The sequence below is a fragment of the Fibrobacter sp. UWR2 genome (assembly GCF_002210285.1).
Classification (GTDB): domain Bacteria; phylum Fibrobacterota; class Fibrobacteria; order Fibrobacterales; family Fibrobacteraceae; genus Fibrobacter.
The window spans coordinates 1-42357 of sequence record NZ_MWQE01000015.1; the positions used below are offsets into that span (position 1 = coordinate 1).

General features: G+C 52.4%; 53 protein-coding genes and 1 tRNA gene. 45 read left to right on the forward strand and 9 right to left on the reverse strand.

The window, feature by feature from the left end; genetic code table 11:
• The 33 genes from B7994_RS13520 to B7994_RS13680 form a co-directional block, all read left to right on the forward strand.
• A partial coding sequence (locus B7994_RS13520) for a hypothetical protein (protein ID WP_144063679.1) occupies positions 1-107 on the forward strand: 107 nt, incomplete at its 5' end.
• A 9-nt stretch (positions 108-116) separates the two neighbouring features.
• The gene (gene rpsJ, locus B7994_RS13525) at positions 117-425 is read left to right on the forward strand and encodes a 30S ribosomal protein S10 (RefSeq protein ID WP_073190353.1); all 309 of its coding nucleotides are present in this window, start codon (positions 117-119) and stop codon (positions 423-425) included.
• Positions 426-430: 5 nt separating this feature from the next.
• Positions 431-1048, forward strand: a complete 618-nt coding sequence (gene rplC / locus B7994_RS13530) for a 50S ribosomal protein L3 (protein WP_088638994.1) — start codon at positions 431-433, stop codon at positions 1046-1048.
• Positions 1048-1668, forward strand: a complete 621-nt coding sequence (gene rplD / locus B7994_RS13535; RefSeq protein WP_088638995.1) for a 50S ribosomal protein L4 — start codon at positions 1048-1050, stop codon at positions 1666-1668. Before rplC ends, rplD begins: the two co-directional genes overlap by 1 nt.
• Positions 1668-1970 carry a 50S ribosomal protein L23 gene (gene rplW, locus B7994_RS13540; RefSeq protein WP_088638996.1) on the forward strand — a complete coding sequence of 101 codons (303 nt, stop codon included), beginning with the start codon at positions 1668-1670 and terminating at the stop codon, positions 1968-1970. The genes rplD and rplW overlap by 1 nt, the downstream gene beginning before the upstream one ends.
• Positions 1971-1972: 2 nt before the next feature.
• Positions 1973-2803 (forward strand): 50S ribosomal protein L2, encoded by an 831-nt coding sequence (gene rplB / locus B7994_RS13545; protein ID WP_088638997.1) that lies wholly within the window; start codon positions 1973-1975, stop codon positions 2801-2803.
• A 3-nt stretch (positions 2804-2806) separates the two neighbouring features.
• Complete coding sequence (gene rpsS, locus B7994_RS13550) at positions 2807-3088, forward strand: 30S ribosomal protein S19 (protein ID WP_088638998.1); 282 nt, start codon at positions 2807-2809, stop codon at positions 3086-3088.
• Positions 3088-3438: a 50S ribosomal protein L22 gene (gene rplV, locus B7994_RS13555; RefSeq protein WP_088638999.1), complete on the forward strand. Its 351-nt coding sequence runs from the start codon at positions 3088-3090 to the stop codon at positions 3436-3438. Before rpsS ends, rplV begins: the two co-directional genes overlap by 1 nt.
• A 2-nt stretch (positions 3439-3440) precedes the next feature.
• Positions 3441-4100 (forward strand): 30S ribosomal protein S3, encoded by a 660-nt coding sequence (gene rpsC, locus B7994_RS13560; protein WP_088639000.1) that lies wholly within the window; start codon positions 3441-3443, stop codon positions 4098-4100.
• 2 nt (positions 4101-4102) lie between these two features.
• Positions 4103-4516 (forward strand): 50S ribosomal protein L16, encoded by a 414-nt coding sequence (gene rplP, locus B7994_RS13565; protein WP_088639001.1) that lies wholly within the window; start codon positions 4103-4105, stop codon positions 4514-4516.
• Positions 4516-4719: a 50S ribosomal protein L29 gene (gene rpmC, locus B7994_RS13570; RefSeq protein WP_088639002.1), complete on the forward strand. Its 204-nt coding sequence runs from the start codon at positions 4516-4518 to the stop codon at positions 4717-4719. Before rplP ends, rpmC begins: the two co-directional genes overlap by 1 nt.
• A 17-nt stretch (positions 4720-4736) precedes the next feature.
• Positions 4737-4991, forward strand: a complete 255-nt coding sequence (rpsQ, locus tag B7994_RS13575; protein ID WP_088639003.1) for a 30S ribosomal protein S17 — start codon at positions 4737-4739, stop codon at positions 4989-4991.
• A gap of 21 nt (positions 4992-5012) precedes the next feature.
• Entirely contained in the window at positions 5013-5381 is a 369-nt protein-coding gene (gene rplN, locus B7994_RS13580) for a 50S ribosomal protein L14 (RefSeq protein WP_072807549.1), read from the forward strand.
• The gene (gene rplX / locus B7994_RS13585) at positions 5381-5680 is read left to right on the forward strand and encodes a 50S ribosomal protein L24 (RefSeq protein ID WP_088639004.1); all 300 of its coding nucleotides are present in this window, start codon (positions 5381-5383) and stop codon (positions 5678-5680) included. The genes rplN and rplX overlap by 1 nt, the downstream gene beginning before the upstream one ends.
• 9 nt (positions 5681-5689) lie before the next feature.
• Positions 5690-6229, forward strand: coding sequence for a 50S ribosomal protein L5 (gene rplE / locus B7994_RS13590; protein ID WP_088639005.1), 540 nt, complete (start codon positions 5690-5692; stop codon positions 6227-6229).
• A gap of 9 nt (positions 6230-6238) precedes the next feature.
• On the forward strand, positions 6239-6424 hold the full coding sequence (locus B7994_RS13595; protein WP_014546106.1) for a type Z 30S ribosomal protein S14: 186 nt from the start codon (positions 6239-6241) through the stop codon (positions 6422-6424).
• Positions 6425-6438: 14 nt separating this feature from the next.
• Entirely contained in the window at positions 6439-6834 is a 396-nt protein-coding gene (gene rpsH, locus B7994_RS13600) for a 30S ribosomal protein S8 (protein ID WP_088639006.1), read from the forward strand.
• A gap of 2 nt (positions 6835-6836) precedes the next feature.
• Positions 6837-7376, forward strand: coding sequence for a 50S ribosomal protein L6 (gene rplF / locus B7994_RS13605; protein WP_088639038.1), 540 nt, complete (start codon positions 6837-6839; stop codon positions 7374-7376).
• Positions 7377-7385: 9 nt separating this feature from the next.
• The gene (gene rplR, locus B7994_RS13610) at positions 7386-7757 is read left to right on the forward strand and encodes a 50S ribosomal protein L18 (RefSeq protein ID WP_088639007.1); all 372 of its coding nucleotides are present in this window, start codon (positions 7386-7388) and stop codon (positions 7755-7757) included.
• A gap of 11 nt (positions 7758-7768) precedes the next feature.
• Positions 7769-8251 (forward strand): 30S ribosomal protein S5, encoded by a 483-nt coding sequence (rpsE, locus tag B7994_RS13615; protein WP_088639008.1) that lies wholly within the window; start codon positions 7769-7771, stop codon positions 8249-8251.
• 13 nt (positions 8252-8264) lie between these two features.
• Positions 8265-8444 (forward strand): 50S ribosomal protein L30, encoded by a 180-nt coding sequence (rpmD, locus tag B7994_RS13620; protein WP_072807556.1) that lies wholly within the window; start codon positions 8265-8267, stop codon positions 8442-8444.
• A 2-nt stretch (positions 8445-8446) separates the two neighbouring features.
• On the forward strand, positions 8447-8884 hold the full coding sequence (gene rplO / locus B7994_RS13625) for a 50S ribosomal protein L15 (RefSeq protein ID WP_088639009.1): 438 nt from the start codon (positions 8447-8449) through the stop codon (positions 8882-8884).
• Positions 8884-10230 (forward strand): preprotein translocase subunit SecY, encoded by a 1347-nt coding sequence (gene secY / locus B7994_RS13630; protein WP_088639010.1) that lies wholly within the window; start codon positions 8884-8886, stop codon positions 10228-10230. The genes rplO and secY overlap by 1 nt, the downstream gene beginning before the upstream one ends.
• Entirely contained in the window at positions 10230-10448 is a 219-nt protein-coding gene (gene infA / locus B7994_RS13635) for a translation initiation factor IF-1 (protein ID WP_014546098.1), read from the forward strand. Before secY ends, infA begins: the two co-directional genes overlap by 1 nt.
• 26 nt (positions 10449-10474) lie before the next feature.
• Complete coding sequence (gene rpmJ, locus B7994_RS13640) at positions 10475-10591, forward strand: 50S ribosomal protein L36 (protein ID WP_088639011.1); 117 nt, start codon at positions 10475-10477, stop codon at positions 10589-10591.
• 9 nt (positions 10592-10600) lie between these two features.
• A complete protein-coding gene (gene rpsM / locus B7994_RS13645; protein WP_072807559.1) occupies positions 10601-10969 on the forward strand; it encodes a 30S ribosomal protein S13 in 369 nt (122 codons plus the stop codon).
• 26 nt (positions 10970-10995) lie between these two features.
• Positions 10996-11421: a 30S ribosomal protein S11 gene (gene rpsK, locus B7994_RS13650; RefSeq protein WP_173378974.1), complete on the forward strand. Its 426-nt coding sequence runs from the start codon at positions 10996-10998 to the stop codon at positions 11419-11421.
• Positions 11422-11439: 18 nt separating this feature from the next.
• A complete protein-coding gene (locus B7994_RS13655; protein ID WP_088639013.1) occupies positions 11440-12414 on the forward strand; it encodes a DNA-directed RNA polymerase subunit alpha in 975 nt (324 codons plus the stop codon).
• Between the two features lie 2 nt (positions 12415-12416).
• On the forward strand, positions 12417-12887 hold the full coding sequence (gene rplQ / locus B7994_RS13660; protein WP_088639014.1) for a 50S ribosomal protein L17: 471 nt from the start codon (positions 12417-12419) through the stop codon (positions 12885-12887).
• Positions 12888-13063: 176 nt separating this feature from the next.
• Entirely contained in the window at positions 13064-14230 is a 1167-nt protein-coding gene (locus B7994_RS13665) for a polysaccharide biosynthesis/export family protein (protein WP_088639015.1), read from the forward strand.
• A gap of 4 nt (positions 14231-14234) precedes the next feature.
• Positions 14235-15437, forward strand: coding sequence for a lipopolysaccharide biosynthesis protein (locus tag B7994_RS13670; RefSeq protein ID WP_158213155.1), 1203 nt, complete (start codon positions 14235-14237; stop codon positions 15435-15437).
• 24 nt (positions 15438-15461) lie between these two features.
• Positions 15462-16742 carry an O-antigen polymerase gene (locus tag B7994_RS13675; RefSeq protein WP_088639017.1) on the forward strand — a complete coding sequence of 427 codons (1281 nt, stop codon included), beginning with the start codon at positions 15462-15464 and terminating at the stop codon, positions 16740-16742.
• Positions 16732-17679, forward strand: coding sequence for an acyltransferase family protein (locus B7994_RS13680; RefSeq protein ID WP_088639018.1), 948 nt, complete (start codon positions 16732-16734; stop codon positions 17677-17679). The genes B7994_RS13675 and B7994_RS13680 overlap by 11 nt, the downstream gene beginning before the upstream one ends.
• A gap of 3 nt (positions 17680-17682) precedes the next feature.
• Here the strand turns inward: B7994_RS13680 and B7994_RS13685 are convergent, their stop codons facing one another.
• Positions 17683-18915 carry an oligosaccharide flippase family protein gene (locus B7994_RS13685; protein ID WP_158213156.1) on the reverse strand — a complete coding sequence of 411 codons (1233 nt, stop codon included), beginning with the start codon at positions 18913-18915 and terminating at the stop codon, positions 17683-17685.
• A 66-nt stretch (positions 18916-18981) separates the two neighbouring features.
• On the opposite strand from B7994_RS13685, the gene B7994_RS13690 reads away from it, so the two are divergent.
• The 6 genes from B7994_RS13690 to B7994_RS13715 all read left to right on the forward strand — a co-directional run bounded on the left by B7994_RS13690 (position 18982) and on the right by B7994_RS13715 (position 25457).
• A tRNA-Leu gene (locus tag B7994_RS13690) sits at positions 18982-19061 on the forward strand.
• Positions 19062-19096: 35 nt separating this feature from the next.
• The gene (gene tig / locus B7994_RS13695; RefSeq protein WP_088639020.1) at positions 19097-20356 is read left to right on the forward strand and encodes a trigger factor; all 1260 of its coding nucleotides are present in this window, start codon (positions 19097-19099) and stop codon (positions 20354-20356) included.
• An 11-nt stretch (positions 20357-20367) separates the two neighbouring features.
• Entirely contained in the window at positions 20368-20958 is a 591-nt protein-coding gene (locus B7994_RS13700; protein WP_088639021.1) for an ATP-dependent Clp protease proteolytic subunit, read from the forward strand.
• Positions 20958-22250: an ATP-dependent Clp protease ATP-binding subunit ClpX gene (clpX, locus tag B7994_RS13705; protein ID WP_088639022.1), complete on the forward strand. Its 1293-nt coding sequence runs from the start codon at positions 20958-20960 to the stop codon at positions 22248-22250. Before B7994_RS13700 ends, clpX begins: the two co-directional genes overlap by 1 nt.
• A gap of 73 nt (positions 22251-22323) precedes the next feature.
• Positions 22324-24660 (forward strand): endopeptidase La, encoded by a 2337-nt coding sequence (lon, locus tag B7994_RS13710; protein WP_088639023.1) that lies wholly within the window; start codon positions 22324-22326, stop codon positions 24658-24660.
• On the forward strand, positions 24660-25457 hold the full coding sequence (locus tag B7994_RS13715) for a YggS family pyridoxal phosphate-dependent enzyme (RefSeq protein ID WP_088639024.1): 798 nt from the start codon (positions 24660-24662) through the stop codon (positions 25455-25457). The genes lon and B7994_RS13715 overlap by 1 nt, the downstream gene beginning before the upstream one ends.
• 10 nt (positions 25458-25467) lie before the next feature.
• Here B7994_RS13715 and B7994_RS13720 read toward each other — a convergent pair whose 3' ends face one another.
• Together B7994_RS13720 and rsmA are read right to left on the reverse strand one after the other, a co-directional pair.
• A complete protein-coding gene (locus B7994_RS13720; RefSeq protein WP_088639025.1) occupies positions 25468-25959 on the reverse strand; it encodes a hypothetical protein in 492 nt (163 codons plus the stop codon).
• A 24-nt stretch (positions 25960-25983) separates the two neighbouring features.
• Positions 25984-26769 carry a 16S rRNA (adenine(1518)-N(6)/adenine(1519)-N(6))-dimethyltransferase RsmA gene (gene rsmA, locus B7994_RS13725; RefSeq protein WP_088639026.1) on the reverse strand — a complete coding sequence of 262 codons (786 nt, stop codon included), beginning with the start codon at positions 26767-26769 and terminating at the stop codon, positions 25984-25986.
• Between the two features lie 98 nt (positions 26770-26867).
• On the opposite strand from rsmA, the gene B7994_RS13730 reads away from it, so the two are divergent.
• Positions 26868-27380 (forward strand): DNA-deoxyinosine glycosylase, encoded by a 513-nt coding sequence (locus B7994_RS13730; RefSeq protein WP_088639027.1) that lies wholly within the window; start codon positions 26868-26870, stop codon positions 27378-27380.
• A 50-nt stretch (positions 27381-27430) separates the two neighbouring features.
• Positions 27431-27889, forward strand: coding sequence for an Rrf2 family transcriptional regulator (locus tag B7994_RS13735; RefSeq protein ID WP_088639028.1), 459 nt, complete (start codon positions 27431-27433; stop codon positions 27887-27889).
• 15 nt (positions 27890-27904) lie between these two features.
• Here B7994_RS13735 and B7994_RS13740 read toward each other — a convergent pair whose 3' ends face one another.
• Positions 27905-28444, reverse strand: a complete 540-nt coding sequence (locus B7994_RS13740) for an alpha/beta hydrolase (protein ID WP_088639029.1) — start codon at positions 28442-28444, stop codon at positions 27905-27907.
• Between the two features lie 203 nt (positions 28445-28647).
• Between B7994_RS13740 and B7994_RS13745 the strand changes: the two genes are divergently transcribed.
• From B7994_RS13745 to B7994_RS13755, 3 genes are all read left to right on the forward strand, one after another.
• Positions 28648-29580 (forward strand): LysR family transcriptional regulator, encoded by a 933-nt coding sequence (locus tag B7994_RS13745; RefSeq protein WP_088639030.1) that lies wholly within the window; start codon positions 28648-28650, stop codon positions 29578-29580.
• A 305-nt stretch (positions 29581-29885) separates the two neighbouring features.
• Complete coding sequence (locus B7994_RS13750) at positions 29886-31046, forward strand: PLP-dependent aspartate aminotransferase family protein (protein WP_088639031.1); 1161 nt, start codon at positions 29886-29888, stop codon at positions 31044-31046.
• 1 nt (position 31047) lies between these two features.
• Complete coding sequence (locus B7994_RS13755; RefSeq protein WP_088639032.1) at positions 31048-31959, forward strand: PLP-dependent cysteine synthase family protein; 912 nt, start codon at positions 31048-31050, stop codon at positions 31957-31959.
• A 91-nt stretch (positions 31960-32050) separates the two neighbouring features.
• Here B7994_RS13755 and B7994_RS13760 read toward each other — a convergent pair whose 3' ends face one another.
• From B7994_RS13760 to B7994_RS13780, 5 genes are all read right to left on the reverse strand, one after another.
• A complete protein-coding gene (locus B7994_RS13760) occupies positions 32051-32836 on the reverse strand; it encodes a hypothetical protein (RefSeq protein WP_088639033.1) in 786 nt (261 codons plus the stop codon).
• A gap of 232 nt (positions 32837-33068) precedes the next feature.
• Positions 33069-38015 carry a RecQ family ATP-dependent DNA helicase gene (locus B7994_RS13765; protein WP_088639034.1) on the reverse strand — a complete coding sequence of 1649 codons (4947 nt, stop codon included), beginning with the start codon at positions 38013-38015 and terminating at the stop codon, positions 33069-33071.
• Between the two features lie 101 nt (positions 38016-38116).
• The gene (locus B7994_RS13770; RefSeq protein ID WP_088639035.1) at positions 38117-38959 is read right to left on the reverse strand and encodes a nucleotidyl transferase AbiEii/AbiGii toxin family protein; all 843 of its coding nucleotides are present in this window, start codon (positions 38957-38959) and stop codon (positions 38117-38119) included.
• The gene (locus B7994_RS13775; RefSeq protein ID WP_088639039.1) at positions 38956-39543 is read right to left on the reverse strand and encodes a type IV toxin-antitoxin system AbiEi family antitoxin domain-containing protein; all 588 of its coding nucleotides are present in this window, start codon (positions 39541-39543) and stop codon (positions 38956-38958) included. The genes B7994_RS13770 and B7994_RS13775 overlap by 4 nt, the downstream gene beginning before the upstream one ends.
• Positions 39544-39696: 153 nt before the next feature.
• A complete protein-coding gene (locus B7994_RS13780; RefSeq protein ID WP_088639036.1) occupies positions 39697-40542 on the reverse strand; it encodes a metallophosphoesterase in 846 nt (281 codons plus the stop codon).
• 716 nt (positions 40543-41258) lie between these two features.
• Here B7994_RS13780 and B7994_RS13785 point away from each other — a divergent pair.
• Positions 41259-42357: O-acetylhomoserine aminocarboxypropyltransferase/cysteine synthase family protein (locus B7994_RS13785; protein WP_088639037.1), on the forward strand; the 1099-nt coding region annotated here is incomplete at its 3' end.

The window sequence follows — 42357 nt, forward strand, 5'->3', positions numbered from 1 at the left end:
ACGTGAACCTCATCGCCCCGATCGCCATGGAAAAGCAGCTCCGCTTCGCTATCCGCGAAGGTGGCCGTACTGTTGGTGCTGGCTCCGTAACCGAAATCATCAAGTAAGGAAAAATCATGGCTGGTGAACGCATTCGTATTCGCTTGAAGAGCTTCGATCATCGTATGATCGACCGCTCTGCTCAAGACATCGTGAATACAGCTAAGCAAACGGGTGCCCGCATTGCGGGACCCATCCCCCTCCCGACGAAGGTCCAGAAGTATACGGTGCTCCGCTCTCCGCATATTAACAAGACTTCTCGTGAACAGTTCGAATCCCGTACGCACAAGCGTCTTATCGACATCCTTGATGCTACGCCGCAGACTGTTGATTCCCTCATGAAACTTGACTTGCCGGCTGGTGTCGAAGTCGAAATTAAGGTCTAATAACAATGAACGGTATTCTCGCAAAGAAGTTGGGAATGACCCAAGTGTTCACGGAACAGGGCGAATGCGTCCCTGTCACGGTTCTCGAAGCCGGTCCGTGCGTGGTCGTTTCCCACAAGACAGAAGAAAAGGACGGCTACACTGCTGTCCAGATCGGCTTTGGTCTCAAGAAGGAACAGCGTGCCAACAAGGCAGAAATCGGCCATTTCAAGAAGGCTGAAATCGCTGTCCGCGAACACCTCGCCGAATTTGACGTCGCTGATCTCGAATCCTGGCCGGTTGGCAAGGAATTCGGTGCTGCCGACTTCGCCGATGCAAAGATGGTGAACGTCTCCGGCATTTCCAAGGGTCACGGCTTCTCTGGTGCCATCAAGCGCCATGGCTTCCACAGCGGTCCCCGCTCTCACGGTACGCACAACATGCGCGAACCGGGCGGTACGTCTGCTCACTCCTACCCGGGTCGTGTTTTCCCGGGCAAGCGTATGCCTGGTCAGTACGGCAACAAGAAAGTGACTGTCAAGCACCTCCAGGTCGTCAAGGTTGACGGCGACCGCAACCTGATCTTCGTCCGTGGCGCTGTCCCGGGCCCGAAGAACAGCATTATCGTGGTGAGGAAAGACTAATGGCTAGTGCAAAGCTTTTCGCCGCAACAGGCGATTTCAAGAACGATATCGAACTCCCGAAGATGTTTGACGAAGAAGTCAACACGGTCTGCATGTACCTCCACATCAAGGCTATTCTGAACAACCAGCGCCAGGGCACCGCCCAGGCCAAGAATAAGTCCTCTGTTAGCGGTGGTGGCCAGAAGCCGTGGAAGCAGAAGGGTACCGGCCGCGCTCGTTCCGGCCAGAACACCTCCGCTGTGTGGGTTCGCGGTGCCAAGGCACACGGTCCGAAGTCCCACGACTACTTCGAAAAGGTGAACAAGAAGGTCAAGAAGATTGCTTTCCACTCTGCACTCGCTGCAAAGGCCAAGGAAGGCAAGGTCCTCGTGTTCGAAGCCCTCAGCTTCGGCGCCCCGAAGACCAAGGATCTCCTCGCTGTCCTCACTAAGGCTGGCGTCGAACAGCGCAATGCTCTGTTTGTCGTGAGCGCTAAGGACGAAAACCTTTACCTCTCCTCCAACAACATTCCTTGGTGCCGTTGCGCACGCGTTGAAGATGTCAACACTTACGACATCGTCCGTGCGAACAACGTTGTCATCTCTCAGGCTGCTCTCGCAGAACTTGAAGGAGGCCGCTAATGAAGGAAATTCGTGAAATCCTGCTGACCCCGCACATTACCGAAGAAACCATGAAGAACATGGTGAATCCGCGTAACGATGTGCACAAGTATGTTTTCAAGGTCGCCATGGACGCCAGCAAGACCGATATCAAGGCTGCTGTCGAGAAGCGCTTCTCCGTCAAGGTTGATTCCGTTAACACCGTGATCACCCGTGGCAAGATCAAGCGTGTCCGCATGGTTGCCGGCAAGAAACCCAACTGGAAGAAGGCCTACATCACGCTCAAGGCCGGGCAAAAGATTGCCGAGTTCGAAGGAGTATAACTATGGGTCTGAAGTCTTATCGCCCTCTTACCCCGACGCTTCGTTACAAGCAGATTGGTGACCGCAAGGAAATCACTGCCGACAAGCCGTACAAGCCCCTTACCGAAGGTATCAAGAGCAGCTCCGGCCGTAACAACGTTGGTGAAATCACCTCCCGCCGTCGCGGTGGTGGTCACAAGAAACTGTACCGTATCATCGATTTCAAGCGCAAGTTCGCAGGCATCCCCTGCACGGTCGAAACTATCGAATACGATCCGAACCGTTCCGCTCGCATCGCCCTGGTCAAGTACCAGAACGGCAAGCGCGCCTACATCATCGCCCCGGCTACTGTCAAGGTCGGTGATGTGCTGAACGCCGGCGCTGGTGCCGAGTTCCGCGTGGGTAACGCTCTCCCGATTCGCGATATTCCGCTGAACACGATGATCCACAACATCGAGCTCAAGCCGGGCAAGGGTGCTCAGCTGGTCCGCTCCGCCGGTGCCGCTGCTGAACTCGTCGCCAAGGACGGCAAGCTCTGCCAGGTCAAGCTCCCGAGTGGTGAAGTCCGCTTCATCTCCGAAGACTGCCTCGCTGTTGTCGGTCAGGTTTCCAATATCGATCACATGAATGAATCCTCGGGTTCTGCAGGCCGCTCTCGCTGGCTCGGCAAGCGCCCGTCCGTCCGTGGTGTCGTTATGAACCCGGTCGACCACCCGCTCGGTGGTGGTGAAGGACGTACTTCTGGTGGTCGTCATCCGTGCTCTCCCTGGGGCAAGAACTCCAAGGGTGCCAAAACTCGTAACAATAAGCGTACCGATAAGTACATCGTGCGCCGTCGTCAGAAGAGGGCCTAATTCATGTCGAGATCCCTTAAGAAAGGTGCTTTCGTGGATTCCCACGTTCTAAGCAAGGCCCAGGCAATGGCTGGCTCCGACAAGAAGCAGCCGATCAAGACCTGGTCCCGTCGTTCCACAATCGTTCCGGATATGGTCGGACTCACTTTCTCTGTGTACAACGGAAAGCAGTTCCTCCCGGTCTATGTTTCCGAAAACATGGTCGGCCATAAGCTCGGCGAATTCGCAATGACCCGTACGTTCCGTGGCCACCGCAAGACGGAAACCGCTGGAGGTAAGAAATAATGCAAGCTGTTGCTAAAGTGAAAAACGTCCGTTACGGTGTGCGCAAGCTCCGCCGCGTTGTGGACCTGGTCCGTGGCAAGCGCGTCGACGAAGCCTTCGCGATGCTCTCCATCATGCACACGCAGACCAAGGGCGCTCCGATTGTCGAGAACGCTCTCAAGTCCGCTGTCGCAAACTTCAAGCAGAAGTCTGCCGCTCCGGTCGCCGCTGAAGAACTCGTGATCAAGACCATCGCTGCTGACGGCGGTACGATCATGAAGCGTATTCACCCGCGTTCCCAGGGCCGCGCTTTCCGTATTGAAAAGCCGCTCACCCACCTCACCGTCGTCGTCGCAGACAAGGAGAAATAACAATGGGTCACAAAACTCATCCTAATGGTCTTCGTCTTGGCGTTATCCGCGGTTGGGAATCCAAGTGGTATGCCGAAGACAACTTTGCTGATCTTCTCTATGAAGACATTACCCTCCGTCGCTACCTGATGAAGCGTTTCGAACATGCCTCCCTCTCCAAGGTCGGCATCGAACGCACCGTCAAGAAGGTGAACGTGAACCTCTTTACCGCCCGCCCGGGTATCGTCATCGGTAAGAAGGGCGAAGAACTCGAACGCGTCAAGAGCGAGCTCCAGTTCCTCACCGGTAAGGAAATTTTCATCAGCGTGCACGAAATCAAGCGCCCGGAAACGGATGCCAAGCTCGTCGCTGAAAACATCGCCCGCCAGCTCGAAAAGCGTATCTCCTTCCGCCGCGCCATGAAGCGCGCCATCCAGTCCGCCATGCGCCTGGGTGTGGAAGGTATCAAGGTGCAGTGCGGTGGCCGCCTCGGCGGTGCCGAAATTGCCCGCGTCGAAAAGTATGCCGAAGGCCGCGTGCCTCTGCACACTCTCCGCGCCGATATCGACTACGCGACATCGATTGCTAAGACCGTCTATGGTGCCATCGGTATCAAGGTGTGGATCATGCACGGTGAAAAGATTGGCAAGGACGTCATGAACGACAACAAGAGAGAGAAGTAATTATGCTGAGTCCTAAAAGAACATTACATCGTAAGCAGATGAAGGGCCGTATGAAGGGTGTCGCTCATCGCGGCAACTACATGGCCTTCGGCGAATTCGGCATTCAGGCTCTTGAAAAGTGCTGGCTGACGGCTCGCCAAATCGAAGCTGCCCGTATCGCTATGACCCGTAAGATCAAGCGCGGCGGTCGCGTGTGGATCCGCGTGTTCCCCGACAAGCCGATCACCCGTCACCCTGCCGAAGCCCGTATGGGTAAGGGTAAGGGCGCCGTGGAATTCTGGGTCGCCGTGATTCTCCCGGGTCGCATCATTTTCGAAATGGGTGGTGTCGAACGTGAACTCGCCATGGAAGCTCTCCATGTCGCGGCACAGAAGCTCCCCCTCAAGTGCAAAATCATCGAAGAATCGGAGATCTAATGAAAGCTCGTGACATTAAAAATGAACTGAGAGCTCTCGACGTGGCTCAGCTCAAGGAAAAGCTGGCACAGTTGAATCTCGATTTGTTCAATTACCGCATGACTGCGAAGCTCGGTAATTTGGAAAAACCCTCTGTGATTCAGGCTGCCCGCAGGGACATCGCCCGAATCAAGACCATCCTCAGCGAAAAGGCCAAGGCATAAGCCGGCAGGAGCAGGAAATGGATAGAAACCTTCGTAAAGTCAAGCAGGGTGTTGTCGCCTCCGACAAGATGGATAAGACCATCACGGTTGTGGTTGAAAACCGCAAGCGTCATCCCATGTACAACAAGATCATGACCACCACCAAGAAGCTCAAGGCTCACGATGAAAACAACGAAGCCGGCGAAGGCGACCTGGTGGAAATCATGGAAACTCGTCCTCTTTCCGCTACGAAGCGCTGGCGTCTCGTCCGCATCGTCGAAAAGAAGAAGTAAACTCCTGGAGTAAGGCGAAATATGATTCAAGAAGAAACCAGACTCGTCGTGGCTGACAACAGTGGAGCCAAGGAAGTCGCCTGCATCCGTGTTTTGGGTGGCACGAACCGTCGCTATGCTAGCATCGGTGATGTCATCAAGGTAGCCGTTAAGGACGCTATCCCCCAGAGCAAGGTGAAGAAGGGTTCCGTGGCCGACGCCGTCGTCGTGCGCACACGCAAAGAAATCTCCCGTCCGGACGGAACGTTCATTCGTTTCTCGGACAACGCAGTTGTTCTCATCACTAAGGATGGTGAACCGCGTGGAACCCGTATTTTTGGACCGGTGGCTCGTGAGCTCCGCGAAAAGAATTACATGAAGATCATCTCCCTCGCACCTGAGGTTCTCTAATGGCTAACATCAAGAAGAATGATAACGTCAAGGTGATTTCCGGTGCCTTCAAGGGCAAGACCGGCACCGTGATCAGTGTCAAGGCCGGCAAGGTGACCGTCAAGGACGTCAACGTCTGCAAGCGTCACGAAAAGCCGAGCCAGACCAACCAGGCGGGCGGCATCATCGAGAAGGAAATGCCCATCGACATTTCCAACGTGATGCTTCTCGAAGGCAATACGCCTGTTCGTACCCGTATCGTGCGCGAGAAGGGCAAGAAGGGCGTTCGTACCAGTGTCAAGACTGGAAAGGCTGTGTAAGGTAAAACCATGAATCAGATGAAGCAATTTTATCTCGAAAAAGTCGTTCCGGCCCTGCAAGCAAAATTCGCCTACAAGAACGTGATGGAAATCCCGCGTCTCGAAAAGATCGTGGTGAACATGGGCGTTGGCGCCGCTGCTCAGAACCGCAAGATTCTCGACGAAGCTGCCGACACTCTTACTGCCATTACGGGTCAGAAGGCCGTCGTCACCACAGCGAAGAAGGCTATCGCCAACTTCCACCTCCGTGAAGGTCTCGGCATCGGTGCCAAGGTCACTCTCCACGGCGACATCATGTGGGACTTCCTCTACCGTTTCATCAACATCAACCTCCCACGTGTCCGTGACTTCCGTGGTCTCGCTCGCCGTGGTTTCGATGGAATGGGCAACTTCACTCTCGGTATCAAGGAACAGACGATCTTCGTCGAAATCGATATCGATAAGATTTCTCGTACCTTCGGTATGGACATCTCCTTCGTGACCTCTGCAAAGACGGACGACGAAGGCCGTGCCCTTCTCGAAGAACTTGGACTCCCCTTCAGGAAGTAAGGTAATACCATGGCAAGCAGAAGAATGATTGAAAAATGCAAGCGTACCCCGAAGTATACCGTTCGTGGGTATAACCGTTGCAAGCGTTGCGGTAGGCCGCACGCCTTTATGCGCCGCTTTGGCCTTTGCCGTATTTGCTTCCGCGAAATGGCACTCGCCGGCGAAATCCCCGGTATCACAAAGTCGTCTTGGTAAGGAGAGTATAACTCATGGCAATGACAGATCCTATCGCCGATATGCTCACCCGCGTGCGCAACGCCTGCAAGGCTAAGCTCCCCGTGGTTGACATTCCTGCCAGCAACCTGAAGCGTGAAATTGCACGCGTTCTGCAGGAAAAAGGTTTCATCAAGAAGTTCGTCGTCGTCGATGACGGCAAGCAGGGCATCCTCAAGGTTCTGCTCCGTTACACGAAGGGCGAATCCGCTATCCAGGGTATCCAGCGCGTGTCTACGCCGGGTCTTCGCCACTATGTTGACGTGGCTAAGCTTCCGCGTGTCCGCAACGGCCTTGGCTATGCTATCATCTCCACATCTAAAGGTGTCATGACTGACCACGAAGCCCGCGAACAGAAGGTGGGTGGCGAAGTCATCGCAAAGGTATGGTAAAGATGTCCCGTATCGGAAAAGCTATTATCAACATCCCGGCTGGCGTCAAAGTCGCCGTCAATGGTCAGAACATCAAGGTGGAAGGCCCGAAGGGCAAGCTCGAGACCAACGTCCACGAACTCATTTCCATCAAGCTCGAAGGCTCTCAGCTTTCCTTCTCCCGTCCTGACGACCAGAAGTTCACCCGTGCCATCCACGGCACGACCCGCGCTCTCGTTGCCAACATGGTCGAAGGCGTGACCAAGGGTTTCGAGAAGACTCTCGAAATCGTCGGTGTGGGCTACCGCGTCGAACAGAAGGGCAAGGACCTGAACCTCGTGCTCGGTTTCTCTCATCCGGTCATTTTCAAGGCTCCGGAAGGCGTCGAACTCAAGGCTGTCGACCCGCTGAAGATCTCCATCTCCGGCATCGACAAGCAGAAGGTCGGCCAGGCTGCCGCGGAAATCCGCAAGTACCGTAAGCCTGAACCGTATAAGGGCAAGGGCATCAAGTACACTGGCGAAATTATCCGTCGTAAGCAAGGTAAGAAGACAGGTAAATAAGGGTAAACTATGACTGCAATTGCTAAGAAAAGAATCCAGTCCAGAATCGCACGCCACGCTCGTGTGCGCAAGTCTGTTGTCGGAACTGCAGAATGCCCTCGTTTGGCCGTTCGCCGTTCCTTGTCTCACATGGTCGCCCAGATTATCGATGACGCGAACAACAAGTCTCTCGCTCAGGTCGCTACGACTGCCAAGGAATTCCAGGGCAAGTTCGGCGAAATGACGAAGACGGAACAGGCCAAGCAGCTTGGCCTCCAGGTCGCTGAAATCGCCAAGTCCAAGGGCATTGAATCCGTGGTCTTCGACCGCGGCGGTTACATCTATCACGGTCGCGTTCAGGCTCTCGCTGAGGGAGCTCGTGAAGGCGGACTCAAATTCTAGTGAGGTACACTTTGGAACGCGAAGCTCAAGTTTCTGAATTTGAAGACAAGGTTGTACACATCAACCGTTGCGCGAAGACCGTCAAGGGCGGTCGCCGTATGTCCTTCTCCGCTCTCGTTGTCGTCGGCAACAAGAACGGCAAGGTGGGCGTTGGCCTCGGCAAGGCTAAGGAAGTTTCCGAAGCCATCCGTAAGGGTACCGAAGCTGCCCAGCGCAACATTGTTGAAGTCCAGCTCCTCGACGGCACCATCCCGCACGACATCGAAGTGAAGGCCGGTTCTACCCGCATTCTCCTCATGCCGGCTGCTCCGGGTACTGGCGTTATCGCCGGTGCTGCCGCCCGTGCTGTTCTCGAACTCGCCGGTGTGCGCAACATCCTCACCAAGATTCACGGTTCCTCCAACCCGAGCACTGTCGTGAGCGCTTGCCTGGAAGGCCTGAAGTCCCAGATGAACAAACAGGACTGCGCCAAGCTGCGTGGTTTTGAAGCCTAAGGAGTAATACACAATGAAGAAAGTTCGTATTACTTTGATCAAGGGTACCGTCCGCCGTCTCCCGGTGCACCGCGCCAACGTGAAGGCCCTCGGTCTCCGCAAGATCGGACAATCTGTTGAACACGTTTTGACCCCCAGCATCCAGGGCATGATCAATGCCGTGGCTGACATGGTGAAGGTCGAGGAGATCTAATAATGGAACTCAATACTCTCAATCCTGGCAAGGCCAAGGTCGTCAAGCGCAAGCGCATCGGCCGTGGTCCGGGTTCCGGTTGGGGCACCACCGCTGGCCGTGGCCAGAAGGGTGCTGGTGCTCGTAAGAGCGCCAAGGCTGGCCGTGTCGCTTTCGAAGGCGGTCAGATGCCTATCCACCGCCGCATCCCGAAGCGCGGTTTCAAGCATGCCGGTATCGAATTCCAGATCGTGAACCTCAAGCGTCTCGCTGCCGCCAACGTGGCCGAATTCGACGCCAAGGTCCTCTTCGATCTCGGGTTCATCCGTAACATCGACAAGCCCGTGAAGGTTCTCGCCTTCGGTGCTATCGACAAGGCTATCAACGTCAAGGTTAACGCTATCAGCGAGAAGGCCAAGGCCCTCATCGAAGCTGCTGGCGGCAAAGTCGAGATCGTCTAATGGAAGCTCTCAAGAAAGCCATTGATGCGTTCGTCAACGCGTTCAAGATTGGGGACCTGCGTAAGAAGTTGCTCTTTACGCTTGGTGTCCTCATCATCTACCGCATTGGCGCACACATCACCATCCCCGGAGTAAACGCCGCGGTCCTCGCGGAATACTTCAAGAACTCGAACAACTTGTTCGGCATGTACGACTCCTTCACGGGCGGTGCATTCGCGAAAGCGACTGTGTTCGCCCTGGGTATTATGCCCTATATCAGCGCGTCCATTATCATTCAGTTGATGGGCTCGGTGATTCCGGCTATCCAGATGCTCCAGAAGGAAGGTCAGGAAGGCCGTGCCAAGCTGAACCAGTATACCCGATACTTCACGGTGTTTCTTGCCGCTTTGCAGGGCTGGGGCATTTCCGTATGGCTTTCCTCCCTCAAGGTCGGTGCAACCTCCGCTCTCGCGGACGGCTTTACATCGGGTGCGGGGAACATCGGCTTCCGTCTACTTGCTACCCTGACCTTCACCGCCGGTACGATTTTCGTGATGTACCTGGGCGAACAGATTACTTCGCACGGTGTGGGTAACGGTATTTCTCTTATTATCTTCGCCGGTATCGTCGGAAGCTTCCCGCGAGCTTTCCTTGCCGAAGTGGAAATGTTGAAAGAAGGCATCCATCCGCTCGCCATCGAGATCTTCATCTTGGCGATTGTGATTGCGATTGTCGGATTCATCGTTTTCGTGGAGCAGGCGAACCGTCGCATTCCACTCCAAAGTCCTCGTAGGACTGTCGGAAACAAGGTCATGGGTGGTCAGTCCAGCTACTTGCCCTTCAAGGTCAACACTGCTGGTGTGATTCCCGTGATTTTCGCTTCGTGCATCATGTTCATTCCGGCCATGATCGCGTCGTGGTTCCCGAACGTCTCTGCGATGCAGTCTTTCGCCGCAGCGTTCATTCCAGGTCACATTTCCTACAGTGTGATCGACGCGCTGCTTATCATATTCTTCACCTTCTTCTACACGGCAATCCAGTACAACCCGAACGACATTGCCGAAAACCTGAAGAAGTCTGGCGGATTTATCCCGGGTGTGCGTCCGGGTAAGCAGACGGCGGAATACATAGACCACATTTTGACCCGAATTTCTCTTCCGGGCTCGCTGTTCCTCGCCTTAATCAGCGTCGGACCGCTCCACCTGAAAGACGCACTCAATATGAGTTTCTATATTGGGGGCACCTCGGTACTCATCGTGGTCGGTGTGGCGCTGGATACGCTTCGTCAGCTCGAAGCCCAGTTGCATACCAAGAATTATGAAGGTTTCTTGAAGCATGGCCGCATCCGCGGCAGGATGGCATCTTAGTGGCTAAAGAAGAAGGCATACAAGTTGAAGGCGTCGTTCTGGAAGCGCTCCCGAACGCGTTCTTCCGTGTCCAACTCGGAAATGGTCACGAGATCCTCGCTCATGTTTCAGGAAAGATGCGTCGGCATTTCATTCGAATTTTGCCGGACGACAAAGTGTTGGTTGAGATTTCTCCCTACGACCTCAATCGTGGGAGAATCACTTACCGTTACAAGTAATAGGTATTCAAAAGAAGGTCAAACCTATGAAACTCAAAGCCTCCATCAAACCCAGATGTGAAAACTGCAAGATCATCCGTCGTAAGGGTGTATTGCGCATCATCTGTTCGAAGAACCCCCGTCACAAGCAGAAGCAGGGATAAGGAGATCGTATGGCACGTATCGCTGGTGTCGATTTACCGAAAAACAAGACCGTCGAGTACGGTCTGACGGCAATCTATGGCGTCGGTCTGTTCACCGCTAACAAGGTCTGTGCTCAGCTGGGCATCGACAAGAACAAGAAGTGTGACGACCTGACAGAAGAAGAACAAGGTAAGATTCGTCATCTCCTCGAAGACGAATACTCCGTGGAAGGTCAGCTCCGCGCGGAAGTTACCCTGAACATTAAGCGTCTCTTGGATATCGGTTGCTACCGTGGTATCCGCCACCGCAAGGGCTTGCCCGTTCGCGGTCAGCGTTCCCGTACCAACGCCCGTACCCGCAAGGGCCCCAAGAAGACTGTGGCTAACAAGAAGAAGTAAGGAGATTCCTCGTGGCTGAAGAAGAAATCAAGGAAACTGCTGCCGCCGCCGAAGCTCCGGCTGCTGCTGCTGAAGATGTCAAGGTCAAGAAGGGCAAGAAGCGTATCGACATCCAGGGCATTGCCTGCGTCAACGCTACCTTCAACAACACAATCGTCTCTATCACCGATGCTCGTGGCAACGTCGTCGCTTGGGGCTCCCCCGGTAACTCCGGTTTCAAGGGTTCCCGCAAGAGCACTCCGTTTGCCGCCCAGCTCGCTGCCGAAACTGCCGCCCACAAGGCGTTCGACCTCGGCATGCGCAAGGTGGATGTCCGCGTGAAGGGTGCCGGTGGTGGTCGTGAATCCGCCGTCCGCGCTCTCAAGAATGCGGGCCTCGAAGTCCTCTCTATTCGAGACGTGACGGGTATTCCGCACAACGGTTGCCGTCCTAAAAAGAAGAGAAGAGTCTAATCCAAAGAGGTATCGCCAATGATGTGGAAATCACTTCAGATGCCGCGTAGCTTCCAGAAAGTGGAATCTAGCGAAGACGGTCGCAAGGCCAAGTTTGTTGTCGAAGCTCTCGAAAGAGGCTGGGGCATCACGCTCGGTAACGCTCTCCGTCGTGTGCTTCTTTCCTCCCTGCAGGGTGCGGCAATCGTCTCCGTGAAAATCGAAGGCGTCGACAAGGAAATGTCTACGATTCCGGGTGTCAAGGAAGATGTCACGGATATCATCCTGAACTTGAAGAGCATCCGCGTGAAGCTCCTTTCCGACCATGACGAAACACTGCACCTGGATATGTCCGGTGATGGCGAAGTCACGGCTAAGGATTTCATGGACAATCCGAACGTGGTCATCCTTACTCCGGATGTCCATATTGCGACATTGAACGGAAACGCTTCTCTGTCCATGGATGTGAAGATCTCCTGCGGTCGCGGTTTTGTCCGTGCCGACGAGTTGAAGGACAAGGACGCCCCGATTGGCGTTATCGCGACCGACGCGAACTTCAACCCGGTTCAGCAGGTGGCGATGCACATCAGCGATACCCGCGTTGGACAGCGTACCGATTTCAACCGTTTGGAACTCGAAATTACGACCGACGGTTCCATTGACCCCGAAGACGCTCTCGCATACGCTGCGAAGCTCCTCGTCGATCACTTGGAAATCTTCATCAACTTCGAAGGCGACCTCGAGAGCCCCGAAGAAATCGAAATGGATGAAGAACGTCAGCGTATTGCGACGCTCCTGCGTACCCGCGTGGACGAACTCGAACTCTCTGTTCGTTCCAGCAACTGCCTGCGTATGGCCAACATCCATACCGTCGGCGAACTTGTACGCAACAAGGAAAACGATATGCTCAAATACAAGAACTTCGGAAGGAAGTCCTTGGTGGAACTTAACGAGGTGTTGACCTCCATGGGCCTTTCCTTTGGCATGGACGTCGATGACTACTTGAAGGATTAAAAATGAGACACGGTGTAAAGAACAAGAAACTGGGTGTTAATTCCCAACACAAGCGTGCCATCCTCCGCGCCCTTACCACCTCCATTATCGGCAAGGGTATGGAAGCCGAACAGTCTGCCCGCTACGTGCGCACTACGCTCCACAAGGCTAAGATTGTCCGCTCCAACGTGGACCGCATGATTACCTACGCTAAGAAGGGTGACCTCTCCGCTCGTCGCGAAGCGGCTCGCTTCCTTACGGACCCGAAGGTCCTCCAGGACCTTTTTGCCACCATCGGACCGCGTTATGCTGGCCGCAATGGCGGTTACACTCGCATCATCAAGCTCGGCCCGAACCGCGCTGGTGACGCTGCCGAAATGGCCCTCATCGGCCTCGTCGAAGACGAGATCGTCGTGAAGACCAAGAAGGCTGCCGAACCCGCCAAGTCCGATGCCGTGAGCATGGTCGAAGGCGAAGGCAAGTCCGCTAACTAAGGCGTTGCGCTTTTGAAAAAAGGGCCCGGCTTTATCGCCGGGTCTCTTTTTTTTGTGGGCCACTTTTTACCCAAAGAATACACGGAGCAGATTGAAAATTGACGTGTCGATGACGCGCCGGATTGCGTTTTTTTGTATTTTTGTAAAACATTTACCTTTTTAAGACCGATTTCTGTATGCTCCGATTGATCGCGACCATATTGCTGCTTGCTATCTCCGCCTTCGCGGAAGGCAATGTCTATTTGAATTCTGCCTTGAACGGCACGTCCACGATTACCCCCCGAAGCACTGTCACGCTCTCGCCGTCATACGCCGAAAATCCGGTAGATTCCACTTACCAGCTTGGGCCGGGCGATTTCCTCGATATCGGGCTCGAGAACAACTACTTGACGGTACAGATTTATCCCGATGGCAGCGTGGCTATCGAGGAATGCGGTTCGGTGAACGTTCTGGGTAAGACGCTTGCAGAAGCTCGCGAAATGATTCTGGACCTAGTCTCCAAGCGCTACAAGCGCGAGTTCTGCTATGTACAGCTGGCTTCGCTCAAGCGATTCCGCGTGAGCGTCATGGGCGCAGTGAGCCAGGTGGGCCAGCATATGGTGGAACCGCAGACGAGGCTCAGCTATTTCGTTAGGCAGATTGGCGGAACCATCCCGAATGCGAATACCGAGGACCTGCTTATTATTCGCAAGGGCGATACGTTGCATGTGAACTTCAACGAGATTGCCGCGAGGGGAGATTTCGCGAGCGATATCATGTTGCAGCAGGGCGACCAGATCTATGTGCCCTTCGTGCCGACGGGCGATAATGTCACGCTGATTTTCCCGGGGTATAGGACGAGTGTCGCCTACAAGGATGGCCGCACCCTCCAGGACTATTACGAACTTTCGGGCAGTTCGCGCCTGCACAACTACGGTTACAAGGCTCTCTGCGTGCGCGAACCCGACAAGGCCCCGTACTGGATTCCGCTTTCCGAGATGAAGAATACCGTGGTGGCGCCCAACACCGAAGTCGAGTTTACGGTGACGCAGATGTTCGTATATGTAGGCGGTGCCGTGGGGCGTATTGGCCAGTTCGACTACACTCCCTCCTGGCATGCGATTGACTATATCGCCGCTGCCGGTCTCAACACGATTTCTGGTTCCTGGAGCCAGGTGAAGGTATGGCGCGGCAAGAATCCCGAGGCCATGAGCCTGAGCATTACCGAAGACCAGATTCTGCCGGGTGACTATATCGAGGTGCCCAAGAGCCGCTACGAGTCTTTCAAGGATTTCACGCTGTTCCTCGCATCGCTCCTCACGGTCGTGTCTTCGGCGTTCATTATTTATGTCAACTACAAGTAGCCCTATGGAAAAGCACGAAAACTTGACGTTCATGGAACTGTTGCTGAGGATCCTCAACAACTGCCTCGCGCATTTGAAGCTGTGCATTGCCATTGTCACTATCCCCACGGCAATCATGTTCGTGTTGGTGATGTGGGTGCTCGAGCCTACGTACAGGGCCGAAGCGGTCGTGACGCCGCCTACTTCCGAGGTGTCCCTGGCCGGGAATATCGGCAAGTTCATGGACGGGCTCGACAATCTGGGATCGATCTCGTCGCTCCTAGGGAAGGCCGACAACGGTACGGATATCGTCTGGACGTACCTGAATTCCTGGGAACTGCACGACATGGTCATCGAGAAGTTCGACCTCGTGAACCATTACGAGTTCGACGGGAAATTCCATGCGGATATGCTCAAGCAGTTCCGCAAGAACTTCGACGTGGAGATAAACGACGAGGGCATGTTCAAGCTGACCTACGAGGACGAGGACTATGTGCTTGCCGCCGAGGTGCTGAACTTTATGCTCGCGAAGGCCGACTCCATGTACAACAGCTACAAGACGTCGCAGGCGAGGATTTCGAGACAGTATATTCAGGAACGTCTTGAACGCGAAGAGCATGCCATAGACTCCCTGCAGGAAGTCTTCGTGAAGTTCCAGACCGAAAACCATTTCTATGACCCGGAGATACAGCTCGAGGCTACGATGAAGTACCTGAGCACTCTGCAGGGGAACAGGGACATGGTGGCGCAGGAACTGGCGTTCGAGAAGATGGAACGCGGTGAAAACGGCCGCCGTTATGAGGAACTGCGCAAGCGCCTGAGTTCTGTCGATGCATCGATGAAGCAGGCGACGCAGGGCAAGCGCGGTTCTGTCGGTATCGTGGCGCTTGACAAGAGTTCCGACCTCGCGGCCCAGTACCTGCGCATAGAATCGGAAGTCAAGATCAAGATGGCCGTGTACAAGTACCTGCGCCAGCAGAGCGAACAGCTTGCGCTTGTCGAGGCGAACATGCGGGCGAACCTGATTATCTTGCAGCCGGCATGGCCCAACGACAAGAAGGTGTTCCCCATCAGGAGCATGATGCTTGCGTTTACATGCCTTGTGGCAGGCCTTATCGCCATGTTCGTGAGCTGCTTTATCGAACGTTGCAAGACATCGGACAAGGATTCCGTGTTTATGCGCGAAATGCAGCGCCTGGCAAGGTTTTTCGGGAAGAAGGGCGCCTGATTCTAGACGTGACGGGTATGGCCCATGTACGATATCTGGGATAACTATTCCGTCTCGATTGTATGCCTTGTTGCGGTTATATTCTGCCTTTGGCAGACGTGGTACCTGAAGAAAGATTTCTTTGTCCCTGCTAACGTGTACGTGTTTGCCCAGTGCCTTACGCTGGGCATTGCCTATATAAAGTTTGACCCCGCCATGACGGACTTTACGTCCAAGACATGGATGGTATGGGGCGGCGCCCTGTTCTCGTTTGTCCTGGGTTCGGTTGTCTATTACCTGGTGAATCCCCGGGACCACCACTCCAAGGTAGATACGGACGTGGCCTCGATATACAACTGGCGGCTGCACTTTATTTTCTCGATAGTCCTAATGCTTGCATACTTTGTGGGTGTCGCGCTCATGATCAAGAAGGTGGGGACACTGATAATCCTTACGGACAATATCTCCAAGTGGGTGTCCTCGGATGTGGACTACGGAGCATTCACGAGTACGGCTGTCGCGAGCTCGCCGCTAGTGGTGCTGTTCTTTATGGTGGCCTCGTTCAAGTCGGTGAACCCGTACCGCGGCATCCGCATCTTCTCGGTAGTAATGTCCTTTATCATCATCGCGCTTACGGTGTGTGTGTACCCGAGCCGTACATCCCTCTTCCTTTCGCTCGGGTTTATCCTGATTCTCTTTAACAACCTCAAGGCACGGATTCCTATCCGGGTGATAGTCGGCGCGCTCCTTGTCGCCGTGGTGCTGTTTGTGGCGGTTGCGCTTTTCAGGTCGCAGTATGGGACCAATTCCCTGCAGGGCATGGTCGCGAAGCAGGCGATGTCTATCCCGTACAGGTATGTGGCGAACAACTATTGGAATCTCGACTACATGCTCAATTCCCCGCCCGACGATGAGAGGCACCCGTTTACCTATGGTATCGATGCCCTGAACGGCATGTTCGAGTACACGACTATTCCGGGTGCTATCCGTAAGTCGATGGGCTGGGACGGGATGTTCAATGAGAGCGTGAACAAGGTGCCGGCGTACAATACGACGGGCTACCTGTGGGAGGTGTACAAGGACTGGGGTATTGCCGGTACGGTCCTGTTCCCGTTCTTTGTGTCGCTGTTCATGACGTTCCTTTACGAACGGATGAAGGAGGCGCGTTCGCCCGGGCTGTGGATGCTCTTTACCATATTCCTCTACTATGTGGGATGGTGGTTCTTCCTGGCGGGCTACAAGTTCGGCATGTTCTGGCTGTGGGTTTACCTGGTAATTGCGCTGACGAAGATTTGCGAACAGAAGAAGGTGGAGCATGCGCATTGAGACCGCGGATAGGCTGAAGGCGCTTTGCATCGTGCTGATGGTCGTGGGACATTGCGAAATCGCTCCCGCCCTCCACGACTTTATTTACCTGTTCCATATCCCGCTGTTCTTCTTTGTCTCGGGGTATTTCTTCAAGGAAGATTTCTCGGTTGCGAAGGTCCGGCTCGATGTCCGCCGCCTGCTGGTGCCGTACGCCGTGGGTGTGTTGCTGGTTGCGCTCCGGTATGCCATCGATGCTTTCCGGACGGGCAGTTTTGAACTGCTCCCGCGGTATGCCGCCTCGGCGCTTGTCGTTGGCCCCGGGATGCATTTCGCGGGGTACGATAACCTGGATGTGGGCGTGCTGTGGTTCTTGCCGGCACTGTTCTTTTGCAGGGTCATTTATGGCCTGCTGTCGAAGGTGAGGCACGGTACATGGATTGCGGCTGGCGTCGGGTTTGTCGCCTGCTCCCTGCCGGAGGGAATCTGGCTCCCGTTTGGCCTGCAGCAGGGCGTTGCGGGAATGTTCTTCTATGCGGCAGGGCACGGGTTTGCGAATGCCCGCATGCTGAGCGGCAACCGCTTTGCCTTGCCCACGTGCGCAGCCATTGCGGTTAGTGCGATTTGGATACCCGCTATCGACATGCATGTGGGGCTTTACCCGGTGCCGTTGCTGAGCGCGCTTGCCCCGCTGGGTGCCTGCGTGCTGTGGTGGAAGTTGGTCTATTGTCTTGAGGGCCGTCGCTGGAAGGTGCTTTCTGCGGTTTCGGCCTGCGGGCGCATTTCGCTCGTGATACTTACGGTGCACTACTTCGAGGCGATGACCTTTGCGTGGCACGCGAAGTTCGCGTTCGTGCCGCTCTGGGCGTTCCCCGTGGTGCGTTTTTCTATCGACTTGGTTGTTGCGGTACTGCTTTCCAAGATACCCGCCATTCGTAGGGTATTCTGTATAAAGTAACAACTACCAGCGGATGCGATCGTTCTTCGTGAAGTAGAATGCGAGTACGATGGTCAGGAATACGTCGCCCGAGAGCGTGAGCATCGGGATGGCTTCGGGCATCACGTGATTTGCCCCGAGGCTACAAATGGCCACGTTCACGAACCCGCCTGCGGTAATCATCGTGCCGTAAAGCATGGTGCGCTTTTCCTTGAGCATGGTGGAGACCATCGCCATGCGGAGGGCCTGCAGTACCAGCGATAGCGACAGCAGGCGCAGGCACAGGGCGCTCTGGTTCAATACGTCGCTTGTCCAGGGGGCCGCGAAGAATATGACTTGGAGCGTCTGGTCCGGGAACAGCCAGAAGGGCGAAGACACCACGATGATGAACAGCGTGAATACCAGCTGGTCGCGTATGTGGAGCGTGTGGCTGTCGGTCTGGTGCAGCGTGATGAGACTCGACGATATGAAATGCACCATCAGGCCTGATGCAAGGATTATGAGCTTATGCGAAAAGTTGTAGGCGCCCAGGAATTCGGGCGGGGCGACGTGCGATACCGTGTAAAGGCCTGCGGGCAGGTACGCGAAGCTTGCGAGGCTTGCGAGGGCGTACGGGAGCGCCGACTTGAACATGAGCGAGAAGAACCTACGGGTGTGAGGCCCGATGTCGAACACCTTCGGGGTAAACGCCTGGCGCACGCCGAACCCGAAGGCGGGGAGGGCCGCAAGTACCATCGCGAAGGCGACTCCCCCGATGGATTCGATGTGGAATATGCAGAGCGCTATCCCCATGATGGAGGTGTACGCGATGGTGTGCAGCACCTTCGAGATGAGCAGTTTTTTCCAGAAATTTCCGCAGATGAAGTACCAGTCGAAGAACGCGTGCTGGAACAGGAGGCCGAAGGCGAGGATGACTTCTCCCCAGAATGCCGGGTGGTCGGGACGGACGAAAACCGCGAACGATACCATGGCGAACGCGGCGACGCCTGTCATCGCTAGCCTGAGCTGAAGCACATTTGTAAACAGGCGCCCCTTGGTGGCCCGCTTGCCGAAATAGGCCAGGATAAGGGTCGCCATGCCGAAGTCGGCGAGCGCGCAGAATATGGTGTAATCGCTTTGTAAGATTCCGAAGTAGCCGAAATTTACGATTCCAAGGTTATTGGCGATAATATTCTGTACAAGGACGGACACCCCTTGGATGAGGATGTTCACCAGGGAAATGAAAACGCCAATCTTAATGTTCTTGACTACTTGCAATGGAGCATAAAATAGATGTTTTGCTCGCAAATGTTTTGGACTTTTTCTAATTTTGGGTGCGGAAACGCGAAAGTGGCGGAATTGGCAGACGCGCCAGACTTAGGATCTGGTACTTCGGTGTGAGGGTTCGACTCCCTCCTTTCGCAGAGAATTTCATATTAACAGTATATCGGAGTCTATAATGTCCGTTGAAATCAAAGAAACAAGCGCCACCCTGCGCACCCTCTCCGTAACCATTCCCGAAGCAGATCTCGCTGCTCCGTTCGAGAAGAAGCTCGCCCAGTACAAGAAGCAGGTCGCCCTCAAGGGTTTCCGTCAGGGCATGGTTCCGAAGGCCATGGTCCTGAAGCAGTTCGGTGACGCCATCCGTCACGAAGTCGTGAACGAGACTGTCGACAAGGTTATCGGTGAAGAGCTCAAGAAGGCGAACATTATCCCCGTTGGCCAGCTCAAGGTGACCGAGTTCAAGGAAGACAAGGAAAACGGTATCAACATGACTGTCGAAGTCGAAGTTGATCCGGAAATCGATATCAAGGGTTACGACAACACGGGTATCACCGTCCCGGCCACTGCCGTGCACGAAGAAGAAGTCCAGGCTGAATTCGACCGCCTTTCCCAGATGTGGAGCAAGGACGAACCGGTTGACCGCGAAGCCAAGAAGGGTGACCTCGTTGTGGGTAACTACATCGAAGTCGTGATCAACGGCGAAAAGCAGGAACTCCCCGAGAACAAGGAATTCCGCAGCCTTCTCGGCGAATCTGCCTCTCCGGGATTCGACGAAGGCCTCATGGGCGTGAAGGCCGGCGACAAGAAGGAAATCAACTTCAAGTACCCCGATGACCACAAGGACGAACGTTACCGCGGCAAGACTGCCCAGTTCAACGTGGAAATCACCAGCGTGCGCGAAATCGTGCCGCCCACCTTCGATGAAGAATTCTGCAAGCAGATCGGCGTGAAGGATGTCGAGGAACTCAAGAACAACCTCGCCGAAAGCCTCGCTAACCAGAAGAAGGACGCCGCCAAGACGAAGGCTATCAACGAAGCTATCGACAAGCTCATTGAAAGCAACCCGTTCGACGTGCCGAATGCCCGCGTTGTTGACCTCATCAGGTGGTCCATCAACCGCAATGCCCAGAGCGAGAAGGACATGGTCGAACCGACTGAAGAACAGATCAAGACCCTTTCTCCCGAAGCTGTTCGCGAAATCAAGAAGCACCGCATCCTGGACTTCGTCGCTACGAAGGAAAAGCTCAAGGCTAGCCAGGCTCAGGTGGACGAACGCCTCAAGCTGATGGCCGACAACTACCATGTTGCATTCGATGAACTGAAGAACCACTTCCGCCAGTCCGGCCGTATCAACCAGCTCCGCGACGAACTCCGCGTGCAGATGGCTGCCGACTTCATCGTGGGTATCCGCCCGGCTGCTGAAGAATCCAAGTAAGAGGTAAATGAATGATCATTCCTACCGTCATTGAGACCACCGGACGCGGTGAACGCGCCTACGATATCTATTCCCGCCTCCTCAAGGAACGCATCATCTTCTTGGGCACGCCCATCAACGACGAAGTGGCGAACAACGTCATGGCGCAGTTGATTTTCCTTGAATACGAGAATCCGGAAAAGGATATCACGCTGTATATCAACAGCCCCGGTGGTTACGTGTCGGCAGGCCTTGCCATTTACGATACCATGCAGCATGTTCGCCCGAACATCGCGACCATCTGCATCGGCAGTTGCGCCTCGATGGCCGCCGTGCTCCTCGCCGCGGGTACGAAGGGCAAGCGCTATGCGCTCCCGCATTCCCGCATCATGTTGCACCAGCCTTCGGGCGCTGCCACCGGGCAGTCCACCGATATCCAGATTACCGCGAAGGAAATCGTGCGTACGAAGGATACCTTGACCGAGATTGTTGCAAAGCACACCGGCAAGTCCATTGAAGAAGTCCGTGCGAAGACTGACCGTGACTTTTACATGGGGCCCGAAGAAGCGAAGGCGTTTGGCGTGATTGACGAAGTCTTTGTTCCGCGTAAAGAGGGAATTTAATGTATCGTAGCGGGAAAAACCATCCGACCGTGACATGCAGTTTCTGCGGCAAGCCCGCGGAACGTGTCGAGAAGATGATTACGGGCGCTGGCGTCCAGATCTGCAGCGATTGCGTGGCGATGTGCTACCGCATTATCGAAGAGGACAAGTCCCGCTCCATGCAGGAGAAGGCGGCTGCCGAAGCTGCCGTGCAGAAACCGCTCCCGCTCCCGACCGAAATCAAGGCTCACCTGGACGAGTTCGTGATTGGACAGGACCAGGCGAAGACGGCGCTCTCTGTCGCGGTGTACAACCATTACAAGCGCTTGCGTTACAAGCAGGCGCATGCCGATTCCAAGGACGACGTGGAAGTCGAGAAGTCCAACCTGCTGCTGGTGGGCCCCACCGGTTCGGGTAAGACGCTCCTTGCGCAGACGATGGCGCGCTTCCTCGACGTTCCGTTCACGATTGCCGACGCGACGGTGCTTACCGAGGCGGGCTACGTGGGCGAAGACGTAGAAAACATCATCGTGCGCCTGTTGCAGGCTGCCGATTACGATGTGGCCAAGGCCGAACGTGGCATTATCTTTATCGATGAAATAGACAAGATTGCTCGCAAGACGGCAAACCCCTCCATCACGCGTGACGTGAGTGGCGAAGGTGTGCAGCAGGGCCTCCTGAAAATCCTGGAAGGCACTGTTGCGGCGGTCCCCCCGAAGGGCGGTCGCAAGCACCCCGAGCAGGCTCTGGTGCAGGTGAACACGAAGAACATCCTGTTCATTTGCGGTGGCGCCTTCGAAACGCTCGACAAGATTATCGCCCAGCGCGTGAACAAGGGCGGCATGGGTTTCGGTGCGGATATCCGCAGCGAAAACGACAATACCCTGAGCGAACTCTTCAAGCAGCTTGAACCCGATGACCTCATCAAGTTCGGGCTCATTCCCGAAATCGTTGGGCGCTTGCCGATTGCGGTGGCGCTCGAAGAACTTGACGAGGCGGCGCTCCTCAACATTCTCACCCAGCCGAAGAACGCTCTCGTGAAGCAGTTCAAGAGCCTCTTCAAGATGGACGGTATCGAACTTGAATTCACCGACGACGCCCTGAAGGAAATCGTGCGCGAAACCATGAGCCGCAAGACCGGTGCCCGCGGGCTCCGCTCCGTGATGGAAAAAACATTGCAGCAGGCGATGTTCGAGATGCCCGGTTCCGACGTGAAGAAACTCGTGATTACCGCCGAGATGGTGAAGAACGGACTCAATCCGATTACTGTCGCCGGCAAGAAAACTGCGAAGAAAAAGCGGAACGTTGCCTAGTTAGACGCTCACGAATTTATTTTACGGTGCGGCCTTTTACGGGCCGCACTTAGTGTTTCTATCTTTAACGTGTATGAGTTTTGATTTTTCTAAAACGTTTCCGCTGCTCCCGCTGAGGGATGCAGTCGTGTTCCCGATGACGACCCGCCGCATTCTGGTGGGGCGCGATATGTCTTTGCGTGCGCTCGAATATGCGGAGAACCACAATAACGAAATTGTCCTTGTCGCCCAGAGGGACGTGTCCGAAGAAGAACTGAAGAACCCGATGCTTGATTTGTATTCGGTGGGCGTGATGGCGCGCGTGTCGAACGTGATGCCGTTCCCGAATGGTTGCGTGAAAGTCGTGCTGGAAGGCGAAGAGGTCGTGGACCTGCGTTCCATCATGATGGCTGACGGGTTCCTGAACGTAACGGTTTCACCCCGCAAGCAGCGTATCGGTGCCAAGGACAAGACTGCCCTCTTCGACGAGGTGCTTACGCGCTTCCGCGAGTATGCGACAAAGAGGAATATCGCCGAGGGCATGGTCGACGCCTTCTTCGGCATGGAAAACCAGCTGAACGCCTATTATGGCATGATTCCGTTCTTGCAGGTATCGCTTGCCGAGAAGCAGAGTTTTTTGGAAGTGACATCGCTCGACGAGATGTCGGCGAAACTGCTTGCGCTGATGGACGTTTCTGAAGACAACGAGAACGTGCTGGTGCGCGTGCAGCAGAACGTGCGCCAGAAGATGGCGCAGCAGCAGAAGGAATGGTTCATTACCGAACAGATCCGCCAGCTGCAAGATGAACTGGATGGCGATGGTGCGGGCGCTTCGGAACCCGACCAGTTGTTGGCCAAGATCAAGGCGAAAAACTTTACGCCGGCGATTGTCGAGAAACTTGAAGATGAAATCGGGCGCATGAAACTCATGCAGCCGACCTCGCCGGAATATGCGGTGAGCCGCAACTACATTGACTGGTTCCTGAACCTGCCTTACGGCGTGTACACCGACACCGTCCTCAACATGAAGAAGGTGAAGAGCGAACTTGATTCCAAGCACTTCGGGCTCGACAAGGTGAAGGAACGCATTATGGAATATGTCGCGGTGCTCAAGCTCACCGGGACGGAACGCCGTTCTCCGATTTTGTGCCTTGTTGGCCCTCCGGGTGTGGGCAAGACGACCCTCGTGGAATCGATTGCGAGCGCCATGCAGCGCAATTTTGTGCGCATTACGCTTGGCGGCGTGCGCGACGAGGCCGAAATACGCGGGCATCGCCGTACCTACATTGGTGCCATGCCGGGCCGCTTTATCCATGCGCTGCGCCGTGCCAAGTGCATGAACCCGATTATTTTGCTCGACGAAATCGACAAGATGGCGAGCGACTTCCGTGGCGACCCCGCGAGTGCGATGCTCGAGGTGCTTGACCCGGAACAGAACCACGACTTTACCGACCACTTCATGGAAGTGGGGCTTGACCTTAGCCGTGTGCTGTTTATTGCGACGGCGAACAGCGAGAGCGAAATCCCGGAGGCGCTGCGCGACCGTCTGGAAATTGTGCGCCTGCCCGGCTACTACCCGCACGAAAAGCTGCAGATTGCAAGCAAGTACTTGTTGCCGCGCATCTGCGAGCGTACGGGCGTGAAACTCGAAGAGCAGGTTTCGTTCGACGAGGCTACCGTGAATGCGGTGATGCGTGGATGGACGCGTGAAGCGGGCGTGCGCGAACTGGAACGCACCCTCGAGAGCGTGGTGCGCCATCGCGCGAAAGAGATTGTGATGGGCAAAAAATTCAAGCCCGAAATAACGGACAAGCAGTTGCAGGAATATCTGGGCGCCCCGAGATTCCTCGACAACCAACTGCCTGAACCGGGCCGCCCCGGTGTAGTGACAGGCCTTGCCTGGACAAGCGTGGGTGGCGAGATTCTGCCCATCGAATGCATGCTCCTGAGCGGCAAGGGCCAGATTATTATGACCGGAAAGCTCGGCGACGTGATGAAGGAATCCGCCCAGATTGCGGTGAGCCTGGTGCGCGAACGCCTGCACCGCTTTGGCATCGACCCCGCGATTGTCAAGAAGACGGACATCCACATCCACGTGCCCGAAGGCGCCGTGCCGAAGGACGGGCCTTCTGCGGGTATCGCCCTTACGCTCTGCCTGCTTTCTGCGTTCACCAGGATTCCCGTGCCGCCTGACGTCGCGTTTACCGGCGAGGTGAGCCTCACGGGCGCATGCCTTGCGATTGGCGGGCTCAACGAGAAGGCGCTTGCGGCTCTCCAGGCCGGCGTGAAGACGCTTCGCCTGCCTGCCCAGAACAAGAAGGACGTGGACGAACTTCCGGCACCCGCGAAGAAGGGCCTCAAGATCTTTACGCACAAGCACATCGACGAAATCGTGAAGATTTTGTTTGTGCAGAAGAAGGCGAAGAAGTAATGGAATTCACTCTCGAAGAAATGCGCGGGCACCTTGCTGCTCTCGAAGCAAGGATTGGTGAAGCCTGCAAGATTGCGGGCCGTAGCCGCGAATCGGTGAAGCTTGTTTGGGTGAGCAAGTTCCACCCGGCAGAAGCCGTGGAAAATGCAATCAGTCTGGGTGCGACCGACTTCGGCGAGAACCGCGTGCAAGAAGCGGAACTCAAGTTCTCTGCGCCGCGCATGGCGAAGGACGGGAGCCGCGTGCGTTGCCACGTGATTGGCCCCGTGCAGAGCAACAAACTCAAGAAGGCGGCGATTGTCGCTGATTGCATCCATTCTATCGCGAGCATTGAGGCGGTGGAAAAACTGGAACGCGTCTGCGCGGCACTCCCCGGAGAGAATGGCACGGGCAAGATTCTCGATATCCTTTTCCAGGTGAACGCCGGCGAAGAAGAGACGAAGAGCGGGCTCGATGTGCACGAGGCCGAGGCTTTCTTGAACGACCTTGCCGCAAAGGCGGGCGCCGCTTCCGACGGCAAGAGTGAAAACTTCCCGCACCTGCGTTTCCGCGGGCTCATGACCATCGGCAAGAACACGGGTGTCGCCGAAGATTCCCGCGAGTGTTTTGCCTTCCTGCGCAACCTTCAGCAGAAGTTCCTCGCGAAAGGCGGTGCGTTTGCCCACTTCGACCAGCTTTCGATGGGCATGACGGGCGACCTGGAGGTCGCTATCGAGGAAGGCTCCACGATGATTCGCGTGGGCACGGCTCTCTTCGGCGAACGCGACTATTCGAAGCCAGTGAACGATCCGGTATAATGGGGTCGTTTTAGAAATTGAATGCGAGGGCGATGCCGCCTTGTTCGGTCGGAACGATACTCAGATTGACAGATTCGTTCCCTGCGATTTTTCCGATTTCACTGTTGTAAATATCGACAGCGCTATCTTTTTTGGAGTTGCCGACGTATTCGAGGATAAGTGCGCCGACAATGATTGCGCCACCTGCCATTACTCCCAGTAAGTAACCGCTTCCCGCTCTGTAAGATGAACCTTCGACAAGGCTGTATCCGACCAGGAATCCTCCACCAAAAGCGGCACCCCATGAAATATATCTCATTGTATTTCCGGTATTCCATGTGTCGATTGCATCATGAACATTGGTGAGTTCCATTTCGAATGCGTCGCCATCGACTTCCTGCCCGTCAATGAAATAGTCGGTTGTAAAAAAGCCTCTGTTCATGGTTAGCGTGTGCTTTTTTGCTTGTGCAAAAGAAAGTGTTGTGGCACAGAGGACGAGTAAAACTACAAGAAGTTTTTTCATGGGTAAAACCTGTGGTTGCGTTTTTTATGGTTCGGCTTTAAACGCCTTATAGAAATTTAAAAATTGCTCAGGGCTGAGTTCTTCGGCGCGGACAGTCATTGGCCAATCCAAAAGTTCAATCGTTGCCTGAATTTTCTTTTTGTCGTACGCCTTCCCGAAGGAATTGGCGAGCGTCTTGCGCTTCTGCGTGAAGGCTGCGCGCACAAAATCGAAATAGCCTTCGGGAGCCTGCAATGCATCGGCCCGCGGAGTCAACAGCATCGTGGCGCTGTCTACGTTCGGGCGCGGCGTAAAGTGCTCGGGCCCGATTTTGCGGAGAATCTGCGTGTCGGCAAAAGCGGATACGAGTACAGACAAACTGCCGTAATTGCTACTGCAGGGTGCGGCGCAAATGCGTTCGGCGACTTCGAGCTGGACCATGCCCATGAACCCCTTCGTGAGGTGGAGTCGCGGCATGAGGCCTGCGATAATCGCGGTCGACACGTTGTAGGGGAGGTTGCCCGTGACCCACGGTTTTTCGTGCGCATCGAGGAACGCCTGCAGGTCGAATTTCAGGAAGTCGATGTTTACGATATGGAAGTTCTCGCGACCCCGGAATTTCTGTTGCAGAAATTCGACGCACTGCTCGTCGATTTCGACGGCAGTGAGTTCCACGGCGCGGTCGAGCAGGTGCTCCGTGAGGGCGCCGTGGCCGGGGCCAATTTCCAGAACGTGCTCGCCCGCTTCTGCAGGCAAATCGCCCGCAATCATCTGTGCGGTAGGTACATCCAGAAAGTTCTGGCCAAATTTGCGGCGGCGTGCTCTATCCATAGGGTAAAAGATAGTTATTTTGCGGCCATATGCAGCGCGCTCTCCTCAAACTCACTGCCCATTGAAAAAAGTGAATTTTATATTTGCAACTACTTGCTATGATTGGGAAAAAGAACAACAAAGCTGCGGTTCGCACTCATGTTTCGCACGAATTCCCGCCGGTTTACGACCGTACTTCTCGCGTGCTGCTGCTCGGTTCTATCCCGTCGCCCAAGTCGCGTGAAGTTGGTTTTTATTACGGGCATCCGCAGAACCGCTTCTGGAAGGTGCTCGCTGCAGTCCTCGGCGAACCCCTCCCCGAGACCATCCCGCAAAAGAAGGCCATGCTCAAAAAACACCATGTCGCCCTCTGGGATGTACTGGAAAGCTGCACCATCGTGGGTGCCAGCGACACGAGCATTGAGGATGCCGTCCCGAATAAAATCGGCGGGCTCGTGAAGGCGTCGCATGTGGAGCGCATCTTTTGCACCGGGGCCACCGCCCACAAACTGTACCAGAAATATTGTGCGGCTGATGTCGGCATCGATGCCGAAAAGCTCCCGTCCACATCGCCTGCGAACTGCGCCGTCTCTTTCGAAAAGCTCGTAGAAGCCTATCGCAAAATCCTATAAGGGGCCCGCAGGGCAGCAAAACATTTTATATTTGTGGTAAAGAGGAACTCATGAGGATTTCTACAAAAGGTAGATACGCGTTGCGCGTGATGATTGACCTTGCCCGTAACCGCAAGGAAGGTTTCGTGAAGTTGCAGGAGCTCTCTGCCCGCCAGCAGATTTCGGAAAAGTACCTCGAAGGCATTCTCGGGACGCTCGTGCGCGGCAAGTTGCTCGAAGGCGCCCGCGGCAAGGGCGGCGGCTACCGTCTGAATGTAGATCCCGAAGATTGCAGCGTGTGGCAAATTCTTTCGCTCATGGAAACTTCCGTCGCGCCGGTATCGTGCCTCGACGACGAGGTCAACAAGTGTTCGCGCGCAAAGACGTGCGTCACGCTCCCCGTGTGGAAGGAACTTGACACCATGATTCGCGATTATCTGGACAATGTAAAGCTCGACCAGTTCGTCCGCAATACGCCCGAAAGCGAAGGCAAGGTTCCAGACGACAAAAACTGGAACTGCGGACTTTAATCCCGTCGTATCAAGTTAAAGGCTCTTTTCGAATTCCGCCAGGAATGCGCGGCCCTGTTCCCATTCCTTCAAGTCGGAGTCGGAATTGATGTGCCCGAGTGCGCCTGCTCTGAACAAACTAGCGCCCCATGCGCCTGCGAAAAACTTCGAGCGCTCTATCGTGACAAACTCGTCGTTGTCGCTTGCCACTACGGCGGCTGGCACGGGCAACCTCACGAGCGGCATCGGTGCAAACGACTTGATGATGTCGATGTTGTCTACGTCGCTTGGCGAAACGAGGAAAACTCCCTTGACATGTGCGGGCACGTTCCCTTCTGCAAGTTTTTCCGAAAGCCAAAGGACTGTCGTTGCAACGCCCAGGCTGTGCGCGACGAGGATTGTGTCGGAACTAAACCCTGCGACTGCCTTGTCGAGCGTTTCGACCCATTCCTCTTTTTGCGGCTTGTCCCAGCTGCGCTGTTCCACGCGGACCGCATTCGGCAAACTCTTGGCCCAAAAACTCTGCCAGTGCTTAGGGCCGGAATTGTTCAATCCGGGTACAATCAAATAGTTCATTTATGGCCTCCGTACAATTTTCGCCAGGAAAAGTAGATTAAAACGGGTAAAAACAGAAGATTAGAACGGTAATAGCGAGTTATAACTAAAATTTATCACAAAACGGTTGATGACTGTGTCTCTTTATTCTATATTTCCCTATAGAAACAATAGGAAAACAAGCGGCAACTACAAAATCTTTAGGATGACAAACCGGGGTACTCATGACTCTACAGCAACTACGTTACGCCATCGGAATCGCAGAGACCGGCTCCTTCAACAAGGCCGCCGAGAAGCTTTACATATCGCAGCCGTCGCTCACGGCAGCCATCCGCGACCTCGAAGACGAGATGAACATCCTCATCTTCAACCGCACCAGTCGCGGCGTGACCCTCACCAACGAGGGCGAGGAATTTATCGCGTATGCGCGCGAACTGTACCACCATTACGAAATCGTCATGGATAAGTACGGCAAGTCGGGCAAGCGCAAAAAGAAGTTCGCCGTCTCCACGCAGCACTACTCCTTCGCCGTCAAGAGCTTTGTCGAGACCGTCAAGCTGTTCGATACCGACAAGTACGAGTTTGCCATCCGCGAAACCCGTACCAGGGAAGTCATCGAAGATGTAGCCTCTTTCAAGAGCGATATCGGCATCCTCTACCTGAGCGATTTCAACCGCAAGGTTATCCAGAGCCTCTTGAATGCGCGCGACCTCGCGTTCCACAAGCTTATCGAGTGTAAGGCCTACGTTTACCTGTGGAAGGGCCACCCGCTTGCGAAGCAGCCGTTCATCACGTTTGAACAGCTGGCCGATTACCCGTGCCTCTCCTTTGAACAGGGCGATAACAGCTCGTTCTATTTTGCCGAGGAGATTTTAAGTACAAGCGAATACAACCGCACCATCAAGGCGAACGACCGCGCGACCATGCTGAACCTGATGATCGGCCTCAACGGCTACACGCTCTGCTCGGGCATTATCTGCGAAGAGCTGAACGGCAGTGACTACCTGGCCGTGCCCTTCAAGGACAAGAGCGCCGAGGCCCACCGCGTGATGGAAATCGGTTACATCTCCAAGCGCAACATGCTGCTCGGCCTGGCAGGCGAACGCTACGTAGAGGAACTGCAGAAGTACCTTGCGAAGTGCGAACGCGCGGAGTAGGGTATAATATTTGCCTATACCTAGCGAACGGAAAATAGTATAACTAAATGGTGGGAATTTGATTGACGCAGGAATAGTTTGTATCTATATTTTCCCTACCAAAACAATAGGAATATAAAATGATTCAAGTTTTTGCGTACATGTGTTGTGTGTGTCGATGTCGGGCGGGCGACTAGTTTTTAGGCTATTGGTTTAACCAGACTTTAAACAGGTTCCCGCTCGGCTGTGTCTCCGGAGCGGGACTTTTTTTATTCAAACATTCATCAATGCGCGGCGCGGCAATACAAGGCGCCAAAGGATTTAAAATGTCAACTTCTAAGTATATCGAAACGAAACTCATTCACGGCGGCATCGATGGCGATAGCGTAACGGGTGCTGTCAATGTACCCATCTACCAGACTTCTACCTACAGGCAGGCGGGTCTCGGCGAAAACACCGGCTGGGAATATTCCCGCACGGGTAACCCCACGCGCGCAGCACTCGAAGCATTGATTGCCGACCTTGAAGGCGGTGTCGCGGGCTTTGCTTTTGGCAGCGGTATGGCGGCGACTTCTACGGTGCTTTCGCTTTTTAAGCAGGGCGATCGCATTATTATCTCGAGCAATGTCTATGGCGGAACCTTCCGCGTTCTGGATAAAGTATTCAAGAACCTCGGCATTGCCTATTCTATCGAAGATACCACCGACTTGGCGACGCTCGATACCAAAGTGACGCCCGATGTAAAGGCCTTCTTTATCGAAAGCCCGGCGAACCCGCTCCTGACCGTGACGGATTTGGCTGGTGTCGCTGCCATCGCCAAGAAGCATGGAATTTTGACCATTGTCGATAACACCTTCATGACTCCGTATTTGCAGCGTCCGCTGGAACTTGGCGCCGACATCGTGGTGCATTCTGCGACCAAGTACTTGGGCGGCCATAGCGATGTGGTGGCTGGCCTTGCAGTGACCAACAATAAAGAAATCGCAGAAAAGCTCGCGTTCAACCAGAATGCCGTGGGCGCGGTGCTTGGCCCCTTCGATTCGTTCCTCCTGATTCGCGGCATCAAGACGCTTGGCGTGCGCCTTGATCGCCATACCGAAAATGCGGAACGCATTGCCCGCTATCTGGAGCAGCATGAAGCCGTGAAGCGTGTTTATTATCCGGGACTCCCGACCGCTCAGGGTTACGAAATCAACAAGAAGCAGGCCAAGAACGGCGGCGCCATGATCTCTTTTGAGCTTTACGAAAACTACGACATCAAGAGATTCTTCAAGGGTTTGCAGCTGATTTCGCTCGCCGAAAGTCTGGGCGGTGTTGAAAGCCTCGTATGCCATCCGGCTACCATGACCCACGCCTCTATTCCGAAGGAAATTCGCGAGAAGGTGGGCATTACCGACGGACTCATTCGTTTGTCTGTAGGTATCGAAAAAGTCGATGACATTATCTTGGATTTGAACGCTGGCATCAACGCCGCGAAGGAAGCGTAATATGCATTACTACGAATCAATGCAATCTTTAATCGGGAAGACTCCGCTTGTAAAGCTTACGCATGTCGGTGTGCCCGAAGGCGTGAACCTGTTTGTGAAACTTGAACTCTGGAACCCCTCGGGCAGCGTGAAGGACCGTACCGGCCTTTACATGGTGAACGACGCTCTCGCAAAAGGAACGCTCAAGCCGGATGGAACCATCGTCGAGGCGACTGCGGGCAACACCGGCCTTGGCATTGCCTTCGCCGCGCTCAATCGCGGCATCCGTGTGATATTCGTGGTGCCCACCAAGTTCTCGCAAGAAAAACAGACGCTCTTGCGCGCGCTCGGGGCAGAACTCATCAACACCCCGCGCGAAGAAGGCATGCTCGGCGCCGAAAAGAAGGCCGAAGAACTCTTGACGCAAATTCCCGGTGCTGTTTCGCTTAGGCAGTTCCGCAACATGGCCAACCCGCTTGCCCATTACGAAACCACCGGCCCCGAAATTTACGACGACCTGGACGGACACGTAGATTACGTGGTGGCGGGCGCAGGCAGCGGCGGCACCTTCAGCGGCATTCTCAAGGCGCTCAAGGAACGCAACCCGAACATCAAGGGCGTGCTTGCAGACCCTATAGGCTCTACCATGGGCGGCGGCGAACATGGCGACTACAACATTGAAGGAATTGGCAACGACTTTATCGCCGACACCATGGACATGTCGCTCGTGGATCAGGTCGTCAAAATCAATGACGATGACGCCTTCGGTGGCGCCCGCGAACTCGCCAAGAAGGAAGGAATCTTCGCAGGCTCCTCTTCGGGTGCGGCATTCACTGCTGCCAAGAAACTCATCGCCTCGGGCGCCCGCGGAAACATCGTGTTCGTGGCCCCCGACCGCGGCGACCGTTACTTCAGCAAAGGATTGTATGAGTAAAGTTCTCTAATTTTTTGCCATATATCTCAAAACTCCACCAGGCTGGTGGAGTTTTTTTGTATAATGTGAGGAAAGGGGCTGTTTTAAGAAATCACTCAACAATACATTTAGAAGCGAGCAACATAAGGACGGTAGCTAACTGTCCTTTATCTTTGCTATACGCTTTTACAAGTGCTTTTAAGGTGTACTCTTTTTTTAGAGTACTTATCATGCATTTACTTATCGACTTTGGTAATCCGAGTTGATTCAAGTATTCGGTAAAACTCTTTTCTATTTCAGGAGTAAACTTGTCGGGAAGGCATTCAAGAACATAATCAACACCCCATACATTATTGTTTTCTGGATAACCATTCTCCAAAACAACTTGCACAAGACGAGATTTGTCTTTGATTATTTTATTATAAACGCAATTGCAGACCTTGCCCGCCTCCTTATTGCCAAGAATTGCTTTTTCTTGTTCTTTACATTCCGCCAGATATTCTTTTTTGTTGAGACTGTTTAGCAAGGTGTCTGCAAACGCCTTCGCCTCTTCCTCGGTAATCTGTGAACTTGTTTCTTCATATTCTTTGTCGCAAGCAGCCACAGCATCCGACAAGAACGATGTAAAGTTATAGTCCTGATCGCCCGCCTGCATTTCGGCATCGAGCCTCAGGTATTCTTTTTCGCTATATGAGCCTTGCAAACGTGCGAGTACGCACCCGCAAACCCATTCGTTCGCATTTTCGGAGCAGTCCTTCAAAAATGCTTGTTGCGTTGCCTCCGAGAAGGTGAATTCCCCGGTATTGCTTTTCTTGGCGACAAAAGCTGCCGCCCCGCCAGCCACGGCATATGCCGCCGCAAAAAGCAGCCCGATTAGCAACAATTTCACGTTCCGCATGGCGCAACCTCCGGAAAATAGTTCTCAGCCATAAAGATACATTCTGCGGGTGTCAAAAGATGACAATCGCGAAATTTTTCGAAAAAACGTGAGGAAATGCGGGGATTCGACCCTAAAATGAGGAAAATGGGGAATTTACTGTGACATTTTACAGTGACATTTTACAGTGACATTTATAGGGACATTTATGGTGACATCCGAAATTAGATCAGAGTTAGTGAATGCCGAGGAATTATTTTCTCCTGAATTCCACTCTAAACAATGGAACCCAGGTTTCCTGCCCGTCTTCGGATGTCCAACGAACAATCTGTGAAAGGATTGCCTTTTGCGGAACCAGGACGTTCTTTGCTAGGCTTTTCACAAGGCCGCCGGTAAAATCCTTTGCAAACCAAGCCCAATAAAGAGAGCCTTGTTTTATGCAGTATTTTCCGTTTTTTTGATGAAGTTCGACAGAAAGGGGTGTTCCTAGCGATTCTTTTTCTAAAACCTGTTGTAGCTTTTCAACAAAAACATCGCTAGAATCACCTTTTTTCAGATACTGTCCCAAAGCCATGTCACTGAGTCCTGTTTCAATATGCAGAACCTTCGGGATGGTCACACCGTTAATTTTACCTTGCTTGACAAAATGGCTTAACCATTCCTGCGGCAGCATTTTTTCAGCGCCAATAATAGTTAGCGATTTCTTTGCTCGTGTCGCAGCGACGTAAAGCAGACGATAATTTTCTTGTGCTATTTTCTCGTCGGCATCTTTCAACGCCCACGAACCTAGCGCAAGGATTACATTATCCCATTCAAGTCCTTTTGCGCTATGCATTGTCCCTATAGAAACCGCACCCATGTTTTTCGTTGCAAAGTCGCTATACGACACTTCGCTCAAATATTGGTTGAAATCACCTAATGTAATTTCGTCTTCTCCGCAAGCTGTTTCGGTCTCTATAAAATCGTTTACCAATGCATCCAGCAACTCAAAAGAACTTTCTGTTTTATGGTTCGATTTGTAATCATCTGCAAGTCGTTTAAATTCTTTTGCACTCCACGGGAATTTACCTACCCGCGGGTCTTCCTGGAGTATTTTGCTGAATCCTAAAATTTCTCGCGTTTTCTCAATGGGACATTTGTCCTTGTCTCGCCCTTTAAGAAGGCGATATGGGATATTTTTCTCCTCTAATTTCGCTGCGGCCAAGAAGGCTTCTGCATTTTCTCTCGTCAGAATACAATAGGACTCTGTTGAATTTGATGAAAATCTTTTTGCGAGAATTTCCGCAGCTGCAAAAGCCGCTGTAGCTTTATCACCTTCTTCATAAAATGCTAGCGTCGCTTTGTCCTGTTTTAACGCAAACTGTTGTGAGCCTTCTTTTACGCGTTCTGTCATCAAATCAAGCAATTTTGCATTTGCTCGCACAAGTCCGGCGACAGAGCGGTAATTTGTCGTTAAATAGAATTTTTCGGTATTCGGGAATTCATCGGCAAATTTTTGGAAATACTGAGAAGAACTTCCACGGAAAGCAAAAATACTTTGATCATCGTCTCCAACGACAATAACGCGGGGATCTTTTTCTCCTAAATCATAAAGAGCTCGCAATAGGCGGTATTCTCCTGCAGACAAATCCTGAAATTCATCAACAAGAATAACACCGGGGGCACCTACGCCAACGTCTTCTCCAGATTCAAGAAGTTCGGCGGCCTTTGAAACAACGTCGTCAGCATTTTCAAGCGCTTTTTTATTTCCCTGTACGCCAAGTATGGAGAATGCGAGCGAATGGAATGTAGTAATCGTTACTTTAGCTGCTAATGGCCCAGCCAAATCAAACAGGCGCTTTCTGAGCTCGCGGCATGCCGCGCGCGTGTATGTCAAGCACAGGATTGAATCGGGTTTTGCTTCTTCAATCCACAAAAGCGATGCGACTTTATGAACAAGCAGGTGCGTTTTTCCTGAACCAGGACCAGCACCTACAAGGATGTGTTTCTTGCGACTTTTTATGACCTTACGCTGTTCGTCGTTGACTTTTTCAATTTTTCGCTTTAATTCATCGGATACAGAATCCATTTGGGCAACGCCCTGCATGTATTTCAAACGGAAATCTGCAATATCCATTACAAAATAATCATCTAGCAACTGCTGAGCCATTTGCTCATCGGTAAGCATCATCTTGGCATATTCACCGACAATATGAATCGCTTCTGCTTTATGCTTATAATGCGCATCAAGCATTTCGAAGTCTTTAGGAGTAAAATTGCGTTGTTTTGATTCTGGATTCAATTCCAAGACAAGTCCGGTATAGAAAACGACAAGGCCATGGTCCAGTGTAATGGATCCAACTAAGTGCAAGAAGAGAAGGGCATACTCCAGTTGCTTTTGCATCTCAATACGGCCAACAGCTTTCTCGCCGTACATTTTTCTCATTAAACTATTTAAGGAGAACCAGACGATATTTCCATTTTTATGAGCTTGTTCCTTTTGCATATCCGTCAATGCATCAATGGTCTTGTCAAATATCTGCCATTGCTTCTTGAGGTTCTCCTTGACACTTTCAGGAGGAACAAGAAATTCTATCTGGTAAACCTGATGCCCCGCTTCTACCAAATGAATTTCAGCGACACTCTCGTGAGCCCAATAGCGCAAAATTCCGCGGAAAATGAAAAGATTCCGCCTAGATGTAGAAGCTCCAATTGAATCGGCTCTTTGATTCAACTGGGAATTGAGTTTGGTCATGTCTAAGACAAATCGGTCATTAACACCCTTGCCTTCGCACGCTTTCAACAGTTCTTCTTGCAATTCGGAGGCGGCCTTCAGGAGTGAACGCGGAGTGTCATTGCCTTTTCTCTGCAATCTAGCGCTCCAGTCATCTTCTTCGTTCAAAAGATTGAGCGCTCTCAACAGACGCAGTCCATCATTAGCTTGTTCGCGTGTCAAACCCAAATTTACCGTAAGTTCGTCAAGAGCGCATTCCGGAGAACGGGTCCATCGTTTGCTGATAATGTGATGAATTATGCGATATGCGATATTTTCGGTTGAGTTAGTGATTTCAATCTTGTCTGAACCGATTCTTTCACGGGCCTCTTCTGCAGAATCAACCGAAATGGATGAACCATACATTTGAGTTCTATTCCGCTTACGCTTCAAGAATCCCTGTTCTTCCAAAACAAGAATGGCAAGCTTGACTTTGGTTGTGTTGACACTTGCGTCAGATTCTTTTTCGGTCCATCCACATAAATCGGCAATTTCGAGAGCCGACATGATTATGCGATTCTGGTTGCCAGCTGTTTTTTTCAAAACTTTCCAGACGGATGAAATCTCTTGTGCAGATAGCTTAGATTGTTGAAGAATTTGAAAGTTCGTGTCAAGATCTTTAGGATTGAAAAGTGCTACGCAGCTAGCTTGCAATTTTGGATCACGACCCGCACGGCCTGCTTCTTGTACATAATTTTCCAGTGTACTAGAAATTTCGTAGTGAGCGACCAGTTCCACGTTGTCCTTGTCAACGCCCATTCCGAAAGCCGTTGTCGCCACCATGGTATCCACTTCGCCATTCTGGAATTGATCCTGAATGGTCATTTTCTTTTCAGATTCCATTTTGCCGTTATAACAGGCACTGGCGAAACCTCGATTGTACAATTCCTCGGCTAAGGATTCTGTTGTCTTGACTTTGGATGCATATATGATTTTGGGGCCATTATATTCGCGAAGAACATTTACCAGCTGCTTGCGTCGCTCGTTAGGAGATTCTGAAGATTCAATAACCTTATACGTCAGATTTGTTCGTTTTGCTGGGCTAATGAATTTTACCAACTCGAGATTTAGGCGCTCTTTGAAGTAGCCGCAGATGTCATCTACAACGGATTGTTTTGCCGTTGCCGTAAAACAGCTCACAGAAATTGGTGATTCAAGATTCTTTTCCCTTTGCAGGTCTTTCAAGAAGTCGGCTAAATAAAGGTAATCGACTCTGAAATCGTGCCCCCAACCACTAAAACAGTGTGCTTCATCTACAACGATACGTTCCACACGTCGATGTTTCAATATGTTGAACGTCGTATTTGAGCGCAATGATTCTGGAGAAATGTAGAGAATGTTCTTTTCGCCATTATTGACTTTCTCAATAACGTCTTTCCGTTCTGCGGGAGAAAGCATGGAGTTTATATAGGCGGCATCTCCTATTTGCCTTCGTTTTTCCAAAACGTCGACCTGGTCCTTCATCAAGGCGACAATCGGGGATATCACGACAGTCAAAGCGCCAACTTGGGTGCCAGCAATTAAGGCTGGCAACTGGAAAGTCATGGATTTTCCGCCACCTGTTGGGAAAACCGCCAATAGGGATTCTCCGCGCATTGCCGATTCAACAACCTGCTGTTGAAGAGGAATTTTTTCCCCATTGAAAGCGCGAAAACTATCGAAGCCAAACCATTTTTTTAATTGTTTCGTTGAACTTAATTGTTCGGAACAGTATGGGCATTGGGGGTCTCCGCAAGGAACAAGACGCCTACGATGTAGAATGTTTTCAAGATGGGGGTATTGGTAACGTACCCAGTAAGGCACATAATCGCTAGGGCCTTCTTCATGAAACAATGTTAGTAGAAAACACCATTCTGCACGGTATGCCTTCCATTCATTTTGAAAATCTTGACGCAAGCAAATTGCTTTTTCGTAATTAGAAGTGAACCAGCGCTGTATTTCCGCTATTTTAAGGCGCAGCTTTAGCGTGCTAGGGACATCGACCAGTTCAAAAAATGGAGCAAAGCCAGGTTCGTTTTTCAAAAACTGAAAGAGAAGATATTGGAGTTGCCATGGATAACTTTTCCATTTTTCGATGCAGTCTTCTAGCAATTTTTTGCAGAGTCTGGCATCTTCCAGCGGATCCGACGGGTCGTCTTCATTGTGCAAGTATTCCTTGCGCAATTTGTGATACGGCTTGCGCGGAAATAGCAACGAAGACAGCATCAAGGTATCGAGAGCCTTGACATTCGGAAAGTCAATTGAAAAATACTGTCGGAGTATCGGAGCGTCGTGACGCAGTACATTATGACCAACAATATAGACCGCCTTTGCAGCAGCCTCTTCCAATTTTGCCGGGCTTGTTGCCCGAACTCTTTCTTCGCCCAAAATATATCCATACTCCCGAACTTTCTTCGTTTCGGGGTTATATTCCAAGTCAAAGAATAAGAATTTGCTAAAATCGGGCATTCACTTGAAATATAAATGAATTTAGGCATAAAAAACGCTTATTTTACAAGAATTACTATAGATTTCGCCTTTATTCGATTTATAAACAGTTGAAAAAAGTATTACCCCACTTTTTCCACAATAGGCTTGAAATACGTCTTGATTTGCTCGACAACCTTATCGAAGGTTACCTGCACCAAGGCATTTTTCTTCTTCACGAAAGCGTTCCATCGTTTAACGCGCTCTATTTCCGTTGCGAAGGAATCTTCGAAAACGACAATGTCATCAAACGTTGTCCTTCGGTTTCGGAATGTCTGGACAATGGCCTCTTGCAACAATTCAACATCAATCTTTTCACTCTGCAAGATTACATAAATGTCGTAGAAATCCTTGAAGCGGCTATTTGCATAGCCCAGCGAAACTATCGCCTCAAATTTTTCAGCAAGTACAGATTCGATGGAATATCCGTAAATCTTCGGACATTCCATATCCAACAATACAGGAAACGACATTTCTTTTTTAGACGGGACAATCACATCGCCAAACCCGATATCAATGGACACGGGGAGTCGTGTGTTCCCGAGCAGTGCCGTGATACTGATGTTTGTGCCTAGATATTCGTCTTGCTTTTTTATTTCGCGAGCCTTGAGCGACGCCAAATCAAATACAAGTCCGTCATCCGCTGGGATAGAAAAAATCTCACCGAAAATTGAAAGAAGCGATTCCAATGTCCCGCTGATTTTGTCAGCCCGAAGGTCTATATCCGATGTAGAACGAGGGTAGTCCTTTCCGTAGAGAGCATAAAGAAAAATGCCTCCTTTGAGCGTGAAGTTTTCTCTATACTTTGACTTACCGATCCTGAATAGGGCTCGCTCCAATCCATAGACTGTGAGTAATTCCTGATACAACCTAAAATTCGTCTTGGCGACATTCTTTAGTTTATCTTTTATTGACTGGACATTCATACGAGAACCTCCAGGTAAGTCTTCAGGATTTTCAGGCACGAAAGTTTTTCTGCATAGCGATAGAGTTTATTTATGTTCCGGTCTTGCCTTGCAAGGTAATTGGTCAGGATTTCCTTGGTTTCTTCGATCCCTACCTTGTTCCGGTTAGAGATGATGTCCACAACAGTTTTTTCTATATCGTAGATCTTGAAAGTGTTTTTGTTTTCGCTAAATGTGCGCACGCCAAGGGTGTGCCGCTCGCCTGAAAAGTAGTGCAGTGCAAGCCTTTGCGATTCTAGCTGCGAGGAAAGTTTTGTCTTTGGTGAAACCGCTACATCGATGGAGTCGGGGCGGAAGGTTGTCAGTCCGTAATAAACGGCTGCACTCAGAAGGCATACTACACCTTGGGGCGCAAACGCCTGAACGTAGTAAAAATCGTTCATGTCCCCGGTAAAGCCTGCATTTTCGTAATACGACTTATTGAGCCGGAAAAGTTTGCCCTGTTCGACCATTTTCGATATTTGATAATACGAAAATCCCTGCTTTTGGAGTTCGTCACTCGAAAAGACAAGTTTTTTGTCGGATAGGACATTCTTTTGTGCCATACCATAAATATACTCTTTTGACGGTAAAATTTCAACGAAATACGGAAAATGTTTGTTAATTCCGTATTTCGTTGAAAAAATTTGGGGAAAACAACTACATTTTTGAATATTTGTAGTCGTTTTGTACAGGTCTGAGAATCTTTTTTCCATATTTTACCCAACCTCCACCAAAAAATCTTCCCGTTTTAGCCCGTGTTCCGCATAGGGGTTTTCGTCAGGGTATCCCACTGGATTGCACAGCAGCAAGTGCTTTTTGCCGAGTTTGTCGGTGTACTCGCGCTTGATGGCGATGTGCGTGTGTCCTGCCTGCCAAATGCTTCCGTCATCCAAGTTCTCGAGGTATTCCTCTCCGTGGAAATAGAAGAAGTTTGAGCAGGGGTCTTGCTGGTATCGCTCCGGCATGCCGAATTCCAGCGGCAGAAAGTGCGACATCATGATTTTGGGGCGCCGTGCGGTGAGTTCACGGAACGCGATGTCATAATGTCGCCAAAGTTTATCGGCGTTATTCTGCTTGTATTTCCAATGGCGGGCATCGAACCAGCGCGTTGCCCATAGGATTTTGTTCGCCATCTCGGATGCCGCGGGAGTGTGTTTGTACTTGAAATCGCACATGCCCATGCAGCCTGCAACGCCTTCTGCGATGCGGTTCTCGAGCAACTGGATGTTCGGGATTTTTCCTGCTTCGGCAAGGAAGTATTTTATCTTGCTTTCGGAGGTAAGAAAATCCCTATCGGAGCCGAATTCCCCTAGATGCTCAGTAATGATATCGTGGTTTCCAAAACACACATAGACGGTATCGTATTTCTCGGCAATGAACTTCAGGAACTCCACGTAGTTGAAGTAGTCGTTCGCGATATCGCCCGCGATGCAGCAGGCATCTGCCGGTAAAAAGTTCCGTTCGAAGAAGACTTCGAAACTTTTGCGCAGTATGGCGAGTGTGCGGAACACCGGCGACACATAGAAATCGACATGTAGGTCGCTGATAAAATAGTAGGTCATATTTATCCCTGCTTGGATTAATTTTCGTTATTTAATAGTCAAATACTCGCGGTCGCCTTGCGGCGATCGTCAAGAAGGTGTTATGACATGATTAACGTCTTTTTCAGACGGTGCTCTACGTTGAGCGCAACGGGGCCGTTCCCCCGCAGAGGTTCTGCCTTCGATTTGTGGCTCTGTCGCACCAGCAAAGGGGAGGCTACGTCAAGCAGATAGTTGAACATCCCGTCCGGTTCGAAACTCTGTCAACGGGGTTAATGCTATTCTACAGAGAATATATAATTTTTCCCAAGAAACGCAAAAAATTTTTGAGGTGCAGACTTGCTTCTTGCAGTTTGAGATTCCGGCTCAAGGGCCGGAATGACGGATGTGGGAAATATTGCCATCTCCGCATTATAACAAAATCCTATAACAACCGATAGTTAAATAGTATGCGTTTATGCCTTGACGGGGGCAAAATCTTATTCTATCTTAAAACCTACAAGATTGGTAGGAAAAACAAAATGGTTTGTGATTCCTAAGCATTCGAAGGAGCGCCTATGATAAGTGACTGTCGAATGCCGAGAGGCATTCTGAGAACGAACTAGCCGCAAGCCTTTTGTCCTTAGGGCTTTGCAGGTTAGAAAAATAAGCCTAAGGATATCTCCAAAACCCAAATAATGCGAGCACGGGTCTCTTTAGACCCGGTTGCCCGCTACAACCTAAAAGGAATTTTAACCATGACGACACAGAACAAGCTCCATTTTGAAACTCTTCAGCTCCATGTTGGCCAGGAACAGGCAGACCCCGCAACCGATTCCCGTGCGGTTCCTATTTACCAGACCACCTCTTACGTTTTCCACAACTCCCAGGATGCTGCAGACCGCTTTGCCCTGAAGGCCGGTGGTAATGTTTACGGCCGTATCAACAACTCCACTCAGGGCGTTCTCGAAGAACGTATTGCTGCCCTCGAAGGTGGCGTTGCCGCTCTCGCCGTCGCCTCTGGTGCCGCTGCCATCACTTACGCCATCACGGCTCTTGCCCGCAGTGGTGACCACGTGGTTGTCCAGCGCACGGTTTACGGTGGTACTTTCAACCTGTTGCAGCATACGCTCCGTGACTTCGGTATCGAATCGACCTTCGTCGATACTCACGACCTCAAGAGCGTCGAAGCCGCCGTCAAGGAAAACACGAAGCTCATCTTTATCGAAACTCTCGGCAACCCGCATTCCGACATTCCGGATATCGACGCTATCGCCGAAATCGCTCACAAGAACAAGATTCCTCTGGTCATCGACAACACCTTCGGTACTCCGTACCTGATTCGCCCGATTGAACACGGTGCCGACATCGTGGTGCATTCCGCGACCAAGTTCATCGGCGGTCACGGCACGACCCTCGGCGGTGTCATCGTGGATAGCGGTAAGTTCGACTGGACCAAGAGCGGCAAGTTCCCGCAGTTCACCGAGAAGAACCCGAGCTACGGTTTCCCGTTTGTGGCCGCCGGCGCTGCTGCCTACGCCATCTACGTGCGTACGATTCTCCTCCGTGACGAAGGTGCTGCCATTTCCCCGTTCAACGCATTCCTGCTGTTGCAGGGTGTCGAGACGCTTTCGCTCCGCCTCGATCGCCATGTCGAAAACACCAAGAAGGTTCTGGAATTCCTTTCCAAGCACCCGAAGGTTACCCGCGTGAGCCACCCGAGCTTCGAAAACCATCCGGACCACAAGCTTTACCAGAAGTACTTCCCGAATGGTGGCGGCTCCATCTTTACGTTCGATATCAAGGGCGGCCAGGAAGAAGCCTTCAAGTTCATCGATAGCCTCAAGATTTTCAGCT

What these genes read in the sequence shown, in the direction of transcription:
- B7994_RS13775 (WP_088639039.1), bottom strand. Translation starts at nt 39,543, where the DNA reads ATGGCACAAAAGAATGTCCTATCCGACAAAAAACTTGTCTTTTCGAGT.
- B7994_RS13700 (WP_088639021.1), top strand. Translation starts at nt 20,368, where the DNA reads ATGATCATTCCTACCGTCATTGAGACCACCGGACGCGGTGAACGCGCC.
- rpsQ (WP_088639003.1), top strand. Translation starts at nt 4,737, where the DNA reads ATGGATAGAAACCTTCGTAAAGTCAAGCAGGGTGTTGTCGCCTCCGAC.
- B7994_RS13755 (WP_088639032.1), top strand. Translation starts at nt 31,048, where the DNA reads ATGCATTACTACGAATCAATGCAATCTTTAATCGGGAAGACTCCGCTT.
- rpsM (WP_072807559.1), top strand. Translation starts at nt 10,601, where the DNA reads ATGGCACGTATCGCTGGTGTCGATTTACCGAAAAACAAGACCGTCGAG.
- B7994_RS13740 (WP_088639029.1), bottom strand. Translation starts at nt 28,444, where the DNA reads ATGAACTATTTGATTGTACCCGGATTGAACAATTCCGGCCCTAAGCAC.
- B7994_RS13760 (WP_088639033.1), bottom strand. Translation starts at nt 32,836, where the DNA reads ATGCGGAACGTGAAATTGTTGCTAATCGGGCTGCTTTTTGCGGCGGCA.
- rplO (WP_088639009.1), top strand. Translation starts at nt 8,447, where the DNA reads ATGGAACTCAATACTCTCAATCCTGGCAAGGCCAAGGTCGTCAAGCGC.
- tig (WP_088639020.1), top strand. Translation starts at nt 19,097, where the DNA reads ATGTCCGTTGAAATCAAAGAAACAAGCGCCACCCTGCGCACCCTCTCC.
- B7994_RS13765 (WP_088639034.1), bottom strand. Translation starts at nt 38,015, where the DNA reads ATGCCCGATTTTAGCAAATTCTTATTCTTTGACTTGGAATATAACCCC.
- secY (WP_088639010.1), top strand. Translation starts at nt 8,884, where the DNA reads ATGGAAGCTCTCAAGAAAGCCATTGATGCGTTCGTCAACGCGTTCAAG.
- B7994_RS13680 (WP_088639018.1), top strand. Translation starts at nt 16,732, where the DNA reads ATGCGCATTGAGACCGCGGATAGGCTGAAGGCGCTTTGCATCGTGCTG.
- B7994_RS13665 (WP_088639015.1), top strand. Translation starts at nt 13,064, where the DNA reads ATGCTCCGATTGATCGCGACCATATTGCTGCTTGCTATCTCCGCCTTC.
- rplF (WP_088639038.1), top strand. Translation starts at nt 6,837, where the DNA reads ATGTCCCGTATCGGAAAAGCTATTATCAACATCCCGGCTGGCGTCAAA.
- rpsS (WP_088638998.1), top strand. Translation starts at nt 2,807, where the DNA reads ATGTCGAGATCCCTTAAGAAAGGTGCTTTCGTGGATTCCCACGTTCTA.
- rplV (WP_088638999.1), top strand. Translation starts at nt 3,088, where the DNA reads ATGCAAGCTGTTGCTAAAGTGAAAAACGTCCGTTACGGTGTGCGCAAG.
- rpsH (WP_088639006.1), top strand. Translation starts at nt 6,439, where the DNA reads ATGGCAATGACAGATCCTATCGCCGATATGCTCACCCGCGTGCGCAAC.
- rplE (WP_088639005.1), top strand. Translation starts at nt 5,690, where the DNA reads ATGAATCAGATGAAGCAATTTTATCTCGAAAAAGTCGTTCCGGCCCTG.
- rpmJ (WP_088639011.1), top strand. Translation starts at nt 10,475, where the DNA reads ATGAAACTCAAAGCCTCCATCAAACCCAGATGTGAAAACTGCAAGATC.
- B7994_RS13770 (WP_088639035.1), bottom strand. Translation starts at nt 38,959, where the DNA reads ATGAATGTCCAGTCAATAAAAGATAAACTAAAGAATGTCGCCAAGACG.
- rpmD (WP_072807556.1), top strand. Translation starts at nt 8,265, where the DNA reads ATGAAGAAAGTTCGTATTACTTTGATCAAGGGTACCGTCCGCCGTCTC.
- rplQ (WP_088639014.1), top strand. Translation starts at nt 12,417, where the DNA reads ATGAGACACGGTGTAAAGAACAAGAAACTGGGTGTTAATTCCCAACAC.
- B7994_RS13720 (WP_088639025.1), bottom strand. Translation starts at nt 25,959, where the DNA reads ATGAAAAAACTTCTTGTAGTTTTACTCGTCCTCTGTGCCACAACACTT.
- rsmA (WP_088639026.1), bottom strand. Translation starts at nt 26,769, where the DNA reads ATGGATAGAGCACGCCGCCGCAAATTTGGCCAGAACTTTCTGGATGTA.
- rplP (WP_088639001.1), top strand. Translation starts at nt 4,103, where the DNA reads ATGCTGAGTCCTAAAAGAACATTACATCGTAAGCAGATGAAGGGCCGT.
- rpsJ (WP_073190353.1), top strand. Translation starts at nt 117, where the DNA reads ATGGCTGGTGAACGCATTCGTATTCGCTTGAAGAGCTTCGATCATCGT.
- rplB (WP_088638997.1), top strand. Translation starts at nt 1,973, where the DNA reads ATGGGTCTGAAGTCTTATCGCCCTCTTACCCCGACGCTTCGTTACAAG.
- rplW (WP_088638996.1), top strand. Translation starts at nt 1,668, where the DNA reads ATGAAGGAAATTCGTGAAATCCTGCTGACCCCGCACATTACCGAAGAA.
- B7994_RS13730 (WP_088639027.1), top strand. Translation starts at nt 26,868, where the DNA reads ATGATTGGGAAAAAGAACAACAAAGCTGCGGTTCGCACTCATGTTTCG.
- B7994_RS13735 (WP_088639028.1), top strand. Translation starts at nt 27,431, where the DNA reads ATGAGGATTTCTACAAAAGGTAGATACGCGTTGCGCGTGATGATTGAC.
- B7994_RS13595 (WP_014546106.1), top strand. Translation starts at nt 6,239, where the DNA reads ATGGCAAGCAGAAGAATGATTGAAAAATGCAAGCGTACCCCGAAGTAT.
- B7994_RS13715 (WP_088639024.1), top strand. Translation starts at nt 24,660, where the DNA reads ATGGAATTCACTCTCGAAGAAATGCGCGGGCACCTTGCTGCTCTCGAA.
- clpX (WP_088639022.1), top strand. Translation starts at nt 20,958, where the DNA reads ATGTATCGTAGCGGGAAAAACCATCCGACCGTGACATGCAGTTTCTGC.
- rplN (WP_072807549.1), top strand. Translation starts at nt 5,013, where the DNA reads ATGATTCAAGAAGAAACCAGACTCGTCGTGGCTGACAACAGTGGAGCC.
- rplC (WP_088638994.1), top strand. Translation starts at nt 431, where the DNA reads ATGAACGGTATTCTCGCAAAGAAGTTGGGAATGACCCAAGTGTTCACG.
- B7994_RS13675 (WP_088639017.1), top strand. Translation starts at nt 15,462, where the DNA reads ATGTACGATATCTGGGATAACTATTCCGTCTCGATTGTATGCCTTGTT.
- B7994_RS13750 (WP_088639031.1), top strand. Translation starts at nt 29,886, where the DNA reads ATGTCAACTTCTAAGTATATCGAAACGAAACTCATTCACGGCGGCATC.
- rpsC (WP_088639000.1), top strand. Translation starts at nt 3,441, where the DNA reads ATGGGTCACAAAACTCATCCTAATGGTCTTCGTCTTGGCGTTATCCGC.
- lon (WP_088639023.1), top strand. Translation starts at nt 22,324, where the DNA reads ATGAGTTTTGATTTTTCTAAAACGTTTCCGCTGCTCCCGCTGAGGGAT.
- B7994_RS13655 (WP_088639013.1), top strand. Translation starts at nt 11,440, where the DNA reads ATGATGTGGAAATCACTTCAGATGCCGCGTAGCTTCCAGAAAGTGGAA.
- B7994_RS13670 (WP_158213155.1), top strand. Translation starts at nt 14,235, where the DNA reads ATGGAAAAGCACGAAAACTTGACGTTCATGGAACTGTTGCTGAGGATC.
- B7994_RS13745 (WP_088639030.1), top strand. Translation starts at nt 28,648, where the DNA reads ATGACTCTACAGCAACTACGTTACGCCATCGGAATCGCAGAGACCGGC.
- rpmC (WP_088639002.1), top strand. Translation starts at nt 4,516, where the DNA reads ATGAAAGCTCGTGACATTAAAAATGAACTGAGAGCTCTCGACGTGGCT.
- rplD (WP_088638995.1), top strand. Translation starts at nt 1,048, where the DNA reads ATGGCTAGTGCAAAGCTTTTCGCCGCAACAGGCGATTTCAAGAACGAT.
- rplX (WP_088639004.1), top strand. Translation starts at nt 5,381, where the DNA reads ATGGCTAACATCAAGAAGAATGATAACGTCAAGGTGATTTCCGGTGCC.
- rplR (WP_088639007.1), top strand. Translation starts at nt 7,386, where the DNA reads ATGACTGCAATTGCTAAGAAAAGAATCCAGTCCAGAATCGCACGCCAC.
- B7994_RS13780 (WP_088639036.1), bottom strand. Translation starts at nt 40,542, where the DNA reads ATGACCTACTATTTTATCAGCGACCTACATGTCGATTTCTATGTGTCG.